This window comes from Zarconia sp., assembly GCF_057467645.1.
Genome location: NZ_JBRJXU010000027.1, coordinates 57,672 through 102,881 on the forward strand (window position 1 = coordinate 57,672; position 45,210 = coordinate 102,881).

General features: G+C 51.7%; 36 protein-coding genes. 15 read left to right on the forward strand and 21 right to left on the reverse strand.

The window, feature by feature from the left end; all coding sequences use genetic code 11:
• Positions 1–191: 191 nt before the first annotated feature.
• The 5 genes from AC2215_RS04275 to AC2215_RS04295 all read right to left on the reverse strand — a co-directional run bounded on the left by AC2215_RS04275 (position 192) and on the right by AC2215_RS04295 (position 3,645).
• Positions 192–1,259 carry an LOG family protein gene (locus tag AC2215_RS04275; protein WP_486808718.1) on the reverse strand — a complete coding sequence of 356 codons (1,068 nt, stop codon included), beginning with the start codon at positions 1,257–1,259 and terminating at the stop codon, positions 192–194.
• 196 nt (positions 1,260–1,455) lie between these two features.
• A complete protein-coding gene (trxA, locus tag AC2215_RS04280) occupies positions 1,456–1,779 on the reverse strand; it encodes a thioredoxin (RefSeq protein ID WP_486808719.1) in 324 nt (107 codons plus the stop codon).
• Positions 1,780–2,247: 468 nt separating this feature from the next.
• Positions 2,248–2,715 carry a ferredoxin gene (locus AC2215_RS04285; protein ID WP_486808720.1) on the reverse strand — a complete coding sequence of 156 codons (468 nt, stop codon included), beginning with the start codon at positions 2,713–2,715 and terminating at the stop codon, positions 2,248–2,250.
• Between the two features lie 265 nt (positions 2,716–2,980).
• The gene (locus AC2215_RS04290) at positions 2,981–3,364 is read right to left on the reverse strand and encodes a DUF1257 domain-containing protein (protein ID WP_486808721.1); all 384 of its coding nucleotides are present in this window, start codon (positions 3,362–3,364) and stop codon (positions 2,981–2,983) included.
• A gap of 71 nt (positions 3,365–3,435) precedes the next feature.
• Entirely contained in the window at positions 3,436–3,645 is a 210-nt protein-coding gene (locus AC2215_RS04295) for a DUF2997 domain-containing protein (RefSeq protein WP_486808722.1), read from the reverse strand.
• Between the two features lie 337 nt (positions 3,646–3,982).
• Between AC2215_RS04295 and bioU the strand changes: the two genes are divergently transcribed.
• A complete protein-coding gene (bioU, locus tag AC2215_RS04300) occupies positions 3,983–5,002 on the forward strand; it encodes a (S)-8-amino-7-oxononanoate synthase BioU (RefSeq protein ID WP_486808723.1) in 1,020 nt (339 codons plus the stop codon).
• On the opposite strand, the gene AC2215_RS04305 is transcribed toward bioU, so the two are convergent.
• Entirely contained in the window at positions 4,999–5,460 is a 462-nt protein-coding gene (locus AC2215_RS04305; protein WP_486808724.1) for an acyl-CoA thioesterase, read from the reverse strand. The genes bioU and AC2215_RS04305 overlap by 4 nt on opposite strands.
• Before the next feature lie 551 nt (positions 5,461–6,011).
• Between AC2215_RS04305 and AC2215_RS04310 the strand changes: the two genes are divergently transcribed.
• A complete protein-coding gene (locus AC2215_RS04310) occupies positions 6,012–6,845 on the forward strand; it encodes a universal stress protein (protein WP_486808725.1) in 834 nt (277 codons plus the stop codon).
• Positions 6,846–6,968: 123 nt separating this feature from the next.
• Here AC2215_RS04310 and psbM read toward each other — a convergent pair whose 3' ends face one another.
• Both psbM and AC2215_RS04320 read right to left on the reverse strand, forming a co-directional pair.
• On the reverse strand, positions 6,969–7,079 hold the full coding sequence (gene psbM, locus AC2215_RS04315) for a photosystem II reaction center protein PsbM (protein ID WP_486808726.1): 111 nt from the start codon (positions 7,077–7,079) through the stop codon (positions 6,969–6,971).
• 206 nt (positions 7,080–7,285) lie between these two features.
• Positions 7,286–7,582 carry a 2Fe-2S iron-sulfur cluster-binding protein gene (locus AC2215_RS04320; protein WP_486808727.1) on the reverse strand — a complete coding sequence of 99 codons (297 nt, stop codon included), beginning with the start codon at positions 7,580–7,582 and terminating at the stop codon, positions 7,286–7,288.
• 51 nt (positions 7,583–7,633) lie between these two features.
• Between AC2215_RS04320 and AC2215_RS04325 the strand changes: the two genes are divergently transcribed.
• The 5 genes from AC2215_RS04325 to lysS all read left to right on the forward strand — a co-directional run bounded on the left by AC2215_RS04325 (position 7,634) and on the right by lysS (position 14,026).
• A complete protein-coding gene (locus AC2215_RS04325; RefSeq protein WP_486808728.1) occupies positions 7,634–7,909 on the forward strand; it encodes a hypothetical protein in 276 nt (91 codons plus the stop codon).
• 156 nt (positions 7,910–8,065) lie between these two features.
• Positions 8,066–10,513 (forward strand): ammonium transporter, encoded by a 2,448-nt coding sequence (amt, locus tag AC2215_RS04330; protein WP_486808729.1) that lies wholly within the window; start codon positions 8,066–8,068, stop codon positions 10,511–10,513.
• A 704-nt stretch (positions 10,514–11,217) separates the two neighbouring features.
• The gene (locus AC2215_RS04335; RefSeq protein WP_486808730.1) at positions 11,218–11,799 is read left to right on the forward strand and encodes a slr1658 family protein; all 582 of its coding nucleotides are present in this window, start codon (positions 11,218–11,220) and stop codon (positions 11,797–11,799) included.
• Positions 11,800–11,935: 136 nt separating this feature from the next.
• On the forward strand, positions 11,936–12,280 hold the full coding sequence (locus AC2215_RS04340; RefSeq protein ID WP_486808731.1) for a slr1659 superfamily regulator: 345 nt from the start codon (positions 11,936–11,938) through the stop codon (positions 12,278–12,280).
• 165 nt (positions 12,281–12,445) lie between these two features.
• A complete protein-coding gene (gene lysS, locus AC2215_RS04345) occupies positions 12,446–14,026 on the forward strand; it encodes a lysine--tRNA ligase (protein WP_486808732.1) in 1,581 nt (526 codons plus the stop codon).
• Here the strand turns inward: lysS and AC2215_RS04350 are convergent.
• From AC2215_RS04350 to AC2215_RS04380, 7 genes are all read right to left on the reverse strand, one after another.
• A complete protein-coding gene (locus tag AC2215_RS04350; protein ID WP_486808733.1) occupies positions 13,999–14,178 on the reverse strand; it encodes a DUF4277 domain-containing protein in 180 nt (59 codons plus the stop codon). The genes lysS and AC2215_RS04350 overlap by 28 nt on opposite strands.
• Before the next feature lie 238 nt (positions 14,179–14,416).
• Positions 14,417–15,505, reverse strand: coding sequence for a glycosyltransferase family 4 protein (locus tag AC2215_RS04355; protein WP_486808734.1), 1,089 nt, complete (start codon positions 15,503–15,505; stop codon positions 14,417–14,419).
• Positions 15,506–16,287: 782 nt separating this feature from the next.
• Positions 16,288–17,928: a mechanosensitive ion channel gene (locus AC2215_RS04360; protein WP_486808735.1), complete on the reverse strand. Its 1,641-nt coding sequence runs from the start codon at positions 17,926–17,928 to the stop codon at positions 16,288–16,290.
• A gap of 324 nt (positions 17,929–18,252) precedes the next feature.
• Positions 18,253–19,047: a hypothetical protein gene (locus tag AC2215_RS04365; protein WP_486808736.1), complete on the reverse strand. Its 795-nt coding sequence runs from the start codon at positions 19,045–19,047 to the stop codon at positions 18,253–18,255.
• 381 nt (positions 19,048–19,428) lie between these two features.
• Positions 19,429–20,853: a NupC/NupG family nucleoside CNT transporter gene (locus AC2215_RS04370; protein ID WP_486808737.1), complete on the reverse strand. Its 1,425-nt coding sequence runs from the start codon at positions 20,851–20,853 to the stop codon at positions 19,429–19,431.
• Positions 20,854–21,371: 518 nt separating this feature from the next.
• Positions 21,372–21,851, reverse strand: a complete 480-nt coding sequence (locus tag AC2215_RS04375) for a hypothetical protein (RefSeq protein WP_486808738.1) — start codon at positions 21,849–21,851, stop codon at positions 21,372–21,374.
• Between the two features lie 336 nt (positions 21,852–22,187).
• On the reverse strand, positions 22,188–22,910 hold the full coding sequence (locus AC2215_RS04380) for a GNAT family N-acetyltransferase (protein ID WP_486808739.1): 723 nt from the start codon (positions 22,908–22,910) through the stop codon (positions 22,188–22,190).
• Between the two features lie 752 nt (positions 22,911–23,662).
• Between AC2215_RS04380 and AC2215_RS04385 the strand changes: the two genes are divergently transcribed.
• On the forward strand, positions 23,663–24,307 hold the full coding sequence (locus AC2215_RS04385) for a hypothetical protein (protein WP_486808740.1): 645 nt from the start codon (positions 23,663–23,665) through the stop codon (positions 24,305–24,307).
• 786 nt (positions 24,308–25,093) lie between these two features.
• Here AC2215_RS04385 and AC2215_RS04390 read toward each other — a convergent pair.
• The 6 genes from AC2215_RS04390 to AC2215_RS04415 form a co-directional block, all read right to left on the reverse strand.
• A complete protein-coding gene (locus tag AC2215_RS04390; protein WP_486808741.1) occupies positions 25,094–27,652 on the reverse strand; it encodes a glycosyltransferase family 2 protein in 2,559 nt (852 codons plus the stop codon).
• Positions 27,649–30,252: a cellulose biosynthesis cyclic di-GMP-binding regulatory protein BcsB gene (locus tag AC2215_RS04395; protein WP_486808742.1), complete on the reverse strand. Its 2,604-nt coding sequence runs from the start codon at positions 30,250–30,252 to the stop codon at positions 27,649–27,651. The genes AC2215_RS04390 and AC2215_RS04395 overlap by 4 nt, the downstream gene beginning before the upstream one ends.
• Positions 30,253–30,286: 34 nt before the next feature.
• Positions 30,287–31,615 (reverse strand): family 8 glycosyl hydrolase, encoded by a 1,329-nt coding sequence (locus AC2215_RS04400; RefSeq protein ID WP_486808743.1) that lies wholly within the window; start codon positions 31,613–31,615, stop codon positions 30,287–30,289.
• Positions 31,616–31,792: 177 nt separating this feature from the next.
• Positions 31,793–34,099, reverse strand: a complete 2,307-nt coding sequence (locus AC2215_RS04405; protein ID WP_486808744.1) for a tetratricopeptide repeat protein — start codon at positions 34,097–34,099, stop codon at positions 31,793–31,795.
• Positions 34,100–34,125: 26 nt separating this feature from the next.
• Positions 34,126–35,922, reverse strand: coding sequence for a hypothetical protein (locus tag AC2215_RS04410; RefSeq protein WP_486808745.1), 1,797 nt, complete (start codon positions 35,920–35,922; stop codon positions 34,126–34,128).
• A 344-nt stretch (positions 35,923–36,266) separates the two neighbouring features.
• The gene (locus AC2215_RS04415; protein ID WP_486808746.1) at positions 36,267–36,392 is read right to left on the reverse strand and encodes a hypothetical protein; all 126 of its coding nucleotides are present in this window, start codon (positions 36,390–36,392) and stop codon (positions 36,267–36,269) included.
• 170 nt (positions 36,393–36,562) lie between these two features.
• On the opposite strand from AC2215_RS04415, the gene AC2215_RS04420 reads away from it, so the two are divergent.
• The 7 genes from AC2215_RS04420 to AC2215_RS04450 all read left to right on the forward strand — a co-directional run bounded on the left by AC2215_RS04420 (position 36,563) and on the right by AC2215_RS04450 (position 44,853).
• Positions 36,563–37,045 (forward strand): DNA-binding protein, encoded by a 483-nt coding sequence (locus AC2215_RS04420; protein ID WP_486808747.1) that lies wholly within the window; start codon positions 36,563–36,565, stop codon positions 37,043–37,045.
• Positions 37,046–37,679: 634 nt separating this feature from the next.
• Positions 37,680–38,375, forward strand: coding sequence for a hypothetical protein (locus AC2215_RS04425; RefSeq protein WP_486808748.1), 696 nt, complete (start codon positions 37,680–37,682; stop codon positions 38,373–38,375).
• A gap of 86 nt (positions 38,376–38,461) precedes the next feature.
• Positions 38,462–39,715 (forward strand): glycoside hydrolase family 5 protein, encoded by a 1,254-nt coding sequence (locus AC2215_RS04430; protein ID WP_486808749.1) that lies wholly within the window; start codon positions 38,462–38,464, stop codon positions 39,713–39,715.
• A gap of 236 nt (positions 39,716–39,951) precedes the next feature.
• A complete protein-coding gene (locus tag AC2215_RS04435; RefSeq protein ID WP_486808750.1) occupies positions 39,952–40,833 on the forward strand; it encodes a cell division protein FtsQ/DivIB in 882 nt (293 codons plus the stop codon).
• 319 nt (positions 40,834–41,152) lie between these two features.
• On the forward strand, positions 41,153–42,421 hold the full coding sequence (gene ftsZ, locus AC2215_RS04440; RefSeq protein ID WP_486808751.1) for a cell division protein FtsZ: 1,269 nt from the start codon (positions 41,153–41,155) through the stop codon (positions 42,419–42,421).
• Positions 42,422–42,771: 350 nt separating this feature from the next.
• The gene (thiD, locus tag AC2215_RS04445) at positions 42,772–43,611 is read left to right on the forward strand and encodes a bifunctional hydroxymethylpyrimidine kinase/phosphomethylpyrimidine kinase (RefSeq protein ID WP_486808752.1); all 840 of its coding nucleotides are present in this window, start codon (positions 42,772–42,774) and stop codon (positions 43,609–43,611) included.
• Positions 43,612–44,265: 654 nt separating this feature from the next.
• Entirely contained in the window at positions 44,266–44,853 is a 588-nt protein-coding gene (locus tag AC2215_RS04450; RefSeq protein WP_486808753.1) for a tetratricopeptide repeat protein, read from the forward strand.
• Positions 44,854–45,210: the final 357 nt, after the last annotated feature.

Below are 45,210 nucleotides of genomic sequence, written 5' to 3' on the forward strand. Positions count from 1 at the left end.
TAACACCGGCTTTAGAGGACAGACTGTACCAGTCTGTCCTTTATCGATCGAACATCTTCGGCAAAGAACAAACGAATCAATTTCTAGACCGAAGCGATCGCTTTATCCCCCTTTGACTGTTTCAATCTTCCCCTTACCTTTCCCCCTTGTTCGGAGGTTTCTACCATCTTCAATCGAAGGTCTTCTCGGGTTTACTTTTGTTCGGGATGCTCTAACTCCGGACTCGGACAGCCCAGTTGATTGATGGTGGCAATGAGTTGGTGGAGTCGCCCTAAGTCCCGTTGGTTGAAATAGAGTGCGAGTCTGGGCAAATCGATCGTCTCGTCGTTAGATTCTTGGGGAAATGCCGAGCTTTTTTCAATCCGTCCTTTGAGCAAAATATCGCTAAAGTTGGTATTTAAGTATTCGACATCTTCATCGGAAAGTTCGCATTTGAGGCGGATCGCTAATCGATCTTCCACATAGCGACTGGAATGATAGACGCGGTAAAAGCTCCGAATCGCTTCGCAGGCGATGTCCAAGTTATCGGTAATCGTGTAAAGGCTAGAGTCTTCGGCACTAATCAGACCCCGTTCGAGCAGTCGGCGATGAATGTATTCGTCCCAGCTTTGCCAGTAGTCTCCTCCAGGTCTGTCAATCATAACGATGGGAGCCGGACCGTATTTCCCGGTTTGGCTTAAGGTCAAGCTCTCGAAAGCCTCGTCCTGGGTACCAAAGCCCCCTGGAAAAAGAGCCAGGGCATCGCTTTCTTTGAGGAAAAAGAGTTTGCGGGTGAAGAAATACTTAAAATCGATGGATTTGGGATCTCCAGCGATAAATGGGTTTGATTCTTGCTCGAAGGGAAGCTGAATGTTGAGGCCGAAAGAATGCTCTGCGGTTGCACCCTCATTGCCTGCTTGCATGATGCCACCACCGGCTCCGGTAATGACCATAAATCCCAATTCGGTCATCCGGCGAGCAAAACGAACGGCCATGTCGTATTCGGGTCGATCGCTCGGCGTTCGGGCGGAACCGAAGATGGCGATTTTACGAACGTGTCGGTAGGAATAAAACACCTCTAATCCCTGCTCCATATCCTGTAGGGTATAGGTGAGGATTTTCCAGTCGAGACGTTCGACATCGTTGTTGGCAATGCGGACTAGTGCAGCGAGCGATCGAGCGATCCATTTTCCGTGTTCGAGGTCTGGTAAGCGATCGAGTAACTCGAGGATTTCGGTTTGGAGAGCGATCGAGTCTTGGGAAGAAGCATTTTTAACCATACAAACTGACGACTTGCAAGGTTCTAATGGGGGCAAGACTCCAGCTCGAACCGATTAATTCGACTTCACAGACGCTGGAATCACCAACTTTAAAAATAAATAAAGCTGGGTTAACTCTTAAACGAGGTAACAACCAGCTTTGAAAACAGACATCAAACGTTTTACCATCAAACGTTATCAGAGTCTTTCGATCGGTTTAGAGATACTTTTCTAAGGTGTTGGCTAAGGTCGTTTTTGGAACGGCACCCACGACCATATCCACTCTATCTCCACCTTTAAATATCATTAGAGTTGGAATACTACGAATCCCGTACTGGCTTGCCACATTAGGATTATCGTCTGTATTTAACTTCACGACTTTCACTTTTCCGTCGTACTGCTGCGCGATTTCATCTACCACTGGAGAGACCATGCGGCAAGGACCGCACCACGGGGCCCAAAAATCTACAAGGACGGGAATGTCGCTGTTGAGTACTTCTTCCGTAAAGCTGGAATCTGTAACTTGCGTGGCTTCTGACATGCCTAAAGATCCTTACTGTATACCGTATCTTAGTCTCAACATTCTACCACAGCAGTCGTAGCAGTTTTTACAAGAATTGCGTGTTACCGCTCTTCCGAGCTTCCAAAAGGAACCGCCTGGAAAAAATTTCCAGGCGGAGTGTGGTGTGAGGAGTGAACGGAAACATGCGTCTCCGCTTTTTCTATTGTAATCAACAGGACACATCCGTGTGAAAAGAACCAAAAATTTCTTAAGAAAAGTCCTCCGAACCTGCCTGAAGGGCTAAATTTACACAAGTTCGATCGCCGATCTAGCCGTTCGCACCCTTTTCGTGACATGTTTTCAGTCCTGGGGAAGGGAGAACTCGGAATTCCGAAGAGGGAAGGGGAATGAGGGAATGGGAAAACCGATTTATTCGCTCGTGTAAATAAACTGCGGGCGGAGCAAAGCGCAGGGGGAGCACAGCGCAGGGTTTGCGCTCTAGCTGCTTCAGGTGCGAGGGTTCTTCTTGCGGGATCTGGGCTTTTTGCGCTCGCGCTGGGTTGACATCAATTTGCCTTTGGCGATGGGAACGCCTGCAATGGGAATCACTTGATGCTTGCGTTCTTCTTCAAGGGTTTTGAGTTCTGTATAATCGACCCAGTGAATGCAGTTAACCGGACAGGTGTCGATCGCCTCTTGTATAGTATCTTCGCCATCGCCATCTTGGTCGAAAACTCGCGCGCGACCGTGTTCTGCTTCAATATAAAAGGTGTTGCGAGCGACGTGGGCGCAGTTTTTGCAGCCGATGCAGGTGAGTTCGTCAACGTATACCCCTTTTTGCCGCAACACACCGCCTAACTCCGGCTCGAAACCGGAACGCTCGGGGGCTTGGCGTAAAGTTCCACCCAACTCCGGCTCAAATCCAGAACGATCGGGATCTTCACTCGTGAAACCTGGAGAAAAATCCGAGTTCATACTCTTTTTGGAGGTCGATGACCGTTAATTTTTAATTCAAAACAGGGAAAGAAAAAATATTCTTTCCCTGCGGTTCGATCGAATACTTCCCACAACTTCAATACGCAGTCGGCTTGAATTTGAGTTTTGGATAAAACACGAATCGAGCACCACGCAACAGGACAATCGGTTAGTTCCCGAGGTTTGGCAATGGCAACATTCAGGATGCGAGTTTATCTAAAACGGGTATGACTTTAGGGAAGCGACCCGAACGGCTCGATTTGTCTTATGCCCAGCGTTGCAGAACTAAGCGAATCGAACCATCTTCGTTCTTTTGCTGTTCGGCGACTTGAAAGCCTTGTTTGGCGGTTTCGCTCATGACGGTTTGGTAGGCGTATTGCTGCGTAACTTTTTGCAGGAAGCGCTCGACAGAACCGTTTTGCTGCCAGAATTGTAAATCGGCCACGAGTTCGTACTCCTGACCGTTCCAGCTAAAGCCAATATCGTAGCCGTTGTCTTGCTCGACGACGACTTCGGCCGTATGGGTTTGACCGCGATAGCCCCGTACTTCTCTGGGTCCGCTTTTCCATTCAACCTTGAGTTGAGTTAAAGCACTTTGTAAGGAGGTCAGATTTCTGATTTTTGTTTTGAGATGACTAAAGTGTGACATGGCAACTTATGTTAAAAAAACAGCAGTCGATTGACAGTGGAAACCGAATCCAACGCAACAAAACGCAAAATTTACCACTCGTTCTGGGTCGCCCAAGCATCGACACTGGTTGCTTGAGATTGCTCGGTGGCAAAAAATTCAGAGGTTGTTTTTTGCGAGAGGACTTGTCCGAGTTGGGCTTCGATGGCTGCGGTGACTTCCGCACAAGATGCACCACTGATGCCCGTTACTTTTTCAAAAACCCTGCCATCTGGATAGATAATAAATTCTAGTGTTTCCATAGTTGGCGCGTACCGCAAGAAGATCGACAAACTCGGAATCTCTAACTCATAGCCGCCTAGCTGGCTGAGCGATCTACCATCTGTGTGGCTAAATAACTCTTGACTAGTCTTGAAGAAAGCCAGCAAGAAGTTAACAAAACTTATTCCTTTGTGTAATTATACTCTAATTAGAAGTAAGTTTCGCTTAACTTTTCTCTGGCGTCAAGAGTCAAGCAGAGATTCAGATAGAACATAGAGCGCGCAAAAAAGCTTATTGTTATCTAGAGTTGCACGGCGATCGAAACCGTCTCAGAGCGACGGATAATAAAAAGTTGCTCTTTAAGTAAAGCGAGTTACCATGAGTAGCACTCGATCGATCGACAACGAGTTTCAACATCCCATTCGAGTCGGCATCCTGGGATTTGGAGGACTCGGACAGGCCGCGGCCCGGATTCTGGTCCCCAAACGCGAAGCCCTCTGGGTTGCCGGAGCCGATCGCCACGGGTACGCCTACAACGAGGGGGGATTAAATCCCGACGAGTGCATTGCCGCCTACGCTCGACAGGGGTCTTTGGGGCACTTGCAATCCGATGGAACCCTGAGCGATCGCAGCATTCAAGACTTAATCGAAAACGCCACCGCCGTTGAGGGATATTTCCTCGCATTGCCCAATCTCCCCAATACCTTCATGGCATCGGTTGCCCGACAGTTCGTCGAAATGGGATGGAAAGGGGTACTCGTGGATGCCCTCAAACGCACCAGTGCCGTCGAACAGCTTTTAGAATTGCAAGGGGAGCTGCAAGACGCGGGGATTACCTATCTCACCGGGTGCGGCGCCACCCCCGGACTGCTGACGGCTGCTGCTGCCGTTGCCGCCCAAAGCTATGCCGAAATCCACAGCGTCAAAATTACCTTCGGCGTGGGCATTGCTAACTGGGAAGCCTATCGCGCCACCATCCGCGAAGATATCGCCCATATGCCGGGATACGATGTGGCAAGAGCCAGTCAGATGAGCGATGCGGAAGTTGAAGCCCTGCTCGACAAAACCAACGGCATTTTGGCCCTCGAAAATATGGAACACGCCGATGACATCATGCTCGAACTTGCGGGTATCGTCTCCCGCGATCGAGTTTCCGTTGGTGGAATCGTCGATACTCGGAATCCGAAAAAACCCCTGAGTACCAACGTTCGCGTCACCGGCCGCACCTTTGAAGGCAAAATCTCTACCCATACCTTTACCCTCGGAGATGAAACCAGCATGGCTGCCAACGTCTGCGGACCGGCGTTCGGCTATCTCAAAGCCGGTATTTCCCTCCATCGGCGAGGGTTGCACGGTTTGTTCACCGCCGCCGAAGTGATGCCGAAATTCCTGCGTTAGGTGGAGCGCTCCGCTAAAACTTCAGCCAGAGGAGCGGGCAGCCGTCGCATAATCTTACCCTTTTGGCGATCGACGGCCACTAAGGTGACGCGAGCGGTGAGGTAGAGAATCTTCCCGTCGGGCGATCGAATTTGATAGTCCCAGTTCAATCGCACCCCCGACGGCGGTTCCATGTAAGCCTTGACGACGGCACTCGTTCCCATCGCCATGGATTGGTGATAGCGAACGGAGAGTTCGACGACGGGTAAATCGCAGCCCAGAGCCACCAAATCGGCAAACTCAATCCCGGCAAGGCGCAAGTATTCGACCCGTGTTTCTTCCATCCAGGCGATATAAGTACCGTGCCAGACGATGCCTGCATAGTCGGTATGGTGGGGATGCGCTCGCACTGGGTATTCAAACCATGGGAGTTCCGGGGCGATGGACGAACTATTGTCGTTCTTTCGAGGTGTTTTCATGGATCGATCTCCATCGTTGATGCAGGGGGTAAATAGACTTCTGGTGGAAAAGGGTTAAGGGTTAAGGGGGAAAGGGATAAAAAATGTATGAATTCGGTATCTAAATTGATTTTATTTTTGATTTCTGGAGATATCTAATGGAAAGGGGTTTGGGTGAGCTGCAATCGCCGTTGGCGCCAGTGTCTTGATGCGTTTCGAGAATCGTGACTTCTCTGATTCCTCCAGAACCGTGCGAACCATTTCATTACCAAGACTTTCTGTCAAGGTATGCGTTACAAAACGTGCCAAAACGCTACATTTCTCATGATTTTCCGTTAGTGGTTCGGCTTATGCTGGAATTTGAGGAACCGCGCGCGATCGCGCCGACGAGTGGGTGAAATTTAATCCTACCCTCGAACGCGAACTCCCCCATCACCGTCTATCTGCCGTGGGGTTCGATCCATTAGACCCTAAGGACGAAGCGATCGCCCAAAAGCCTTCATTTTAGGGTTTCTCAATTTTGAAAAGACCCGATTAAAAAATACCATCCTGTTGTTCGGACTTTGATAGATATGATTGAAAAAATTGTCGTTGCTGTTGCCGGACGGGGACTGTGCGAGGAAATGATGAATCAATTGCTCGACATTCCCGCAATTGCCCGCGCCTCGATTACCGTTTTGCACGTCGTTCCTTCTCAAGTTACCGCAGACGGGATGGCCGAAGCCCTCGAAGAAGGCGGTCGAGTCCTCGCCCAAGCGGTTCAAAGCATTAAAGCCGAGCCGGCAAAACTCAACCCTCGCCTCAAGCAAGGAGACGCGAAAACTATTGTTTGCGAAGTCGCCGAAGAGGAAAACGCAGACCTTATTATTATGGGGTCACGGGCATTAGGACGTTTGCGCTCGATTTTGGATAACTCCGTGAGTCAGTACGTCTTCCAACTCACGGGTCGACCGATGCTTTTGATTAAAGATGGCATCTTCGTCCGAAAGCTCAAGCGGGTGATGGTGGCGCTCGATAAATCGGATTCCGCCAAACAAGCTTTAAAATTGGCTTTATTCCTCACTCGAGATATTAAAGGCGCGCAAGTGATACTCGCTCGCGTCAACCCCAGCAATCCCAAAAGCCGACCGGAAGATGACCCAGTCATCGCCGAGGCGATTCGAGAGGTGAAAAATATGGGCGTTGACTGTCGTGCTGTCACCAGTGAAGGAAAAGCCGGTCCGGAAATCTGCAAAATGGCAGAAGATACCAACGCCGATTTATTAATTTTGGGATCGCCCGATCGCCGTCCGTCCGTCGCGAAAGGACTGCCCGATCTCGATCGCCTTTTAGGTCAATCTCTGTCGGATTACGTCCGAGTTTATGCCGAGTGTCCGGTGCTACTTGCCCGTTTCCCGGAAAATTAAGCCGAGCGTTTAAAAATTAAGTTCGATCGAAAACGAGGGAAGATGAAAATACATTCTTCTTCCCTCGTTCTGTCTTTATTTCTTAGTTTTTATCCTAAGAAATAACGTGCCAAATCGTCAATTTTATTCTTGCTTTTCACTACTTTGTGTTTGAATGTACAAGATAATTAGAAACACAGAGGGCACTATGACAAACAGAAGGCTTGCAAGATAGCCTAACTGGTTAGTTTCCATCGAATCGGGCCTCTAAAGAACTTTAAAACGAAGTCTCTTTACAATACCATTAGGAATAGACGTTCGGGAACAGTTCCCTGGCGAGTTTGACAGAAAAAGTTAACTGCACTGGGAATTCAGAAGGATTTCGGCGGTTTAACAGAGCCATTAACCGTACGTTTCAGGCTCGAGCGGGTCGATCCCACCGTCGATCGCGCCCGCCAACCCTAGGGCTTGGTTTTAACGCTCACATCTCCATGAACCATTGCCTGACAGGCAAGACGGTAAGACTCTGGCTTTTTCTTGAGTTTGCGCTCCTCGAACTTAGTGCGGGGGGAAAGGTTCTCCATGCCAGCGACAATATCCACGACGCAAGTACCGCACTGACCGTATCCGCCGCAGTTGGTGAGCTTGCCCCAGGTTTTGTAAATATCGACACCGTTTTCTAGGGCTTTCGTCCTTAAATTTGCACCATCTGCGAAGAGGGCTTCTTTATTTTCATCTACAAATTTAATGGTTGCCATTTTTTCTTTAGCGTTACTATTTGTTAATAATCTTAACAATTTAAGTCGCCGATGGAGATCGCTTTTCCTCAGATGGGGATGAAGCATCGAAAATCCACAACCCATCGAAGCGTTATCGAAGCGGAGACCGAAAAAAAAGATGGGCCCTGGCAACGCGGTTCGATTTCTTCGGTCGTGGCGACTCCCCCGATGGTGGCTTCCGACCACCCCAAGCTGTGGGTGGTCGATCGTGCCTCAACCCCCCTCATCAGCTTGAAGCCGAGATCGAATGCTCCCGAGATCTCCCTCGAACCCAGCAAATTTTGTAAAAAATTTACCAGAATTTAACCCGACCGGGAGTGTTAGATAATAGAGTCGTGCGTTCAAAATTTTTACCGTCCCCTCTCCTCATGGCGCGAGGAAAGTCACTGGGGAACAATAAGGAGCAGGTCGTCGGTGGTTGATATTCTTTGGCTCTTGGTTTGCGCGGGCTTGGTTTTCCTGATGCAACCAGGATTTATGTGCTTGGAGTCCGGGCTGACACGCTCCAAGAACAGCATCAACGTGGCGGTCAAAAACTTTGCGGACTTCGGCATTTCCGCCTCACTCTTTTGGGCTTTTGGCTTTGCCGTGATGTTCGGTGCGACTCAAGCGGGGGCCATTGGGACGACCAATTTCTTCGTCACCCTCGAATCGAACCCCCAACTGGCAGCATTCTTCTTATTTCACATGATGTTTTGCGGTACGGCGACTACCATCGTGTCCGGAGCCGTTGCCGAGCGGATGAAATTTCAATCTTACCTGCTCGTCGCCTGCCTCAGTTCGGGTCTGATTTATCCCCTGTTCGGTCATTGGGCGTGGAACCTTTCCCCAGAGGGGATGCGAGTCGGTTGGCTCGGACATCTGGGATTTGTCGATTTTGCCGGTAGTACCGTCGTTCACAGCATTGGGGGCTGGATTGCCCTGGCGGCACTCATCGTCATCGAACCGCGCTCCGGTCGCTTTCCCAAAGACGGCAAGCCCCAAAAAATACAAGGCTCCAACTTACCGTTGTCCGTTCTCGGCACGATGCTGTTGTGGATGGGTTGGTTGGGGTTCAACGGGGGCAGTATGTTGCACCTCGACGAAAGCATCGCCCAAATTATGGTCCATACGGTTCTGGCCGGGGTTGCGGGTTTAGTCGTGGCGATGATCGTGAGTTGGCGGCGCAGCAAGGTGCCCGAGGTCGAGTTGCTCCTCAACGGTTCCCTCGCCGGTTTAGTGGCGATTACTGCATCCTGCGATTACGTGACCACCCCCGAAGCGATTCTCATTGGAGGTGTGGGAGGTGCCGTGATGACGGGATTGAAACAGCTCCTGGAAAGGTTTTGTATCGATGATGCCGTCGATGCGGTTCCCGTGCATTTGGGAGGAGGGGTTTGGGGAACCTTTGCCCTGGCTTTATTTGCCGATCCCGATCGCCTCCATACGGGTTTAGAACGCTCCGAGCAACTCCTCGCCCAGCTTGTTGGTATTGGAACCTGTGGGATTTGGGCGTTTGGGCTGACTTACCTGCTGCTGAGATCGATCGATCGCATCTTTCCCTTGCGGGTGTCTCTCGAAGACGAACAGATGGGGTTGAACGTCTCGGAACACGAAGCGAAAACCGAAATTCACGATTTGTTTAAGGTGATGGATTCCCAAGCCCAAACCCAAGATTTGAGCTTGCGAGTGCCGGTGGAGCCTTTTACCGAAGTGGGTCAGATTGCCAACCGCTACAACCAGGTGATGGACGCTTTAGAAGAAGCCGTTGCCCTCACCAGTGCGATCGTCACCACCGCCACCGATGCGATCGTCACGTTTACCCAACCTCACCTCAAAATTGTCACGGCCAATCCCAGTGCGGAGTTGATTTTTGGTTACTCGACGCAGGAGCTCACCGGGACGATGGTGGAGGGTTTGTTTGAAATCCCGAACTTAGAGCCATCCAACGATCGCAGTTGGGTGGAAAAGCTACTCGTCCGAGAAAGACAGGAACTGTTCGGACGTCGAGCCGATGGATCGATTTTCCCCCTCGAAGCCACCATCACCCAAGCGCGAGTGGGCGATCGCATCTTCTATACCGGCACCTTTCGCGATATTTCCGAACGCAAGCAAGCCGAAGCCCGACTCAAACTCGCCAACCAAGAAATTCAAATGCTCAACCGACGCTTGCAAGCGGAGAATACCCGCTTGGGGGCCGAAGTGGAGGTCAGCCGCCGCCTCCAGCAGATGCTATTACCCAAAGAATACGAGTTAGAGCAAATCGATGGCTTAGAGATTTCCGGTTTCATGGAACCGGCTACCGAAGTCGGAGGCGACTATTACGACGTTCTGGCCCGTAACGGAACGGTCAAAATTGGCATCGGGGATGCAACGGGACACGGACTCGAAAGTGGGGTTCTGACGCTGATGGTGCAAACAGCCGTCCGGACGCTACTCGAAAATAACGAGACCGACCCCACAAAGTTTATGGATGTCCTCAATCGGACGATCTATAACAACATCAAACGGATGAACTCCGATAAAAACATCACCCTGGCTCTGCTAGACTATCGGGATGGCAAGCTGCGGGCGAGCGGCCAGCACGAAGAAATCCTCGTGTTTCGCGCTAACGGCAACATCGAACGAATCGATACCATCGATTTGGGCTTTCCCCTGGGAATCGAAGCGGATATTACCGACTTCGTGTGCGATACCCATATCGAACTCCAAGCCGGAGATCTCGTCGTTTTGTATACCGACGGGATTACCGAAGCCGAGAATAGCAACGGCGAATTTTACGGACTCGATCGACTCTGCGAAATCGTCGAGCGCAACGCCCATCGATCCGCGCGACAAATTCGAGAAATCGCGATTGAGGACGTGCGCGCCTATATCGGTTCCCACAAGGTTTACGACGATATCACCTTACTGGTGATGAAACAAAAATAGCGACCGGCGAAGGTGGGAAGTTGGGGCTATAATGTACTCGGTTGTAGCAACAACGTCACAGGTCGTCCCATCGTGGGTCTCGGGATTTTCGCCGGACACCGGTTGCGTAAGGGACGAACTGACCAAACGGTTGAAACCTAAACCCTCCGCTACGCTTCGCCCCGTCCTTCTGAGATGGATTTTGCCAAAATGTAGTGGGTTTGAGGTGAAAAAACCGCGAGAACCGGCCCGACAGTTCGGGTCCAAACAGTGCCATACGACTGCCTAGGCAATAAGAAAGGAAAGATCGCGAGCAGCGATCGCTCGAAAAAAAGCGCAGTCAGTCTTGCGAAGGACTGAACGATATAGAAGAATATTTTCGGAGAAATCCGCGTACCGCGGGCACACGGAAACGTACCTTGAAAAAGGTAAACGCTTGGAGAGTAGTCCATTAAAAGGGTATTTAGAGATCGAGCGATCTTCTATTGAACTCGGACTAGACATAATCGTGTAAGACCTAAGTATGGGTCACCCAAAAAAGGCCGTGATTAGCTCAAGAATCCCCGTCCTTCTAAGATGAGGAAGTGTCAAAGCTGCACCAGTTCGTCGGCGAAAAGTAAGGGCAAACTTGCTTGCGCCGGAAGTTAGAGACTCGATCGCGATTCCCGAAATCTGATGGAGGGCAGTCGATCGGCAATCAGTGGTTTGGGAGAGACTTGGCAACCATGACTCAAATCTTTGGCGATTTCGATGAAGGACTACCGATTAGTGAAGAATTTCTGGTCATTGGTTTTTCTCCTTCTTCGATTCCGCTCAAGCAGCGATGGCGCAATAACGGACTATCGGCCGATTTTATGGCAGACTACTTGATGACGTTCTTTTTGGGCAACGATCGCGATCCGGCTTTAAGGCACAAACAAGCAGAAATTAAAAGTGCGATCGGCTTCATTGCCAATGAATTATTGGAAAATGCAATGAAGTTTAACGACGAATCGTCACACTACCCCATTAGCATCCGGCTTCAATTGTATGCCGGTCAGCTGATGTTTGTCACCCAAAATAGCGTCGCCCCCGAGCGGGTTCCCCATTTTAAGCATTTCCTTGCGGAACTTACGGCTTCCGATCCGGCGGAAATGTACATTCGTCAGCTTGAAAAGAATGCCCTCGAAGAAAATCCAACCAGTTCGGGATTGGGTTTTTTAACCATGATGAGCGACTACTTTGCCAAACTCGGATGGAAATTCGAGACCGTACGCCAAGATCCGAAAACAATTACCGTGACTACAATGGTACAGCTAACAGTATAGTCAGTATAGTTTAGTCCTCCCCATGGAGAAAGTAACACAGAGCGGGGCGATCGCCCTCGATCTTCGACCTTAGTGAGATCGGGTGTCGATCCCAATCTCGCGAAACCCGTCACCATTGAGAACTGACAACGAAGTTATGGAAATCAAAACCGAAGACTACTGCATCGGGTATGACAAAGAAACGGCAACTGTAAGCTGCCAGGGGTCGCTACGTCTAGGTGGTATGGAAGAATACAAACCCATTATCGCCCTACTCGATGATGTCGCTGAAACCGAACCCCCTCAGATTATTCTCAACCTGCGCGAACTGGAGTTTCTCAATAGTTCTGGTATTAGCATGCTCTCGAAGTTCGTCATCAAAGTCCGTCACAAGAAGAATGTTGAAATGATCGTGCAAGGATCGAATCAAATTCCTTGGCAGGGGAAATCCTTGAAAAACTTGCAGCGTTTGATGCCATCCCTGACATTGGAGTGGGCTTAAAGGCTGCACTCGCATCTGAGGGCTTTTTCAATTTCGCGCCACCGCTCGACATCAACAAATTGAACGGTACGGTCCCTTGACGATAACCCTCAAACAACAAGCAGTTCAATTGTCCGTGCTAGACTGATAAAGTTTCAAAAAAGTTTCAATCGATCGCGCCAAACTATGTTCTGGGCTGACAAAATTGCTGCGGGTACCCAAGGCGAACAAGTTGTTAACGATTCAAAAACGCCTTCGGGTCGCGTTCATGTGGGGTCTTTACGTGGAGTTGTCATTCACGATGTCATCTACCGCGCCCTCAAACGCGCAGGAAAACCCGTTCGCTTTTTGTATGGTGTCGATGACTACGATGCCCTCGATACCGTCCCCAAGTACCTGGATCGAGATAGATTTGCTCCCTATTTAGGCTTTCCGCTGTGCAACGTCCCCGCTCCAAACGAGACGAGCAGCGATTACGCTAAATTCTTCATGGGGGAGTTTCTCGAAGTCTTCGACTACCTCGGCGTGAAACCCGAAGTGTACTACTTGAGAGATTTCTATCGTTCGGGTCAACTCAATCCTTATATCGATACATTTTTAAAAAACGCCCACCTCGTTCGCGAAGCCTATCAACAGGTGAGTAAAGCCAGTCGTCCCGACAATTGGTATCCGTTTCAGGTCGTGTGCGAGAACTGCGGCAAAATTGCCACCACGGTCGTCACCGACTATAACGGTTCGGAAGTCTACTATACCTGCAAGCCCGAAGCCACCGACTACGTCGATGGTTGCGGACATTCGGGTTGGGCTTCTCCCTTCGATGGTAATGGAAAATTGCCCTGGAAAGTGGAGTGGGTTGCCAAGTGGCAGCTTCTGGGGGTCACCATTGAAATGGCCGGAAAAGACCATTCCCAAAAGGGAGGGTCTCGGGATGTTGCCAATGCCATTTGTCGGAAAGTTTTAAAGGAACAACCGCCGTTTCATGCCCCGTACGAATTTATTTTGGTCAATGGCACCAAGATGAGTTCATCTAAAGGGGTGGGGTCGAGTGCGAAAGAAATTGCCGAATTACTTCCCGCAGAACTATTGCGCTTTTTAATGTTGCGGACGCAGCCGAAAACGGCGATTAATTTTGCGCCCAACTACGAAAATATTACGCGGTTGTTTCGGGATTACGACACTTTAAACGAGAAATATCAAACACAACTCGAAACTCAAACTGAGGTGGAACTGACGAAGGAGTTACTACCGCTGTTTTATTCTCAACTCGATGAAGAGATAGAAACCTACCAGGCGTTCGATGTGAGTACGTTAATCTCTTTGTTGCAGGTTCCTCACTTGGATATTAAAGCGGAGATCGACAAACGTAGCGATCGGCCTCTGAGTGAGAACGATTGGAAAATTATCGATCGTCGGATTGCCGTCGCCAAAAAGTGGTTGGAAGACTATGCCGATCCCGAAGAGAAGCTAACGATTTACTTCGATCGTCTTCCCGATACCGTCAAAGATTTAACGCCAGAACAAATTGAGTATTTAACTGGACTCAAAGAAGGATTAGCAGCCCTCGAAACTTGGGATGCCGAGGCATTGCAAACGGCTATCTTTTCGGCAGCGAAAGCGCGATCGATTTCTCCGAAAGTGGCATTTCCGGCAATTTACTATTCTTTCTTGGGTAAAGAACGCGGACCGAAAGCGGGGGGATTATTCTCTTATTTAGAGCGAGAGTTTGTTCTCAGGCGAATTCAGGAGGCGATCGCGCTAAATAGTTGAGCCACGCCATCATCCCAGATTTTGTCGAGTACCTTCTGGAGAGAGTCATCATTGAGATGTGATGCTTTCATCTCTTCCCTTAACCTGTGGAATGTGCGTTCTACCTGAGTAGTTACGAAATTTTTAAAAACAAGCAAAACCGGAAGAGTCACTTAGCCTGGATTATTCACAACGCCGATCGTAAATGCCTGAAACCCTTAACAGTCGTCGAATTCGGGAATTGTCGATCGATTACAAACTGTAATTTGGACACAACTCATCAATCGACTGAGACTGAAGGCTTTCGGCTGTTTGGAGAAGGTTCTCATGAATAATGCAGGTTAGGTAAAAATTGAGGAAAGTTATCCTAAAAATTGAATAGTTTTCCTACTTTTTGTGAGAAATTCAGGTTTAGCTGTCTGAGCAAAAAGTCAAGATTCGATCTACACTATCTTTCAGCGAAAATTTTTGGGCGACATACTTTCTTGCTTCTAATCCTCTCTCAATTACTTCTTCAGGATTGTCAAGACAGTAATTCAAGCAATTAGTTAATGTTGTAACATCCTCATTTTCAAAAAAAAAGCTACTTGGGCTAGCAACTTCCAACAACACTCCCATCTTAGAGACAATAGAGCAAGTTTGTAAACTAGAAGCCTCAAGCACAGTATAGCCAACAGGTTCCTCCCATCGAGAAGGATAAACTAAAGCCAGTGCATTTTTGATTCTTACTAAAACTTCTTCGTGAGAAAGTTTGCCTAAAAATTGAATATGATTCAAGACATTAAGTTGTAAAGATGATTTTTTAAAATGCTTTAACTTTGGACCATCTCCAATTACTAAAACTCGGAAATCTTGACGTTTATTTAAAAGTAACTGTGTGGCTTTTATTAGAATATCGATACCTTTATCATAATGTATTCTACCAGCAAATACAAAAGTATATGGGAAAGATAAGTCGGTTAATTTTTTATAATTAAATTCATTAGATATTTCTATAGGATTATAGACGGTTGTAATTTTCCAGGGTAAGATGCAACACTTACTTAAAGTTTGACTGGCAGCAATGTGGTGAGTAGCTACTGAAGCAGTGGCAAGTCGTTTGCATAGTCTTGCCCATCTCCTAACTGAATAAATAGTTCGATCGTATATATGACGATCGAACTTAGGCATAGAATCAATGATTTCTGCCTTTATCTGTTTCAAGAAAGACATTTTTATATACTGAAAATGAGTCGTTCCATAAATTGGATAATGATATTTAAGGATAATTTTTTTACCAAGAATTTTTGCCATTAAAGCAAAAAGCAAATGATTAGAGTTTAAGTGAACAATATCTGCCCAAACTATGTTTTCTAAATAGTAATTAAGGTTATTTTTTTTGGTGGTCATAATCCTGACCTTAACTTTATTTTGTTGAAGTCCAATTGAAAGAACTTTAATGTAAGCAAATACGCAAGAAATATCGTCTTCATCTTGATTATGTTGAAGTAAAATTTTCATTTTCTTAGATTTGAAGTTTATTTTAGAATCTTTATCTTTTTGTTTAAGAATTATATCAGCAAAATCAGAAAAGTTTTTTCCTATTTTGGAAAAGAGTGAACTCTGTTTATTGACATTTATTCTAAGGATTTAGGTGTAAGATTTAGGGATATCTGACCCGTCCCAGCTATGAGAGGTTAGACGAAGAAATCCATCACCGAACGTCTTTGGAAGCGATAAGTTTGGACGAGAGCGAGTAAATTGGCGGTCAGCTCGAAAGGCTCCAAAGAACGAGAGCCACCACTAACCTTGCGTTTAGTGGTACTTTGACAAAAATTGGTGTTATTTTTACCTCAAACCCTTCTATCGCAAGGATTATAGATCGAAATGATAGAAACCTGACAAGCTTCAGGACTTGAGCCATTTTTATGAGTTTAACCTAAATCCTATTCCCAGCAAGGGTTTCAGCTCCGAAAGGGGTTGAAAGCGATCGAAGTACCAAGATATAGCGCTACGCGCTAGGGAACGGGGAACAGTAGACTCTCGCAAGAGTTTCAGAATTTAGAAATGTCCTAACTCATTTGCGTAGTGCTATAAGGCTGTAACCAAATGAAAAGAGCGCCCAAACCTCGTTTTTGGTTTGAGCGCGCAAACGTAAAGCGATTCAGTTGAAGGGAGAGCTTCTACATGAAGTTCCAAAGAATTTTCGAGCTTACGAGAGGTTCCCCAAAACACAAACGCTAGAATCTAAAATAAGAATGAAGAATTCAGTCTGGTTTTCTCAATTCTCCATTCTGTGGAACCTAAGCTTCAGGGGTTGACCTGGGAGCTTGTCTTTGAGGCGCTTTACCTCCGGGTCGAGCGCCTGTTTTTTGTTGGAACGAAGCCAAGAAAATCCGGGTTTGCTCTGCGGCAATATCGCGACCTCCCAAACCAAAGGCCAGAGCAATCGCCACGGCGATCGCGCCGAGCAATAAGCCAAAGGCTAAGTTCACGATTTCCGGAGCTAGACCGATACTTTGCAGTGCCATCGCACCGACAAAGATAATAATCGTCACCCGAGCCGCCTGACCCAATAACTGGGACTGAGAGCTACCGGAGCTGGCAATTAAGCTGTAAGCGAAGTTGGCTAAGTACAAACCGACCGCGAACACGACCAATCCGACAAGAATTTGTCCCAAAATCACCAACAGGCCGGACACGATAACGCTGAGAGCTTCAAACTCTAAGGTTTCAACCGCAGCAATCAGACCGAGGAGAATAACGCCCACCCAGGCAATGATACCGACGAATTCTGCGGGAGTGCGAGATTGAAGAGTGGTGGACTCTTCATCAGCAGCTGAATCCGCAGGGGATTGAGACATGCCGGGCAATCCCAGGATCGAAGGTAGGTTGTTAAAGCCGAGGCTCGTGAGGATATTGGTGACAAAGTCGCTGACAAAGCGTCCCATGGCAAAGAAGACTGCCAGAATCGCACTTGCAGCAAAGATGCGCGGGATGTATTGGAGGACTTGTTCGAGCATTCCGATCGCCGGATCGGAAACGGCTTCGATTTGCAGGGCTTCCAAAGCCGCGATCGCCGTGGGAATCAATACCAGTACGTAGACGATCGTACCGGCAATTCCCGAGAGGGATGTCCCGCCCTCGGTGGAATTGAGGCCAAATCTCTCTCCGATCCGATCGACACCCGTTGCCGACAGCAAGTTGGTGGCGATTTCCCGAACGATGCGGGCGACAAACCAGCCGATCGCACCGATAATGACCGCTTCGAGAACCCGAGGCAGTGCGGAGAGGATTTGGTCGAGCAGGTTCTGAACCGGTCCGAGAGGCCCTTCCAACTGCAAGGTATCGAGAATCGGCGTCAGGAAGAAGAGGAAGATAAACCAATATAGGGCATTGCCTAAGGTTTCGCTGAGAACGAACGGACTCTCTCCGCCACTTTCAGCGAGTCGATCGTCCAAGCGCAACGGTGCCAAAATTCTCATCAGCAGCGTTTTGGCCAGGGTTGCCAGAACCCAAGCCAAACCCAGCAGTAATGCCGCACCACCCACTTTGGGTAAATATTCGAAGATGGTGTCGAGGAAGGTACCGATGGGACCCGAGACAAATTCCAAGCCTAGGGCATCGAGAAATGCCACCAGACCGAATAACAAGACAATCCACCGAATGGTCTCTGAAGCCCAATGTTCGATGGGGTAGTCTGCACCTCGTTGCGAACCAGAAAGCCAACGGGCAATTTTGTTATCGATACTCGTGCGATTGAGAATTGCTTTGACAAACCAGGCCGCCAACAGCGACCCGAGCCAAAATGCCACTAGAATGACGATTGCTCCGAGTAATCTAGGTAGCGTTTCTCCAAGAGTAGAGCCGAGTTCGTTCAAAAAGCTGCTCAAGTCCGCTTGAGCTAATAGCTGCCCGCGATCGGCTCCGAGCCAGTCGGGCATGGATGTGAGATACCGTATGTGAGTCATAAGTTCTGCGCGTTGACGCTCCTAAATTTAAGAGTTCTAGGAAAACGCGCCCTCCATTTGGTCTTATTACAAGAAACTCAATTGAGTTTTCAAAGTCATTCAACAAGCATTGAACAAGTTATGTAACTGTACGGGGAGCAAAGTATTCTGGTTGCACCCAGATTGTTTGTGAAAACAGCCCATGCACCCCGACACTGCCCGAGGGGGCAATACATGGGATTATCTTACAGAAATTGACCCGATCGCGAAAGTATTGTCCGATAAGACTTTTTGAGGAGGCGTCGATCCCCGATCGAGCTAAGGCGATCCTGACCGATCTGGGGTTTGCAGGCTGCCGGCTAAAGCGGCGATCGCGCTATCGAGGGATGCTTGACCTTCTTCGGTTGTCGAGACAACTAACATCAGCACGTTTCGATCGACTTGGCGCACAAAAACCCGACCGCTTACAGGTTGCATGCCACTCGCACTCAAGGTTCCCGTCCACGGCAACAGAATTTCTCCGGGAGCAACCGGTTGTACCGCACCGGGTTGAAATCCCTCTCCCCCGTGCAAGGTTTCGATGGCGATCTGAGCCAGAGCATTCGGACTCAGACTTTGGTTTGTGGCTCTTTGCCGAACGATGGCAGTGTATGCTAGAGCGCGATCGCTCGATTCGATAATGGGTATGCCCGCGACAGAAGAAACTTGATAACCATCGAGGATACCGATTTCAAATCGACCGTCTTCTCGATACGTGCCCTGACCCAAACTCAATCCGAGGGTATTTTCGGGTAAGCCGGTGACTGGAGCGGGTGCAGGGGTAGTGGCTGGCGTGGGAGTCGGTGTCGGGGGGGCAGCTGGGGCCGGTGTGGTGGCCGGAGCGGGTGCGGGGGCCGGTTGTGCCGCTGGGGCCGGCGTGGTGGCTGGAGCGGGTGCGGGGGTCGGTTGTGCCGCTGGAGCGGGTGTTGGGGGGGCCGCTGGCCCAGGAGACTGTGCCTGGACTCTCGTAGAATAGAAGGAAGGGTGTTCTCGATCGCCAAAATATCCACCCACGAGTACGACTAAAGTCGCGAGCGTACCTAAACCCAATTGCCACAATCGATTTCGCTTCATCGGTTTTTATCCTCGTTGACCTACTTTAACTGGAGTTTTGCATCAGAACGAAGGGATCTGAAATCTGGGTATGGACTGACTGTATGAAGTGGATCGACCTAGCTTCCCGAGTGACGGTAAGCCTGAGTTGAAAATCAGATGCGATCGCGTTAGACGCTTTCGTTCGGGCAGCGCCCCCGCCAGCACGAGCATCTCGATCGCGTTTGCCATGGATGGCAGCCTGAGGATATCCTTCCCTGAATGAGTGCCGCAATCGCACTCACGAGTCAACCGGATTTCAGATCGCACATGACCCAACACTGGGCTTTAATTTCTCTGTGCGGGCACGATTATGGGAACGAGCCGCAACCGCGCACTCGCGCAACGTTATCGACCCATCTCCTATTTACCCAACACCATAGTGCTGTCACCAAAATAGAATAACCCGGCGACGCATCCCGTCATCAGAGTGGCTAAAGTCGCTGCCCACAGAGATTTCCAGGCAATATTGCTAATTTCGTGGCGACGCTCGGGAACCAGACCCGCGAGTCCTCCCACGAAAATTCCCATGGAGGGAATATGAGCAAATCCGCACAAAACGTAGCTGACGATCAGCATGGCCCGATCGCTAATCGCACCGGTTGCATTCAGGTTGGCCAGGGAAAGATAGGGGGGAATCGAGGTTTGCAGGACTCGTTGCCCGATGAGAACGGAAGATTGCCAGAGTTCTTGGGAATCGAGGGAAACCCCCGTCAGAAAAGTGAGAGGAACGAAGAGAACGCCGAAAATATTATTTAACGTCACCACTGAAAAAAGTTTGCCGATCGGTTGCAACAGAGCGATCGAACTATTTTCCAAACCGGCCAAACCGGCAAAGAGAGAATCGAGCAGTGCCACCAAGCCAATAATGGCGACGATGACGGCGGCAATCCCAACGGCCATTTTTACCCCATCCATGGCCCCAATAATTAAGCTATCCATGGGGCTGGGTTTGGAGGCGTCTTCGTCTTCGGGGTCTTCGGGAACCACTCCCAGGGTTTTGGGGACCTCCTTCTCGGGAACGATAATTTTGGCGATCGCGAAACAGGCGGGAATGGTGAGAATTGATGCCGACATCAAATGTCCGGTAATGGTGGGGAACGTTCCCCGCAAAAAGCCGGCGTACAACCCCAAAACCGTAGAGGCGATCGAACCGAAGCAACTGGCAAGGATGGCACACAGTTCGCTGCGGGTCATCTCCATCAGGAAGGGTTTCACGGCGATCGCCGATTCGATCCCGACGAAAATATTGGCAGCACCGGATAAGGATTCTGCACCGCTAATGCCCAAGGTGGCGCGGAAGATTTTGGCAAACACCTTGACGACGGGTTGAATGATTCCCAGACGGTAGAAAAGGGCGACGATGGCGCTAAAGAAGATCACCTGGGGTAAGGCACGAAAGGCAAAAAGATAGCCTAAGTTGAGGGTGGTATCCCCAAGGCGATCGCCGGGAACGGCCACGTAAGAATCCCCCAGGGTTCTGGCAAGCCAACGACCCGCATCTCCAGGTCCGGGAACGATTCCGGGCTTGGGAACGACGATCGAACCGAACAGAAAGCGCGCTCCTGATTCGCTCGCATCGATTAAGACATTGAGGATATTGCCCAAGTCAGCAATGCGATCGCGGGTGAAGGGAACCTGAAACACGAGAATGCCGATGGTCAGTTGCAAACTGATTCCCCAAATGATGACTTTCCACGGAATCGCCCGGCGATCTTCCGAGCCCAGCCACGCGATCGCGCACAAACCCCCAATTCCTACCAGGGAAATCAAGTTCAAAATGCTCATAAGCCTTGCTCGCATCCTCAAGGAAAAGTCATTTTCCCCATCACGTCATCAAGACATTACCGCAAAAGTGAGTCGGTGAGGTATTGAAGCTTACGTATCGATACATTTAGCGCTCTGTTGACCGTTTCTCGGTCAGAATTCAGCCTTCAGGCATCAGGCCTCGCTTTTTCAGCGATTTAAGAATTTTCAAAAATCCCGATCGATACCGCGAAATCATTTGCGCTCGGTTCTGGCGCCGATCTCTAAATGTTTATCCCTGAAGGCTTGGGTTTATCGATTGAAAAAATTTCGCTCGCCGCGCTATATTTTGAGTGGAACCTGTTGAGCTCGTGCCATCGTATATATGGAGCGTTAGGCAAGCGCAACCCCCTTCAAACGCGAGAAACTTCGCGAAGACTCAGGTTTGTTGCTGCGAATTCCGAGCGAAAAACTTCAGATGATTTCCTGTCTGTTTACGATTTCCAGCCAATGATTTTGCCCTCAATTTGAGGGGCGAAACCTTGAGCTGAAGTCGATTTTTACGACACCGTGACGAGCTTTCGACTTTGACTCACAGGACGACGTACGAGGCGAATCGTACTGGGTAGAACGCCAACGAGCAAGGATAGCGCTTCATCTGGAATTTTACTCACCGTTTCCGAGTCGAAATAGTGCTCGAACTGAGTCACCAAGGTTTGCGCGCGTTGAATGGGAACTGGGTTTTCCGTAAGCTGCTCTGTCAAACGAATCCAATGCCGACGGATGAGGTACGCTTTCTGTCTCTGGTCGTATTTCTCGGGAGCGACAAGCTGCAAGTCACCCACCGGCAGAATACGACGAGCGCCAACGTCAAAAAAACCCCCTACCGCAGCACCGGGACCGGCAAACTCTGCATAGTACCGCTTGTAGATAATGATGCCGTTACGGCGGCTGCCATCGACGATTAAGAGCTGCCCGCTGTTGAGCTGGGTCAGAAGCTGAGATGGCTGTGCGGATTTAACTAGACTTAAAGACGACATGCCTCTACTTTCCCTGCGATCGAATTGGCTAAAAACAGCACTTTACCGTTCCTAGCAACTTTAACCTCAAAAAATATTCTACGAACGACAGATCGATTCAGCTTTTTTTGAGTAGATTTTCGATCGCTTAAAAATATCTAAACGATCTTAATAAACTGGGATTCGATCTCCCTAGGTAGACGGCTATTTCAAAAATAGAGCGACGCTTCCCTTATCAATAGAATATCACAGAAGCCCCTATTTAGGATTCTGCCAATCAGCACAACGTCTCTTAATATTTTCGCTTTTGTCTCGTGCTCATCATGCTTGCCATTGACAAGCTAATCTACATTATATTCACCGAGATTGAGATACGGCAAGATGCTTGCGCAAAAATAGTCGGCGCGACCTTCCGAGCAGCCAAGATTCCCAGGTTTCTTCAACTTGTAGCGATGTATACCCTAACTTCTGATAGAGTTGTCGGGCTTGGTGGTTATTTTCGAGAACGTGCAGGTAGAGATCCGAAAAACCCCACTCCCTGGCAATTTGCTCGCAGGTCGCTAAAAGTTGCCAAGCCGCACCCTGCCGGCGAAATTGCGATCGGACGGCCAGATTGGAGATATAAGGATATTGTTGGGTGGAAACGCTCCACATGGGGGAAGACCGCAGGGCGATCTCGACAAGACCGACAAGACGATCGCCCTTTACCCCACCGCCATCGGCAACAAGACAAACGTAATGAGAGGATGGAGTGCGCAGTCGATGCCGCATATCTTCATAAATACCCAAGCGCAAGAACGGTCGCATCCAGCGTGCTATGCCATCGCCAGGATGAAAACTTTCCGTCAGAATATCGGCTAGCTCTCTTAAATCTTGGGCTCGGATCGTGCGAATGGTAACGGGAGTCCAGCCAACTCCCGGTTTGGGAGGAATGGGAGACCTGGAGATTGAGTCAAAGAAGCAGGGATTCACAATTTTCCAAGGTTCGACTGAGGTCGCTTGACGTTCTAATGACAATCGGAGATTGTTGCTGGGATTGAGTTCCCCGAGTCTTGCCCTAGAGCCGGTCAAAGACTTCAAGCCACATCGGGAACACCTCATGCATTTCCGTCAGGGACGATCGAGGACACTATTGCCTTATATCTTACTAAAGCTTGGACGTTTCCACGGCCGTTCGGAGCCGGGATCGCCACTGGGTAAGGCTGCTGACCGATCTTAGGGGAAAAGACGCGCAGATAGAAACAACACGCAGACGAAGGGTCCGGTTGACGTTAATTTACAAGAAAACTCGCATATGAGGGGTCTCTCTAATCCCCCCGGTGGGGGGGGAACACCGGTATTGTCGAAGGAGCGATCCCCAATGTGTGAGATCGGTAGATCGCCTTCGATTTCGATCTGGGATGATGTGAGCGGTTGTGGATGCGATCGGGTCGCCTTCAGACGCTGAAACCCTCTTTCTGTATGGCATACGCCGAAAGTCTTTTATCGCTTCACAATGGCTTCACAATTCTTTCGTTGTGTCGCATCTGCGGCTCCACCGGTGCTTTCATTCAGGTGCGATCGTGGGTTACATACCTACGTTTTGGGGATGAAAAACACCAGTTTTCCGTATTTACTCGGATTTAACCATCGAGTGTCCCCATTTTTTTCTTTACGCAATCGTACTTAACTTTGCAATTCTTTTATATAATTTCTGTTTAAAATCGTAGTTAATACAAACGTTCAATAAGCTTTACACTATCTTTACAGATATTTCACGTAGGCTTCACCCAACAAACCTATAAATTCCGGTATCTTATATCATCAGTTGGTGAGTCTACAGGAATCAAGTTATGACAACAAATCCCTTGAAGAAATACGTGCTTTCTGCGTTATTACTTCCAAGTACTGTTTTTTGTGCATCCACTCTTCCTTTAGCGGTTCTAAGCTCTCAAGAAGTGGCAATCGAATTACAAGATGAAACCGTTTTTACCGGACAAATTCGAGAAATTGCTACCCCTTATCTTGCTCTCGCAACAACACTCAGCGCCGTAGTTGGTGTTGCGGGTGTGGCTATAACGGGCTGGCAACAGTCTAAGGGTCAATCGGCTCGATTAGAGGCACAGTTAGCACAACATCAAAAAGCGCTCAAAACCACAGAGGAAAAACTCGAAGAGCTCAAACTGTCTACATCAGTTCTTGAAGCCAGTGGGTTGGAGAATTTTATTGAAGAGCGAGACTCTCAAGTTGCGAATCAGGCTTCAATTCAAACGCCGTCTTCTGAAGAACAAAAGTTCGTTCAAGAAGAGATGCCAGCGCTAAAGGATGTCGATCTGATGGCTTCTATCTCGTCAGAACCTTCCGATCGCATTGAATCGGTTCAAAATCAAGTGCAACAAATGAAGAGTCAATTAGAAATTTTGCAAAACGCATTAGCGTCTGCATCGAATGCAGTTGTCTTCGATGCGTCGATGTCTGACTTAGCAAAGTCGAGTTAAGTTTTTTGCCAGACCAATTGCTTTTAATTCTTGAAGCAATATTTGCAAGTGACAAGCTTTTTTTGACTGTTAGGGGTGAACGCACTTTTCTGCCATATCGAGTGAATTTCTAGCCGTATTGGAGATAAGTTTTTATCGGAAATTCTACTCTATCGACTCTCGATTTTTCAACTAAAGTTGCGTTCCGAACCGAGCGATTCAAAATTCCTCCAACGTGATTGTTTCTGTCATCATTTCGATCGAGACAAGGATGATGAAAAATTAACGCCGATCGCACTCGAACTGAAAAAATCGATCTGAAGTTATCGCTTCTCCACAAAGTCCGAGAAATCGCTCCCTTTTAATTGTTCGTTTGAGGGTCGATCGTCTCAAGAGCGAGCGATCGCATCCCGCTCGAACTGACAACGATCTCTGTATAACCAGAACCCTGGTTATGTAATGTTGACAGATGCGCCTCAATACTAGAGTTCAGACAGAATTTGATTGAGAATGCTAACTCTCGATCTCCACAACCCGGGCGGCACCGGGGCACGACCCCCTTAGCCTCCCGAAGCCGATACCGCTTATCCAAAACGAGGGAATCGGGAATCGCAAACACCCATTTCTTCAATCGTGTCAATCAATTGATGACGAAGCGCTATAACCGGATCTCATATGATGCAGCGTCTGAGTAGCAAGGCTTTGCTGCAAGCTGACTGCTGACGGCTATACCGTGACCCAGAAATCGGCAACAACCCGATTCTGTCGTTGAAGCCTTGAAAATCGATCGCTTAACCCAAACTCAGGTTAGTGCAGCATTTTCACCAGTTCTTCGATCGCCCCCTCCTGTTTTTGACGTAACGATTTCGGGAATTGGAGTTCGATATCGATGTCCGAAGAGTCTTCCTCCAACTGCGCCCAATCAATTTCCTCCACCCTCGCCAGGACGCGGGTGGGTGTATCGGTGGGATTCTGACTCAAGCGCACCCCCACCAGCGGGTTTTGTTGTTGAAGTGCTTCCAAATCCTCTCGATTCCAATGGACTCCTTCCACGCGCAAACTTTTAAATCCGATGGCCGTGGCCGTACCCGCATACCAGTTCCCGTTCCAGTACAGCTGACAGTGAGCTTGAATTTGCTTGCGAATCCGCTCGGTTTTCGCCGGTTTGGTGGGACGAAAGGCTCGTCGGATGGCACTGGCGAGGAACCAAAACGATTGAAACGGCGCATCGACGTTCTCGCGATTTTGAGAGTACCACTCTTCAACTTCCGAGTAAATCACCAACACGAGGCGATCGAGCTGAACTTGGGTGGGTTCGAGATATTGAATGGCGATCGAAACTTGAGAATCGCTCGTCGGTTCGATCCACACGATCCGACTTTTCAGACGCACCGTCGTCCCGAAGTCCCCCTCCAACTCCACCTCCACCTCATCGGGCAAGTTCGGCCAAGATTCGAGTACAATTTGTGCCCCACTTTCAGAAACATTGGCCGTGATTCCCGCCCACATCTGCCCTTGGCTGTACACTCGGGCGCAGAGCTTGCGTTCGAGACGGTGCATGCGTCGCATTTGGGGTTGTTCTAAAGCCACCAAAATCGCCGCAGACAGCAGCACCAAGTTAAACAAACACCAAAACGCATTCACCAGAACCGCTTCCGTATCCTCCGGCCGCAAAATCAGCCAAAACGGAACCGCGATCAGGGCCGACACAACAATTGCCGTGACGAACAAGAGCGGCATCACCGATTGCCAGTCGAAGCTGCGTTTGGTCACCTCCACCCCCTTATCGGTGACGTTAAACGACCCCAGTTTGGGATTAATCAGCGCCATAAAGGTAACGATACCCGACTGATAGGCCATCACGAACTCCAAAATCTCGTTCCAAAACGAGAAGCGGACGTTCTTGTAGGTGATGTAGTTGGTATTCAGGGCGATGAGGATGTGGGGAAAGGCATAGGCGAGGGTTTCCAATCCCAAGCCCAAAACCGGACGAACGCCGAAGAGCAAAAACAGCGTCGGAACGATGGCGTAGGTGAGGCGCGGTACCCCGTAGAAAAAATGGGAGGTGGCCGAAAAATAGCAAATGCGCTGGGGAATCCGCAAATTCAACTTCGGATTGATTAAAGGGTTTTCCAGACGTAAAATCTGCGCCATCCCCCGCGCCCACCGCACCTGCTGCCCGATGTAGGAGGAAAACGTTTCCGGGGCCAGACCGGCCACCATAATTTTGTCGTAGTAGACCGATTCGTACCCCAGGGAATGGAGGCGAAACGACGTGTGGCAATCCTCCGTCACCGTTTCCACGGCAATACCGCCAATTTGCAGCAGGTACTCCTTACGAACGATCGCCGCCGAACCGCAGAAAAACGCCGCGTTCCAGAAATCGTTCCCCTTCTGCAACACCTTGTAGAACAGCTCGTTGCCCACCGGAATCACCCCAGAGGTCAGCAGGTTGCGCTCGAAGGGGTCGGGATTGTAGAACCAGTGGGGGGTTTGCACCAGAGCCACTTTCTGATTGACCATAAAAAATCCCACCGTATGCTTGAGAATTTGGCGGGAAGGAATGTGGTCGCAATCGAGGATGAGAATCAAATCCCCATCGGTACGCTTCATCGCCGTGTTGATATTTCCGGCCTTGGCATGGTCGTTATTGTCGCGCACGAGCATGGTACAACCCACGTCTTCGCACATCTGACGCAGGTGCTGGCGGCGGGTGCGGTACTTCTCGGCGCGACCGTCATCGAGGACGTACACCCGCCGTTTCTCCTCGGGGTAGTCCACGGCTAAAGCCGCAATCGCCGTTTTGCGGACGATTTCCACATCCTCGTTATAGGTGGGGATGTAAATATCCACTTTCAACCATTCTTCCTGGGGAAAGATGGATAAATCGATGGGGGTGCGGTCTTTGATTTTCAGGGTTTGGAAGTAGGACAGGACCAGGGTGGCGATCGCGTACAGTTCCGCCCCGAACAGCATCAAACAGGTCAACCCGTTAATCCAACTATCGAAATTGAGGGTATAGCTGACCCGATAGAATAAATAGCGGGAGGTGACGATCAGACTCAGCCAAACCAAAAATAGGTGGATGTACTCGCTGACGTTGGGGTCTTTGAGTTCGGATTCGATTTTGACGCTCGCCCAACCGATGGCGAACAGCACCAGCGCCACGATCCATTGCTGCCAGACCTTGAGAGGGGTAATTATCAGGGGAATCGACAGCGGTAGCAGAAACAGGACGAACCAGCGCAGGTATCGATGTTCGAGGCGATCGAAAAACCGCTCGAAGGCGCGCGGTAGAAAATAAATGGTCCGAGCGATCGGATTTTCTGTCTGACGCGACAGTTTTTTGGGGGTGGGGCGAGTCACGATTGCGAATCCTCCAACGTCACCATCCGTTTGATATACAGTTGCACTAAACCGTACAGGAGCGAGACTAAGACAATAATCCCAATGGGCAGGACGTACCAGCGTTCTTGGATAAATCGGGAGACCTTATCGAGGAAACTCGTTTGTTCGATGCGGCGAACTTTCTGGGCGCGATCGAGAAATTCTAAATCGTAGCTGCCCGGTTTGAAGGGGGAAGGACGAGCGGAATGAACGTTCAACAGGGCCGTATCTCCCTGGAGTTGGAAGAACCAGGGATCGAACTCGAACATCTGTCCCACACGTACCAGTCCCGCCTCCGTTTGTGCCGTCAGGGCCAGCAACACCCGATCGCCCCGAAAGGGAGAAATCACCTGCCGCACCACCCCTTGGTTATCGGAGAAGGGTTGAAGAGCCGTATCCCCCTTCTGACGCTCGAATAGATTCCCCAAACTGAAATCGTTCGCCTCGAACACCTCGGGAAAGGGAAACTCCTCCTGGGTGCCGATCCCCACCAAGTGGCGCTCTCGTTTGATGCCCTCGGGGAGGGTACTGGGGGTGTAGACTTCCAGGGCGATGGCATCGGATTGGCTCAGCCGACCCAAGCGTTCGGCAAATTTCAACATCACCATCACGTCGGTTTTCGTCGGCGAGTCGGGGAGGACGATTGCCGTTGAGGATAAATCTTGGGGGGCGGTCAACGGAAATCCGTATTGTAGCAGTTGCAAATTCGGCAACTCGACCGATCTTTCCCGTTCGAGATCGAAACGGGTCTCGGCGTGGAGGGTTCCCGAAAGCTGGTCGTCGGTGACCCGTCCGCAGGTTCCTTCCTCCCGGGGATTGAGGCGAAACGCCACCTGAATCCGGGAATTGGGCTTAATTAAGTTTTCCGGTAAATCGACTTTGAGGGTTTTGCGGGCTTCTCCTTCGCGATCGGTCAAACGCGCTCCGCCGACGAATACCCCATCGATTAAGACTTCCACCGCCGAGGTGCGGGGGTTGGTTTGGGGACCGTAGCTGTACACCAGGTTCATCGAACTGCCCCGTTTGAAGCGATCGTCCGGCAGGGCTTTGAAGTCGAATTCGATCGGGTTGGCCCCCACGCCGCGCACGGTCACATCTTCAAAGGGTCGCCCGTTGGGAGCGGTCAAATCTTTGAGTTGGAATTCGTCGGTTTCGGGCAAAAACCGAGGCCACTTACGAGGAGAGGGGGGCGGAACCGGATCGAGGCGATTCACCAGCAAGGCCGAGCCGGTCATGATTTGCCGGTCTTGGGGACGTACCAGGGCGGCAACCGCTTTGGCGACGCCTTCGGGATCGTTCCCCGTGGCGACTAACGTCGGCACGCTGTTGTCGTTGGCCGTTGTCAGCATCAAAATTCCCAAATCGAAAGGCAAGGGATTGCCAGTGGAGTCGAGGACTTGATTTCGATTGACCTTGAGGGGGAGTTCGAGCTTTTGGAGTTCGGGCTGTTCGTCTGGGGAACCGATGGCAATCAGGCGTTCGTTGGGTTCCACCTCTTCCAAGCTTTCCACCAGGCGCAAGTCGATGGGGCGATAATCGGCCAGACGACCCAACGCCGCACTGTAGGCGGAAGCGGCCGCCAACCAAGTTTCGCTTTTGACGTTCGGCAGCAAAAATGCGATTCGATTGGGTTCGAGAGCTTGGGGATCGAATAAAGGATAGGGATAGCGGCTGAAATCCAGGCGAACCGGTTGGGGTTGGTAGTTGAAGATCATTTGGGAATCCGGGAGGATTTCCGTCCACAGGGTGGGGTCTTCGGGGTCTTCGAGTTCGCAGTTGTCGGTGTTGTGCTGTTGAACGACGATCGAAATTTCGTTGTAATCGCGAATCCGGTTCAGGGGAATCTCGAACAGGGCGTTGCCAATTTCCCCTTGGGTTCGATTCAGGGGGATGCTGCCGACGCTGGTGCCGTTGATTTGGACGGTCAGGTTGGAGCGAATGGCAATTAAGGCCGGGGAGTGCTGGAAGCGGATTAGGGCTTTAACAGAATTGAGCTTCCAATTTTGCGGGCGGGTGAACCCCAGCCGCGACTGGTCGTAGAGTCCCGTTAACCGCAAGCGATCGCCCACGGCTGGAGCGCGATCGAATTGGAGGATGTAATCGCTCGGGGCAATTTCTTTCGGTTCGGGGGGCTTTTCCTCTTCTTCTGAGCCTTCCACCTCGGGCTCGATTTCTTGCTGAATCTCGTCGAAATCGCTTTCGGCTTCCCCTAAATCCGGGTCCGGTGGCGGCGGGGCTTCCGGCGGTGGCGGGGCGGGGGGCTGCGGTTCGTAAACCGGTGCGTCTTCGGGGAGTTCCGGTTCCGGTTGGTAAATGGGGGGTTCGGCCGGGGCAATGGGTTCGGGCTTGGCTTGGAAAACGGGGGGGGGAGCCGGTTCGGGGATACTGTATTGGTCGATGATCTGTTCTTCTTGTTTTTCCAACCGCTTTTGAATGGCATCGTTACTTTGCGCGGCGGCCCAATGTGCCGCGAGGGTAACGGCGATCGAACAAACCAAACTCCCTAAAACCCGCAACCAAAACCGTCGCACTCGATTGGGGGTCGATCGAGGGGGGCGGGGGTGAGAAAAGCGCTTCATAGGCTTCGGGTAAATGCAAATCTATGGGGTCAATCTATGGAGAGGCTTCTGGAGTGGGTTCGGGACTCCCCGGTGGGGGCTGCAACAGTTGCGAATCGATGGCGCTGGGGGGAAACAAGCCTAACCATGCCAAGTTTTGAGTGTAATACGCCGTGTCGTTATCCCAAAACCCCCGATCGTATCGATCGATAATTTTCTCGGCGAGAATTTCGGCGGCAATTGCCGGTTCGATGGCCACTAAAGCCGGATAGAGCATGGCATACTGAGCCGTGGCGTCGTATTCCACCAGGGGTTGCCCCTGCAAATCGATTTCGGCGACGATCTGCTTGTCCTCCCGCCACTGCTCGATGGGATACTGTAAGTGGTCCCGGAGAAAATCCGTGGCCTCGGGAGCACCGAACCATGCCTTATCGAGCAATACTCGCCACCAGACCCGATAGGCATCGAAAGCATACTGGGAGCGCAGGTTATTGGCTCGCACCAGAGTTTGATAGCGATCGGTTTGGGTATCGAGGCCGACCCAATCGCTGGGCAACCCCACCCGCGAGAGGTCTCCCGAACGCTCGAGAATTTCGTAGGACGTGCCCACCAAGGCAAACCAATCGCGATCTTCATCCACCTGGGCAAAGACCCGGAAAGCGTAGGGGGCTAAATATGAGGGATTGAGGTAAATTAAAGATGATTCCGGCACGAAGGCATCTTTAGGACCCGGCAACAGATAGCGCTTCCCCGACGCTTCTACCTTAAACGTCGAATATTCCCACAAATCCACCAATTTCCCCCGCGCTAAATCCAGATACTCCGGATTCCCCCACCGACGTTGGGCCAGAATCAGGGCAAAAATGGCATCGATATCCGCATCGCTGGCAAAGTTGGGATCGAGAATCCCCCATTCTCCATTCGACTTTTGACCCCACTTCCAAGCCCAAAGGCGATCGCTCCCCAAACCCAGAGATTGGCGTTCGAGGTTACTTTCGCTCCATTGGAGGGTTTTGTCGAAGATTTCGCGATCGTCGGCAAACACCGCCCGCAGCATGGCATAGGCTTGACCTTCGGAAATCGAGCGATCGTCCGCCTCGCGATCGATGACCCGTCCGTCCCCCTGGATGAATCGCTCTTTATAAATTTCCCAACTCGACGCCAGCAACGCCTCCCGTTCTGGAGACATTTCCGGCAAGCTTCGATCGAAGACCGGGGAAATCGCCTCAATCGGGGGTGGGGTCGGCCGCGGGTCGATCGCTCCTCTGGAGGCTTCCGACTCGCATCCGGTTGCCCCGAACATCATCGTCAAAGCGGCGATCGCCACTAGGGGTTTGGCGGAAGACCGAAAAATATTTCGATTCGATTCAATGGAATACCACATCACAATACACACCCTTGTACTTACCCAAGTACCGATTGGTTAAATAAAAGTCATAGCGATTTTCACCCCTTCATTGACAAATCCAAACTCCCTAGATGTTCCCCATTAGGGCGATCGCCTTTAACGAATAGAAGACAAAGTAGAAAACGATCGCCACTCACTCATTGTTCGTTGACCCTAATACCGCTCCCACGGTGGCTGAAACCCCCGCCTCCTCAAAAAATCCTCCTGAATTTGTTGGATCTGGGTCGATAAATCCGGGTCGCCGATGCCCCGAGCAATTTGTTCGAGCTGGAGGGCTTCGAGCTGTTCGAGGGCGGCCAGAGGGCGGTCTCGCGCCACCGTCAACCCCGCTAAAGAGCGGCGAATGCCAAAATCCCCCGGATCGAGGGCCAAGGCCCGTTCGTAGAGCACTTGCGCCTGGTTAAACTGTCGCTGACCGAAGCGCACCCCTCCCAACGCCGCCAAGGCATCGGAATTATCCGGTTCCCGTTGTAAAATCGCCTCGTAGGCCGCACTGGCAATATCCAAATCGCCATCGTTTTGAGCGAACTCTCCCTGAAGGAAATAGACCCCCACGTTATCGGGATTGCGCTCGATTTCTCGCGCCACCCAAGCTCGAGCCGCTTCGGGATCGCGAATGGCGATGGTCTGAACCAGGCGAAACTGGACGGGCAGATAGTAGGGGTCGATTTCTAAGAGGCGCTCGTACAGCTCTTCCCGCTCCAAATCCGGCGGCAGAATCCCCACCAAACTCAACAATTCTTGGGGGGGTGCCGTCTGGGGCTGAGTTTGCAGCCAATTCTCCAAAACCGCCTCCGCTTCCTCCAGGGAAACGAGCTGCTGTTGGTAAGCCAGACTGGTGCGTCCCAGTTGGAGGGTGACATCGTCGGGATTGGCCACCAGCAGGCGTTCGTACAGTTCCAGCGCCGCATCGGTGCGATTTTGAGCCAACCGCACCCCCACCAGTCCCCGCAAAGCCGCCTCAACGATTTCCTCATCCTCGGGGTAGTTGGCGAGTAAATCTTGGTAGCGGCGATCGCTCTGTTCCAAATTCCCCTCCGTTCGCTCGATTTGGGCTAGCAGCAATTGAGAAATCGGCGCATTTTCGATTCCCGAGGCAATTTCGTAGCGATCGAGGGCTTGTCTGGCCCCGGCAAAATCGTTGCGCTGCACGAAAATTTGAGCGATGCGGAAATGCAATAGGGGCACGTCCACCCCACTTTCGACGAGCTCTTGATAGGCATCGAGAAACTGGGAATCTGGGGGATCGAGTCGGACCAACGCCCCGGCCAATCGCTGGCGTTCGAGGGGATCGGCGGGCAGGGGAGCGAGAACTGCCGCCAGGGCCGGTCGCAGTTGCGCCGGGGAAACTCCACCCAGTTGGCTTTCTAGGGTCAGTTTCTGAACCGCCAGCACCGGATCGTCGGGAACGGCCGCCACCAGCTGACGGTATAAATCCAGGGCGTACTCCCGTTCTTCGGGGATCCCGCTCAGAACGTCAGCCACTTCCCGCACCAGGGTGATGGGGGGATTGGGGGTTTGGGTGAGGGCTTGGCGATAGAGGGCGACGGCTTCCCCAGATAAAGAGGGCATCTCCGTTTGCCGACCGATTTCGTTGAGGGCGCGCGCCAGGGGCAGCACCGCCTCGGGACGACCGCGCAGGGGGGTAACGCTGGCGAGGGCTTGTTGAGGCTGCCCCGAGGCTAAATAGGCGCGCGCGAGTTCCACGCGACCTTCGATCGCCACTTGGGGATCGTCGTAGGTCTCGAACCCGTTCAGTTGGGATTCGAGCAGTCCGATGGCCCGATCGAAATTTCCCGTTTCCCGCAAGGCGCGACCATTGGCGATCGCCGCATACCCCGAAATCGCCCCCCCGCTTCCCCGATAGCGATCGAACAGCATCAAACCCGTCTGGGGGTCGCCGCTGTAGGTATAAATTTGAGCGGCCCCGAGCAACACGTCCGGTGCCGGGTTGGGGTTGTCGAGCAAAATACGATAGTCCGCCAGGGCTTCGGCGAGGCGAAATTCGTAACCGTACAGCAGCGCCCGCAGACCTCGGGCTTCCGCATCCCCCGGTTCTAAGTCCAGCAGCGTCGTCAGGGCGGCAATTCCCCGATCTCGCCATTCGAGGCGGTAGGTTCCCAACAAGCCGATACTTTTGAGAGCTAGCAGGTTCCCCGGATCGAGATCGAGTACCCGTTCGTAGGCAACGAGTGCCTCCCCATCTCGCCCCGACCGTCGGTAGGCAATCGCCAATCCCAGGCGCGCGGGAACGGAATCGGGATACACCACCACCGCCTCCTCAAAGGCGGCGATCGCATCGTCGACCCAACCCACATCCAGCAAACCGTAGGCGCGACCCACCGCCTCGGGAACGGTCTGAGCGAGGACGACGGATGGACCGCTACGGAAGATTCCCAGTTCGATCGGGAGACCGAATCCCAACAGAACCAACGCGATTGTGGAGAAGGCAAATTTCATGGCTACCTCGTCGAAACCATCTCCAATTAGGGGGCAACCGGGGGCGTGGCGTCAAACACCGTTCTCACCCGCACCCCCAAAATCGTATCGGAAAATTCGTTAAAACTTTGAACGCTAAACCCAACTCGCAGGTTGGAAACCACCGGCACGTCGTAGAAAAACTCGAACACGTCGGGGATTTGGTCCCCCCGCTCTCGGCGCAGGCGATCGTTGGATAACTCTCGTCCGTAGCCAACTCCCAGGCGATCGTTGGCAACGAACAAATCGAGCAGGTTAATCCCGCCGCTAAAGGTTTCCCCCGCCTCGTCGAGATCCAGGTTTTCGTAGCGACCGTAACGGCCGAATAATCCCAACCCCAGTTCCGGGATGAAGACTTCGGCATTCACTCCGTAGGCCTGCTCGCGATCGTCCGATTGCAGTCCCGTACCCCCGTCCCCGCGCGGAATCTGAAAAATTTCGCGAAAGCCATCATCGACCCCCGCATCTCGATCGCTCGCATAGGTTCCCCGGACGATCGCCGTGCCCGCGCGGACCCCCACTTCCGCCGCAAATCCGTCGATGCGAAAATCATCCAAGCGGCGAGAGGAGGAAAACCCCGCCACCTTGGCTTCGATATCGTCCGTCACGCTCCAATTCGCCAGCAACCCCGTCCGGGAAGAAATCCCCGTCCGGCTGAGGGCGGGATTGGTTTGAAACACCGAGTTAAAGAAATGGGTGACCCCGTCTTTGGCAAAGCTGTTGCGATCGAAATAGGACGTTAAATCCAACTGCCCGAGCACGAAGCGCAAATTGGGCACACTGGGCAACGAAGCTGCCAGATACAGTTCGTTGATACTAAACCCTTCAATCTGGGAATCGGCAAAAGCCGTACCGTCGGTGACATCCACCGCACCGCCCACCAAGGCGTTGGGGGAGAGGGGGTGAATGCCCGAAATCCGCGCCCGCGCAGACTCTTCATCCCCCTGGTAGATGTAAGCCCCTTGGAATTCGTATCGCGGTGGGGTAACCGCTGCGGGCTGTCCGAGGATGTTGGCATCGGCCAGGGTTGGGGGAACGGCAGCCTGGGGTAGATTCGGCGACACCTCCAGGGAATCGGTCAGGCGAATCGCCTCCTCCGTTCTGGGGTTAGCAGCCACCTTGGGTACGAAGGCACCGACATCGCTATGGGTGGTTAATTGGGTGCTTGCCAGTAAGGGAGGCTCGCTGACCACTTCTTCCTCATCCATCTGGGGAGCCGGTGGAGGGGAAACCTCGGCCACTTCAAACTCAGATGGGGGCGGTGCGAGGGCGATGGTGGCTTCCCCCGGTCGACCGATGGCTTGGCTTGGCGGTGCAAAATTGGGAGAACCGATGCCAGGTCCGGCGGTTCTAACGGGGGATGGAACCGTACTTAACGGTCTCGACCCTTGAGCTGACATCGCAGAAATGGTTTCTGCTTCTGCCAGAGCCAGGGTTGGCGAACTCGATGAGTTGGGTGCAAAACTCGGCAAACTGGCGATCGTGCGATCTCGAGGGCAACCCACCCTCGATTCCGTCGTCCCATCACCACAGTTACAGGCATTGCGGCTTTCGGTGCTGTTGGCCATCGGTTTGGACGCCTCCCCCCGATCGCAAGACGCACTCGCCATGGAAACTGGGTTCGAGCCTCCGGTTCCGGGTTCGTTTGCCCCGAGCAACTCCTGGGAGTCAGCCAAGCGAGCATTCGCCGGTTTTATCCCTGCTGCATCGAGGGAGATCCAAACCAAAGAAAGCAGAACCATCCAAGAGGGACCCCAACCGGGCCATAACCTGGCATGACGCAGGGTAAAAAATAACTGGCTCATGATTTTGAGGGTTAGTAGAGCTGGGACACCTTTGCATGCAGGAACTTCCAAGCATTTGTCCCGAACGCGAAATGAATCGATCTCCCATAAATCTTGGTAATCGCATTGGAATTTATTTGAGGGCGATCGTCTAAATTTCCCGAAAAAATATCGAGAATTGCACGGCGCTACAGGAGTTTTTCGATTTAGAAGCTGATGAGTTGGATTTGAACGATCGACGCTGAGCCAAGAAAAGCGCGGTAGTGCCAAGGAGATGAATGTAAGCGCCGACAACCGACGCAATGACAAACTTTCAATCGAAAGTACGCAGCCAGTGTACTGTACGCCGAATACTTCCGTAAAGCCTAGAGTTCCCTTACATTTGTGCCGCCACATCTTTGAGATTTGAGAGCCTCTCGATCGTCGGTCGAAGCCAAAATCGCGATCGCCCCGGTCGCGGCCGTAAAGATTTCGCGCGCGAGCGATTTCATGACCTAGCCTGCATGGTTGATGAGGTTCGACAAAAATATAGCCATCGCTATCGCAATTAGGACACTTGTGAAGGTGGGCGACCGGGGGAAGACTTCCGGCAGAACAATTGGCTGGTGTTGTCTGAACTCGAATGGTGAATTATCCAGGTGAGGCTAGACCGAAATCTCCGATGGATGTAGAATTTAAACTATTACGATCGTGTTTTAGCGTGATGATTGTTGGAACCACCCAAGCCGCACAAATTTTAAAAATCTCCACCCCTCGACTGAGAATCCTGTTAATTGCCGGTCGAGTCAAAGGCGCGTACAAAACCGGAAAAATGTGGTTGATCCCTCTCTTTGGCGGCAAACCGATCGTCTCGAGAGGTTCGAGAGGTCCCGCTCCCCGTTGGCGCCATGGCAGAGTCCCAGCCAAAACCATCGTTCACGTGAACTCCCGAAAAATTCAACAAAATTGCAAAAATCAAGAGCGAGAGCCAGTCATCACTGTCAAAAAAGGTCGCTCGAATATCTATGGATATGAGGTAGAAATACCCGGAGGATGTCGCATCGTGTATCGTCCCGACAAACCGTTCTGTGGGGCGAAGGTCTGGATCGAAACCTTCTACGATGTCAAAGTCCTCGGTTTGCCAGCAGCCATCGGTTCGGGCTAACCTCTCCGGGGCGATCGCTTGAGCCCCGGACTGCGAACGCGAGCTGGGGAACCATGGGGAGTAAGATTCCGATTTCACGACACAAAGTCCCAATTGGAGTGGCGACGGCTAGATCCAATCGGGTTGAACATCGGGGAAGGGTCCAGGTCTGGCAGGGAAAGTTTTTTGACAATCTGGCAATTGCCGGTGGTGACGACCACGAGAATTAAAGGGTTGGGCTCCCCCAGTCCAATCCACCCAAATGTGAAAAACCTATTGAGAGGGTCTAGGGCAGGAGTCATCGGCGGGAGAACGAACGATCGGAGCGGCTCTGCCTAGAATTCCAGTCTCTAGCGCCCATTGACCTCGTGGTGTAACTTCACCCACTCACGGGGTGCGCCCTCGTAACGTTGCACGGTTATGGGTAATCGATCTTAAAAGATCGATGATTTGTCAAGTTCTATATCGAGCACAACGAAGGATAATATCGTCTAGGTAGAGCGTGTTGACCTTGAATCAACCTCTACCCCCATCCAATCCCCTCATTTGCTGCCATCGCTCACATCAACGATCGCCGATGCTCGAACGATTTTTCCCGCCCACCACTCAAAGAATCTCGAATATATTGAGGGACGCTCGTCCCCATCTCGCCTTCATGCTGGGGATAGGAGCGATCGCCGCCAGTGCTGGATGCTCCCGACCGCCCTCCTCTTCAGTCGAATTATCCGTACGAGTCGAACCGACCGAGGACTTGGGTCAATATCGCGTGAGCGGCACGACAACCCTACCCGAAGGTGCTCGGCTATCGGCGAGCGCCATTCGACCCCTGGCAACAACCGAACGGGGAGCCGATGAAAATCCAGAAGAAACTTATTCCATCTTGGCTCGCAACTTTGCTCGGGTTGAAGGCGGACGATGGCAAACGCAACTCGAGCTGTGGCCCGTTCGTCCCGATGGTCGCTTGAAAGAAGCGTGGCAAATCCAGGACGCCCTGTCCAAGGAAAGCGTCGAACCGGGTCCCAACGTCACCTTTACGGTCTTATTCGAACCCAGCCAACAGTCTGAAGAACTCCAAGAGCAACTCCAAACTCAAGGTCCTCCCAGCAGCGAACAGCTGGTGCAATTACCCACTCAAGGACAATGGTACCTGCTCGAAACCCAAATCGTGGACGTTCCCTTACCCACCGCTCGCCAGACTCCCCCAACCCCCTCGGAAGCCGATCTCAATAACGGTTGGGGCGATCGATCCGTCCTCAAGCCCCAACCCACCGACCCCGGGATTCTCGATATTCCGTCCGTTCCCCCGTCTACGACCAACGCACCGCTTTCCAACACCGAATTGATGCGTTGAGGGATCTCAGGCGGCTCGATCTCCGATGGGGGTGTTAGAGTAGCGATGGCAAACCCGCCAGATCGGGAACGACTGATGCTGAAGTGGTGAAAGTAGCAAGATTATTTTGGTTTAGCCCCCAAAAAGTCTCTCGGCGTTGTGCGAGGCAAATCTCGCGCTGGGAACGTCGGGTTTTCAGACCGTGGAAACGATGGCTGGCGATCGTGCTGGCGCTGGTTTTTCCAATCGCCGTCGTGCCCCTGACCCATGCCGAAGAACCCATCGGACCGAGCCATCATATCCTTCCCCCTCTCTCGACTCAAGGCGATCGGATCGTCGATGCCACCGGTCAACCCGTTCTCCTGCGCGGCGTCAATTGGTTTGGCATGGAAACCGAACTCCACGCCCCCCACGGCTTGTGGGTGCGAGATTATCAAGAAATGCTCGCCCAAATCGCCAGCCTGGGATACAATTCCATTCGCTTACCCTACTCCGTACAAGCTCTCGGGTCTGAAGAAGTCGGCGGCATCGACTTTGGCATCGGCTCGAATCGAGACCTGGAAGGGAAAACGCCCCTAGAAGTGATGGATGCCATTATCGAGGAAGCCGAAAAATACGACCTTTGGATTTTGCTCGACAGCCACCGACTCAACGACGTTGAAATTCCCCCCCTGTGGTACGGCGATGGATTTACCGAAGCCGATTGGATCGGCACCTGGGAAATGCTCGCCCGACGTTACGGCGATCGTCGTAACGTCATCGGTGCGGACTTGAAAAACGAACCCCACGGCATCGCCAGTTGGGGAACCAACGATTTGACGACCGACTGGCGGCTGGCAGCGGAACGGGCGGGAAATGCCATCCTTGCCATTGCCCCCCATTGGTTAATCGTCGTGGAAGGGGTGGAAAATAACGTTCCGGGTCAGCAACTCGATATCCATTGGATGGGGGGAAACCTTGAAGGGGTGAAAAACTATCCCGTTCGCCTTTCCGTTCCCCACAAGCTCGTTTACTCCCCCCACGAATACGGTCCGGGAGTGTTCGAGCAACCGTGGTTCGACGCACCCAGTTTTCCTGCCAACCTTCAGCGTCGCTGGGAAATTGGTTTTGGGTACATCGCCACCGAAGAAATCGCCCCGATCTGGATCGGAGAATTTGGCGGTCGTCAGGTGGATGAGTCCTCTACCGAAGGCGTCTGGCAGCGTGCCTTGGTCGATTTTATCGATCGCCGCCAACTCAGCTTTACCTACTGGTGTTGGAATCCCAACAGCGACGATACGGGAGGGATATTACTCGATGACTGGAAATCGATCGATCGACCGAAACAACGGCTGCTCGATCGACTCCTCCCCGATATTTGAGGAGATCGGGAGATGGGAAACGCTCCGGAGGCTCCCAACCCCTGAATATCAAGTTCGGTTGAATACTGACAATGACCGTTGTGGTCAGAAGCGGAGGCATCGGGAGCATGGGGAGCGGTCGGACCCCGCGTCGAGGTTCTGTTGACATTTCCGACTCGAAGTCTTGACTCGTCGTGTTTGCGAAGAGTTGTGCTTGCCCAGATATAATTCAGTCGTCACATGGGGTTGAACACCAAATGTCAACACAGCCTAGCGATCGCATTACGCCCACCTCCAAAAACGAAATCCAGCACCGACGACGGAACCTACGACGCCGACGGGGATTCAAATCCCTGCGCTTCCTTTGGCAAGCCCTCGGGGTCGCGAGTACCATCGGGATGGCGATTGTCATCGCCAGACAACCGGATTGGGCGATCCGTCAACCGGAACAGGTGCAAATTGAAGGGAACCAATTTCTCAGCGCCGACATCGTGCGCGATTTCCTACCCCTGTCCTACCCCCAATCGCTCCTGCACGTCGATCCCAAGAAAATTGCCACCGCTCTGGAATCTCAACCCCCCATTGCCCGAGCCATCGTACGCCGCCAACTCTTTCCCCCCAGCCTGCAAGTCGAGGTGGTGGAGCGCTATCCGGTCGCTCTGGCCTATCCATCCCATTCGTCCAACAACCCGGCACTCACTCCCATTGGTTCGATCGATGCGGAGGGCGTTTGGATTCCTTGGGAGACCTATCGCACCCTCACCCCAAATTTAATCTTACCCACCCTCAAAATACGAGGTAATTTTGAAGAGTATCGCCAAGTTTGGAGCCAGGTGTATCGGGAGATCGAGCGCAGTCCGGTGCAGATCGCGCAAATCGATTGGCAAAATCGGGCGAACTTGATTTTGAAAACCGAGTTGGGGGAAGTGCATCTAGGTCCCTACGGCGATCGCTTCGTCGAACAGCTCCAAATTCTCGATCGAATGCGATCTCTGCCAGAGCAAATCGATTTTAGTAAAGTACTCTATCTCGATTTGAGCGATCCCGATGCGCCTTCAGTGCAAATGGAACCGGAAACCCCACCCGAACCCGACGCCAAAATCGACCCAGAATCCTCTCCCGAGCAGACAATCCCCTAGCCCCGAAACCGTTCGCCAATGCGTGATAAGATATGCAAACCGATCGAGTTTCGATTTGCGTAGATCGATCGGATATTCTGCTAAGCTAGAGCCAAAATTCGTGAGTTTGCGCGGTGTGGCCTCTAAAAAACAATTGGTCAGTCTGCTGGAGCGCTCCTCCAGTACGAATGAGGCAGTTTCTTGCCGGTGCCAAATTGAAAACTGAGGGAGAGCAAAGAGCGGAGGTTGTTTGCTTGCACTCCGTTGGGAAACCGCTCAACTGAGTTGACTTTTAACAACCGAGCGTTCAAAATCTCCTTATCTACACTGCTCTACTATAATGACACCAAATAGTCAACCAGGGCTAAACCATCAAGGCCCTCCTACTGAAGATCGAAAAAACTACGCCATGGCAGTTGATAACGTCAGCCCGTTTGCCAACTCGGGATTTAATGCCAATTCTTCTGGCGATAGTCGGTTACCCGGTGAAGACATGCAGAGTGGCAATATTGTCCCCAGTAGTGTAGCCAGAATTAAAGTCATCGGTGTGGGCGGAGGTGGAGGAAACGCCGTCAACCGGATGATCGCCGCGCAAGTCTCCGGAATCGAGTTTTGGTCGATCAATACAGACGCTCAAGCGTTAACTCACACCTCGGCTCAGAAGTGCCTGCAAATCGGTCAGAAACTCACCCGAGGTCTGGGGGCGGGGGGAAATCCGGCGATCGGGCAAAAAGCCGCAGAAGAGTGCCGGGACGAACTCGCAGCCGCTCTCGATGGAGCCGATCTGGTCTTTATTACCGCCGGAATGGGAGGCGGTACCGGAACGGGAGCAGCTCCCATTGTCGCTGAACTGGCCAAGGAAGCCGGCGCGCTCACGGTGGGCATCGTCACTCGCCCGTTCATGTTTGAAGGACGGCGGCGGTCCAATCAAGCCAAGCAAGGTCTCGAAGCCCTCAAAAGTCGAGTCGATACCCTCATTACCATTCCCAACGATCGCCTCCTCTCGGTCATTCCCGAACATACCCCCGTTCAAGAAGCCTTTTTGTACGCCGACGAAATCCTCCGCCAAGGGGTTCAGGGGATTTCCGATATCATTACGATTCCCGGTTTGGTGAACGTCGATTTCGCCGATATCCGAGCGGTGATGGCCGATGCGGGTTCGGCGATGATGGGAATCGGTCACGGTTCCGGGAAATCTCGCGCCCGAGAAGCGGCCACGGCAGCCATTTCTTCGCCATTACTCGAATCTTCGATTTCCGGCGCCCAAGGGGTCGTCTTCAATATTACCGGCGGTACGGATTTGAGCCTGCACGAGGTCACCGCCGCCGCAGAAACCATCTACGAAGTGGTCGACCCCGAAGCCAATATTATCTTCGGTGCGGTTCTCGACGAACGCCTCCAGGGAGAAGTGACGATTACGGTGATCGCCACGGGATTTGATATGGAATCAGCCCCCGCCCAGCCCGAACCGGTCATTCAGCGACCCCTAAGCGATCCCCCCACACCACCATCATCTCCCACGCCGCCCCCACCCGCGAGCAAACCCAAACTCGGAGGCTCCCTGGATATTCCCGAGTTCCTGCAACGGAGGCGATCGCGCGATCGCTAATCGATCGGCAGTTTGGTGGCGATCGACTCCAGCGTCCGATCTCGCAATCCCAGAGCGAGAAGGCAAGCCCAAAGCCACGTTTTGGAATATGGATAAATAGTGCCCCACACCTGGGATGCACGAAAAAAAGACACGCAACGCTCTACAAACGGGGTGCAACTCCATAGCAACCGCCATACCCAGGGTGTTGTATTAGCCCTCGGAAAAGGGGATCTGGCGTTGCGAGAGGAGAAAGTGACTCGTGGGATTTGTATATTATGCTTAATTACCCGGATCTGGTATGACGCGGAGATCTCGAAGATAAATTTCCCCTACACCCCGTACCCCATACCCCACAACCCATCCCGTCCATGAGTACTCCGTCCAATTCGAAGATTCCCATTGCTCTGACCGTTGCCGGCTCGGATAGTGGGGGGGGTGCGGGTCTCCAAGCCGACTTACGAACCTTTGCCTTTCACTGCGTTCACGGAACGAGCGCTCTGACCTGCATCACGGCGCAAAATACCCTGGGGGTCGATCGCGTCGATTCCCTCAGTTCGGAAGCTGTGGTGGCGCAAATTAAAGCGGTAACGACAGATATCGGCATCGATGCAGCCAAAACTGGAATGTTACTGAATTCAGAAATTATTGCCGCCGTTGCCGGCACCTTCGAGGGTATGGAAACGGTGCCCGTGGTCGTCGATCCGGTCATGGTCTCTCGCACCGGGGCGCAATTGATTGACGACGAGGCGATCGCCACCCTGCGAGATCGATTAATCCCCCAAGCCGTCTTAGTGACCCCCAATCGCTACGAAGCCCAAATTTTGAGCGGTCTCGAAATTGGCAATCTCGAAGATATGCGATCGGCCGCGCGGTCCATTTACGATTTTGGGGCCCGGGCCGTACTCATTAAAGGGGGCAGCACGAGCTGTGCCTTGCGAGGTGTTGATGTATTCTACGACGGGCGCGAATATGCAACTCTCAAAACCGAAACCGTAGACACGCCCCATACCCACGGTACCGGTTGTACCCTGTCAGCAGCGATCGCGGCAAATTTAGCACGGGGTTGGGATTTACTAGAAGCCGTAGAACGAGCCAAGCACTACCTCACCCAAGCCCTCAAACATTCCCTCGCTATCGGTTCCGGACAAGGACCGGTGGGACATTTCTTTCCCGTGCTGAAAAATTTTGAGGGATATTCGAGTCATTAAGACGATCGCAGCGCTCGATTGTGAGTTCGGTCAAATACTATTGGGCGATCGTCAAGCCTGTTGGGACGCTTCGAGGACTAAATTCGCGCGAATTTCCACCATTGCTCCCCCGCCTCCCATTTATATAGCCGTATTCAGTCCCGTTAGGACAATAGTGCGCGCCGCGCGTGCGTGTGCGTGAGCACAAACATCTTGCTCGCGTTTCCAACGATACGATTGTTGGAAGTGTCCTAACCACAGTGAATACCGCTATATCAAGTTCGGATCGTCACTGACAAAAAGCGCGAGCGTGCTGAATTTCTCCCCCAGCTTCCCCAGCTTCGGAGGCTCCCCCTGCTCACTTCACGGTGAATTGGAAGTATTTAACCGAACTTGATATTATCCCCTTTTCCCCTTCCCAAGCCAGGAAAACTTGTCACGATCGAGAGCACGAACTGCTATAAGTGTAAGTATGGGAAAAAACAGCCATCGTGTCTCGCAATCGATAGGCTAACAGCTTTCCCAAGTCGTTGCCCCAGAAACAATATCCAACGGGCATGGCAAAACTGATAGGACAAAGTTTTAGGGGTTAACGTAGGTGCAGCTATTTTAGTTCCAAGCAATCGAGATCGGCTTGGAAGCTGTATTTGCAGTTTGCAAACAAAAACCCGGTCCATGGAAATGCAGCTTGTCAAGCAACAGCAACACGCTCGAATTCTTGGCTTTATCGAGAATTTAGCTCGGTTACAACCCCACAATTATCTCGCGTGGTACGCCCAAGGGGATACCCTCAGAGAACTCCAACGCTATCCAGAGGCGATCGATTGCTACGATCGAGCCATCGCCCTCGAACCGGGAACCCAGGGGGGTTGGCCCGGACGCATCAAACGGTTGCAAAAACTCCAGCAAAACCAGGTCGCACTGGTGTTGTGCAAAAAAATTGCCCGAACCTTGAGCCGCCAGCAAAGCCAAGCCGATTTGAGCCAACCCCAGATCTGGAACCGAATTCATCGGGGATGGTCTGAGTTGGGCAACTGTTTTCGGATGATGCAGCACTATCCCGGTGCGATTGCCGCATACGACGAAGCTCTGAAGCTCGACGATCGCGATCGAGCGGTGTGGTTGGCTAGAGCGCAAGTTCTCGAATGTTGGCAACGCTACCCCGAAGCCCTCAGGGATTACGAACGAGTTCTCTCTCTCGATCCGAGTAATCGTGATGCGGCAACAGGCAGGGAACGAGTTCTCGAATCTGCGATCGCTTAACCTTCACCAGTCATCAGTTGAAAGCAGTCAGTCATAAGTTTGACCTGTGCTTAAAATCTGAGGATTCAACCAATGAATTAGGTCTGAATTTTTTCTTCATTCATGAAGAAGTTTTATACTGTTTAATTCGGGTTTAACCTATAGGAATTCTTAAATCGAGTCCGGGTACGCATGCTGTATCGTACGGGCAACAGTTATCTCTTTTCCTAACGTTACTTAACGTCAGTTTTGGTTAAGCGGGTTAAGGGTCGAGAGCGCAGTTGAGGTCAAGTCGGTTGAGGGAGCCTTCGCACCCAGTGCTCCCTCAACTCGGGAAGAATCTACCATCATTGATGGTGACTTGAAACTGCACACCCT

Bases quoted from the DNA above. Each gene is read 5' to 3' on its own strand.
- AC2215_RS04275 (WP_486808718.1), bottom strand. From the start codon at position 1,259: ATGGTTAAAAATGCTTCTTCCCAAGACTCGATCGCTCTCCAAACCGAA.
- trxA (WP_486808719.1), bottom strand. From the start codon at position 1,779: ATGTCAGAAGCCACGCAAGTTACAGATTCCAGCTTTACGGAAGAAGTA.
- AC2215_RS04285 (WP_486808720.1), bottom strand. From the start codon at position 2,715: ATGAACTCGGATTTTTCTCCAGGTTTCACGAGTGAAGATCCCGATCGT.
- AC2215_RS04290 (WP_486808721.1), bottom strand. From the start codon at position 3,364: ATGTCACACTTTAGTCATCTCAAAACAAAAATCAGAAATCTGACCTCC.
- AC2215_RS04295 (WP_486808722.1), bottom strand. From the start codon at position 3,645: ATGGAAACACTAGAATTTATTATCTATCCAGATGGCAGGGTTTTTGAA.
- bioU (WP_486808723.1), top strand. From the start codon at position 3,983: ATGAGTAGCACTCGATCGATCGACAACGAGTTTCAACATCCCATTCGA.
- AC2215_RS04305 (WP_486808724.1), bottom strand. From the start codon at position 5,460: ATGAAAACACCTCGAAAGAACGACAATAGTTCGTCCATCGCCCCGGAA.
- AC2215_RS04310 (WP_486808725.1), top strand. From the start codon at position 6,012: ATGATTGAAAAAATTGTCGTTGCTGTTGCCGGACGGGGACTGTGCGAG.
- psbM (WP_486808726.1), bottom strand. From the start codon at position 7,079: ATGGAAACTAACCAGTTAGGCTATCTTGCAAGCCTTCTGTTTGTCATA.
- AC2215_RS04320 (WP_486808727.1), bottom strand. From the start codon at position 7,582: ATGGCAACCATTAAATTTGTAGATGAAAATAAAGAAGCCCTCTTCGCA.
- AC2215_RS04325 (WP_486808728.1), top strand. From the start codon at position 7,634: ATGGAGATCGCTTTTCCTCAGATGGGGATGAAGCATCGAAAATCCACA.
- amt (WP_486808729.1), top strand. From the start codon at position 8,066: ATGCAACCAGGATTTATGTGCTTGGAGTCCGGGCTGACACGCTCCAAG.
- AC2215_RS04335 (WP_486808730.1), top strand. From the start codon at position 11,218: ATGACTCAAATCTTTGGCGATTTCGATGAAGGACTACCGATTAGTGAA.
- AC2215_RS04340 (WP_486808731.1), top strand. From the start codon at position 11,936: ATGGAAATCAAAACCGAAGACTACTGCATCGGGTATGACAAAGAAACG.
- lysS (WP_486808732.1), top strand. From the start codon at position 12,446: ATGTTCTGGGCTGACAAAATTGCTGCGGGTACCCAAGGCGAACAAGTT.
- AC2215_RS04355 (WP_486808734.1), bottom strand. From the start codon at position 15,505: ATGAAAATTTTACTTCAACATAATCAAGATGAAGACGATATTTCTTGC.
- AC2215_RS04360 (WP_486808735.1), bottom strand. From the start codon at position 17,928: ATGCCCGACTGGCTCGGAGCCGATCGCGGGCAGCTATTAGCTCAAGCG.
- AC2215_RS04365 (WP_486808736.1), bottom strand. From the start codon at position 19,047: ATGAAGCGAAATCGATTGTGGCAATTGGGTTTAGGTACGCTCGCGACT.
- AC2215_RS04370 (WP_486808737.1), bottom strand. From the start codon at position 20,853: ATGAGCATTTTGAACTTGATTTCCCTGGTAGGAATTGGGGGTTTGTGC.
- AC2215_RS04375 (WP_486808738.1), bottom strand. From the start codon at position 21,851: ATGTCGTCTTTAAGTCTAGTTAAATCCGCACAGCCATCTCAGCTTCTG.
- AC2215_RS04385 (WP_486808740.1), top strand. From the start codon at position 23,663: ATGACAACAAATCCCTTGAAGAAATACGTGCTTTCTGCGTTATTACTT.
- AC2215_RS04395 (WP_486808742.1), bottom strand. From the start codon at position 30,252: ATGAAGCGCTTTTCTCACCCCCGCCCCCCTCGATCGACCCCCAATCGA.
- AC2215_RS04400 (WP_486808743.1), bottom strand. From the start codon at position 31,615: ATGTGGTATTCCATTGAATCGAATCGAAATATTTTTCGGTCTTCCGCC.
- AC2215_RS04405 (WP_486808744.1), bottom strand. From the start codon at position 34,099: ATGAAATTTGCCTTCTCCACAATCGCGTTGGTTCTGTTGGGATTCGGT.
- AC2215_RS04410 (WP_486808745.1), bottom strand. From the start codon at position 35,922: ATGAGCCAGTTATTTTTTACCCTGCGTCATGCCAGGTTATGGCCCGGT.
- AC2215_RS04415 (WP_486808746.1), bottom strand. From the start codon at position 36,392: ATGAAATCGCTCGCGCGCGAAATCTTTACGGCCGCGACCGGGGCGATC.
- AC2215_RS04420 (WP_486808747.1), top strand. From the start codon at position 36,563: ATGGATGTAGAATTTAAACTATTACGATCGTGTTTTAGCGTGATGATT.
- AC2215_RS04425 (WP_486808748.1), top strand. From the start codon at position 37,680: ATGCTGGGGATAGGAGCGATCGCCGCCAGTGCTGGATGCTCCCGACCG.
- AC2215_RS04435 (WP_486808750.1), top strand. From the start codon at position 39,952: ATGTCAACACAGCCTAGCGATCGCATTACGCCCACCTCCAAAAACGAA.
- ftsZ (WP_486808751.1), top strand. From the start codon at position 41,153: ATGACACCAAATAGTCAACCAGGGCTAAACCATCAAGGCCCTCCTACT.
- thiD (WP_486808752.1), top strand. From the start codon at position 42,772: ATGAGTACTCCGTCCAATTCGAAGATTCCCATTGCTCTGACCGTTGCC.
- AC2215_RS04450 (WP_486808753.1), top strand. From the start codon at position 44,266: ATGGAAATGCAGCTTGTCAAGCAACAGCAACACGCTCGAATTCTTGGC.